This window comes from Chryseobacterium sp. GW821-FHT04C04, assembly GCF_059420365.1.
Window position 1 is genome coordinate 565616 of the sequence record NZ_JBWKTO010000004.1, and the last position, 57671, is coordinate 623286.

Below are 57671 nucleotides of genomic sequence, written 5' to 3' on the forward strand. Positions count from 1 at the left end.
TCTTTCAAAGTGGTGAATTTAAAATCACCTGGATCCAGATTCTGGCCATTGCAGTTATTGTTTTACTTACTTATATTAATACCAGAGGAGTAGAAAGCGGAAAAATCCTTCAGAATGTATTTACCGGTTCCAAAATTATTGCATTATTAGGTTTGATTGCTGCCGGTTTTATTTTGGTTGATATTTCTCATTTATCAGAAAACTTTAGCTGGGGATCAGATTCCTTTAGTAATCTTAAAAAAGATTTGAGTGGTAATTTCCTTAAAGAAGGCTGGGAACCCATTGGAGGTATGACCCTGTTGGGCGGAATTGCAGCAGCAATGGTAGGTTCTGTCTTCAGTTCTGTTGCCTGGGAAAGTGTGACATTTGTTTCCGGTGAAATTGACAATCCTAAAAAAAATGTAGTAAAATCGATGATTTACGGGACTTCTGCTGTAATGATTTTGTATATCGCGGTGAATTACATATACCTAAATGCACTGGATAGAGATGGAATTGCATTTGCAACCAATGACAGGGTAGCAGTAGCGGCTTCACAGAATATTTTTGGAAGTGCAGGAACCATTATCATCGCTTTATTAGTGATGATCTCCACTTTTGGATGTAATAACGGATTGATCCTGGCAGGAGCGAGAGTTTTCCAGACCATGGCCAAAGACGGAATGTTCTTTAAGTCAGCGGTAAAAAACAACAAAAATGAAGTTCCTGAAAACGCTTTATGGATGCAGGGAATTTGGGCTTCAATTCTGTGTCTGAGCGGGCAGTACGGCAACTTACTGGATATGATATCCTTTGTGATTGTTCTGTTCTATATGATTACTGTTTTTGGTGTTATTTATTTAAGAATGAAGCAGCCTGATCTGGAAAGACCCTACAAGACATGGTTGTATCCGGTGACTCCTATTATTTACCTGATTATAGGATCTTGTTTTTGTATCTTATTGTTAATTTATAAACAACAATATACGTGGCCAGGCTTTGTATTGGTATTATTGGGGCTTCCTGTGTACTATTTCATCAACAGGAAAAAGGCAGATCTTTAAAATAAAATGCAGGATATAAAACATACAAAATATTCAGGGCTTTCAATTCAGTTTGAAGGCCCTTCTTTTTGAACAATATTTTAAAGTATTGTAATAGTTATTGGGTGAAAATGTGTACTTTGGTATTTCGTTTTTAAATAAACAGGACCATGAAGTAAAAACAATAAGCTATGGATACACCAAATTACAGAATGCCTTTCGTACCGTCTACTTTAATGACCGAAGGCGGAAGTATCGATACCTGCGATATGGGGGAAAGTATTGCCCACAATATTATGCTGCTGATCACTACCAAAAAAGGGGAGAACAGATACGATGAAAACTATGGAAACGATGTTTGGAACCTTGAATTCGATAATGGAGTAACAAGTGCCATTTGGGAAAATGTTTTCGTCAAAAGCCTCAGAAGACAGATTCAGGAATATGAACCACGAATCGTAAACCCACAGATCGATGCCCATATACAATTTGTAGAGCACAGCTACGATACTAAAGAACACACCGAAATTAAAAAGAAAGTAAGAATTGCTATCAATGCAAAAATGGAAGAAACAGGAGAACGTTTCAGTTTTTCAACAGAACTGTTTCTAAGCCCGATGTCTATTGATTAATATTTTTAACAGCGAAAGAAAATTATGAATTTAGATCAGAATATTTATTCCAAAGAATCTGTAAAAGCAAGAATGCTGCAGAATGCCACTAAAGTATGGGGACTCAGAAGCCCGCAGTCTTTAGATCCTTTTGTGAAACTATTGATAGATGCATTCAGTACAGAAGTTTTTAAAGCGAATAATGAAATACAAACGGTGAATGCCCGTATATTGGAAAAACTGGCAAAACTTCTTACACCGTCCATTTATACACATCCTATCCCTGCCCATTCTGTGGCTTTTACACAGCCTTATGATTCTTCTGAAGTTTTATTGGAACACACAGAATTCTTTTTCCGTAAACAGATGACTTCTACGGTAAAATCAGAATCAGATAAACAGTTGAATATTCCTTTTACTCCGGTAGGAAATGTAAGAATCAATAAAGTTCACACATCCATTATGTTTGTAGGAAATACCTGCTACAGTATTGATGACCGATTTAATAAAATTCCGATTGCAAGATTTCAGGGAAGACCTGAAGATTACAGGAAAATTACAATAGGAGTAGATGTCAGCAAATATATCAGTGAAAACTTTCCAAAATACCTGAGTATATTCTGCTCCAATCCTGCTTTTGAACACCTTGATTTTGTGTATAAATTATTGCCCTATATCACGGTGACCAGCAATGGAAACCCTTTATTTGTAAGAGAAGGATTAAGTTACCTTTCAGAAAGTCATAATGATGGCTATGAACAGATGTTCAAAGAGCAGTCTATCAGAAATAAGGTGATTGAAGACATTAAAAGTATTTACCGTCATAAATTTATTGAAGTAACAGGGATTTCTCAAAGTCTGTTCTCAGAACCTGGACAGCTTCCTCAGAATCTTGACTTTTTATCAGAAAAAGAAGAAATTACAAAGTTCCTCGATAATAAAAAATATTTGTGGCTTACTTTTGAATTTCCACCACAGTTTTCAGCGGAAATCCTTGATAACTTTTCCTTTGTACTGAATGCTTTCCCGATCTACAACAGAGGCTGGAAAAAAACAGAATACAGCCTTGACATCATGGGGAATAATATTCCTTTGGTAACAGACGAAGGAGAACACTTCCTGTATGTAGATGAGGTACAGGATGGTGACGGAAGAAAATACACTGAAATACCTTTCACTCCGGCCGATGACCTTAAAAAAGGGTTGTATACCGTAAGAAAAGGAGGAATGGAACGTTTCACAAGCAGAAATGCTGTTGATATGATTGCCAATGTTCTGGAACTTACGAGAGATGAAATTGCAGCTTTTTCCCTTCTAAACAGAGATAATGTAAAAGGAGTTCTCAGTGAAATGTCCGATAAGATGAAATCCATGGTACAGAAAGTAAATAATGCCAAAAGGAATATCAGACAGGAGCTGAACTATGTGATCATGGAGCCGGTAGAAAAAACCGATCACACTTACGCCTCTTTTTGGGTAACACACTGTACTTTGGCCAATCATATGCGTCCGGGAACCGAGCTTTCCAACCAGTTGAAATCACAAACTGTTATATTGCTTACCGAAACATTGGGTGGAGCTGAAGAGCAGAAAGGAACAGACAGTATTCAGGCATATAAATATGCTTTAACGACCAGGGATAAAATTATTTCTTTGGAAGACGTTAAAAACTATTGCCGCATGATTCTGAAAGATGAGGTAAGAGAAGTAAGGGTAAGAAGAGGAACAATGATCAGTAATAAACCTAAAGAAGGTTTTGTAAGAACTGTTGAGGTAGAAATCATTCCTCAGAACTATTCTTTCTATGGAAGGGCCTATTGGGAAAACATGGCCAATATCATTAGAAATCAAATTATTTCTAAAGCCATTGACGGAATTGAATATATTGTAAGAATAAACAATGAAGACATTGATTTTCAGGATATGTAAAGTTCTTGTAAATAATAAGTAACACTTTAAAATATAAAATGCCGTACCATTACGGCATTTTTACTATGTCATGATGAGGATCAAAATCACAATGACAAAATTTTCATCCCTGAAAAAACAGTCATACAAAGAATCAATTGAATGAAAAAAATAGCACTCTTAATACTACTTCTCTTTTTCGGTTTTCCATTAAAAAGTCAGACGATTAAGGATTTAAGAAATAAAATCAATGAAATAATTTCTACAAAAAAGGCAACTGTCGGGATATCTTTAAAAGGAATAGAAGATAAAGATACCCTCAGTGTCAATGGAAATAAAGAAACGCCGATGATGAGTGTTTTTAAATTTCATATTGCACTTGCTGTCTTGCATCAGGTAGATAAAGGAAAGCTGAAGTTAAATCAAAAATTCTTTATTAAAAAAGAAGCTTTACTCCCTGAAACCTGGAGCCCGATGAGAGATGAATATCCTCAAGGAAATATCTACCTCACTTTGGATCAGTTGTTAAGGTATACCGTTTCCCACAGTGATAACAACGGCTGTGACATCTTGTTGAATATCATTGGCGGAACAGAGGTTGTTCAGAAATTTATCAATCAGCAGGGGATCAAAGATTTGACAATAAAACTGAATGAGCAGGAAATGTCGTCCTTCGATAAATATTATATTAATACAACAACTCCTTTGGCCACAACTGAACTTTTAGAAAAATTCTATAAAGGAAAAATTCTGAAGAAAGAAACTACAAAATATTTGTACCAGGTAATGGTAGAAACTTCAAGGGGACTTACTTGGATGAAGGCAGGTTTGCCGACAGGTACAGAATTGGCCCATCGCACCGGAATTTCGGGGAGAAATGAAAATAATCTACGTGCTGCTATGAATGATGTAGGAATCATAAAACTTCCCAATGGGAAACATATTATCCTATCTGTTTATTTGAAAAATATCAATGAAGAAATGGCTGATACAGAAAAGATCATTGCAGACATCAGCCGTGCAGTCTGGGAATACTATACACAGAAATGAAAAAAATAATGATGAATTTTTTGTGAAGCGTCAATAAAGACTTATTTATCAATAGGAAAGGGCTTTAGTCCGTTTGGCAAAAAGAATATACTCATATGGCTTTAGTCAAAACTTACTGATTACCTGTGTAAATATTATTCCCGTAAAATTTCAAGCGATCTAGGCTTAAATACTTTTAAAACCTTTATCCATACCCAACAAGCCCAAAGTATTTTTTATGAAACTTTTATAGCTTTTATATTCAAAAAAATTCTATAAAATTTCGTATTTTTGCACGTTGTGATTTTCAGGCAAAATTACTCCAAATTATGAGCAAATCAACAGAATATATAGAAGTTTACGGAGCACGTGAACACAACCTGAAAAATATTAATGTAAAAATTCCACGTAATGAATTGGTTGTTATCACCGGTCTTTCAGGAAGTGGAAAATCGTCATTGGCTTTTGACACCATTTTTGCCGAAGGCCAGCGTCGTTATATCGAGACATTCTCTGCCTATGCACGTCAGTTTTTAGGGGGATTGGAGCGTCCTGATGTTGATAAAATTGAAGGGCTTTCACCGGTTATTGCCATCGAGCAGAAGACGACCAATAAAAATCCTCGTTCTACGGTGGGAACGGTTACAGAGCTGTACGACTTTCTTCGTCTTTTGTATGCGAGAGTTTCAGATGCGTACTCTTTGTCTACAGGACAAAAGTTGGTAAGTTATACCGAAGATCAGATTCTTGAAACCATCAAAGAAAATTATAAAAAAGAAAAGATCATGCTTTTGGCGCCCGTAGTGCGTTCCAGAAAAGGACATTATCATGAACTCTTTGTACAGATGGCCAAAAAAGGCTACGGACAGGCAAGAATTGATGGTGCGCTGCAGGATATTGAATATGATTTAAAACTTGACCGTTACAAAACCCACGATATCGATATTGTGATCGATCGTTGGATTATCGGGGAAAATGCTTCAGAAAGCAGAATGGAAAAATCATTGCGTACAGCGATGGAAATGGGAGAGGGAATTATCGGAATTCAGAAACTGGGAGCTACGGAGATCGAATACTTTTCCAAAAACCTGATGGATGCAGAAACAGGACATTCTTTGGCCCTGCCGGAGCCCAATACGTTCTCATTCAACTCTCCGAAAGGAAGCTGTCCTAACTGTAAAGGACTGGGAATGATCAAAAAAATCAATACCGATTACTTTATTGATAATCCAAAACTATCCATCAATCAGGGGGGATTGTTACCGTTGGAAGATATCAAGTCTAACAAATGGATTCTTTCACAGATTAAAAATATTCTTGAGATCTTTGGATTAGGATTAACAACGTCATTGAAGGATATTCCTGAAGAAGCATTGGATTATATCTACAACGGATGTCATAAAGAATTCAATAAAGACCTTAAATATGCAGGTATTACCAAGAAAATAAAAATTGGTTTTGACGGATTGATTGCTTTCATGGAAGAAATTATCGATGAAAGAGAATCTTATGAAGCGATTTTGCTGGAAAGACACTTCACGACAGAAGAAACGTGTCCGGAATGTCATGGAACCCGCCTTCAGCCTTCAAGTTTAAGCTTTAAAATAGATGGAAAAAATATTGCTGAGGTCAATGCTTTAAGCTTATCTGATTTAAAAGAATGGTTAGCTGATGTTAAAGATAAATTCTCAGAAAAAAATAAAATCATTGCTCACGAGATCCTAAAAGAAATTGAAACCAGACTTCAGTTTTTACTGGATGTAGGTTTGGATTATCTGAGCTTGAGCAGAAGTTCAAAAACCCTTTCAGGAGGGGAATCCCAGAGAATACGACTGGCTACACAGATTGGTTCTCAGCTGGTGAATGTATTGTATATCCTTGATGAGCCGAGTATCGGCCTTCACCAGAGAGATAACGAAAGGCTGATTCATTCCCTGAAAAATCTTAGAGACATCGGAAACTCCGTATTGGTGGTGGAACATGATAAAGACATGATTATGGAAGCCGATGAGGTACTGGATATTGGTCCAAAAGCTGGTAAATTCGGTGGTGAGATTCTTTGGCAGGGAAAGCCAAAAGACTTATTGAATGCAGATACTATTACCGCTCAGTATATTAATGGAAAAAGAAAAATAGAAATTCCTGCAGAAAGAAGAGCAGGAAATGGTAAAAGTATTGTTTTAAAAGGTGCTACAGGAAATAACCTTAAAAATGTAACCCTGGATGTTCCTCTTGGAAAGCTGGTAGTAGTAACCGGAATTTCAGGAAGTGGAAAATCTTCCCTGATTAACGGAACATTATACCCGATCCTTAACAAACACTTCTACAGAGCGGTTCAGGAGCCTTTACCATATAAAAAAATCGAAGGGCTAGATAACATTGATAAAATCGTAGATGTAGACCAAACCCCGATTGGGAGAACACCCCGTTCGAACCCGGCTACCTATACCGGAATGTTTACCGATATCAGAAACCTTTTTGCAGAACTGCCGGAAAGTAAGATCCGTGGTTATAAGCCGGGAAGATTCTCTTTCAACGTAAAAGGTGGAAGATGTGAAACCTGCCAGGGTGGAGGATTGAAAGTCATTGAAATGAATTTCCTTCCAGATGTATATGTACATTGCGAAACCTGCAACGGAAAACGTTTCAACAGAGAAACCCTGGAAGTTCGTTACAAAGGAAAATCAATTTCTGACGTATTGGATATGACGATTGATGAAGCAGTAGATTTCTTCCAGCCGATTCCTAAGATTTTTGCCAAAGTGAAAACATTACAGGATGTAGGACTGGGATATATTACCCTGGGACAGCAGTCAACCACACTTTCAGGAGGAGAAGCCCAGCGTATCAAGTTAGCAACTGAACTTTCAAAAAGACAAACAGGAAATACCCTTTATATACTTGATGAACCCACTACAGGATTGCATTTTGAAGATGTGAAAATCCTAATGGATGCCATCAACCAATTGGTAGAACTTGGAAACTCATTCATTATCATCGAACATAATATGGATGTAATCAAATTAGCCGATCATGTTATAGATGTTGGTCCGGAAGGAGGAAAATATGGCGGAGAGATTATTGCTAAAGGAACTCCTGAAGAAATTGTGAAGTCTAAGAAGAGTCTGACCGGGAAGTTTTTGAAGAAGGAATTGGAATAGAATTATAGAAATATATTACGGAAAACCACAATGAAAATTGTGGTTTTTTTATTTAATTTTGAGGAAAACGATAATACATGAGCTTTAAATTACTTGCAATACGTCCATTAGCAAATTGTAATATAAAATTTTTAAAAAACCTTGAAGAAAATAGGATTTATAAATTTTACAATGATTATATCTTCCAAGATACTAAAGAAAATGAAATAACTGATTTTTCTCAATTAATTCAAGTATCAAATATAAAATATGAATCAACGACTCCAATAAATTTATATGGGAATAAAATTAATATTTCTGCAATAGTTGGTAAAAACGGAAGTGGAAAGAGTGCTTTAGTCGAGTTGTTTATTGCTTGTATAAATCAAATGTCGTTAAAATTAAAAAGTGGAGGTGGTTTAACTTCAGATGCTGAACTAATAAGTGCAACTAAAGGTGGTAGAAAAAAAATAAAATGTCAAATCTTTTATGAATATGATAATAAAAAATATTTTGTTGTTGAGGTAGATGATAAAGACTTTAGCTTTAAAAGTTTTAATAATGATTTGGATATATTTAATCTAAAGAACTTTTTTTATTCTGAAGTTATCAATTATTCTATATATGCATTCAATTCCAATATAATTGGAGAATGGATAGATAGATTATTTCATAAGAATGACTCTTATCAAATACCTGTGGTTATCAATCCTAAAAGAGATAAAAATATAGAACTCGGTTGGAGTGGTATAATAGATGTTAATAATGAAAAAAAACTTTTAGAACAACGTATTCTTGTTAATTTATTGAGACCTCTCGTAAAGGAAGAAAGGGAATTCAGAAAGATTGGAGATAATATGTTAGCTAAAAAAATAAGCATAACAAATAAAGAACTTAAAGATTTCTATATTTATACTAATTTCCAAAAAGAATGGGGTAAGAAATATGTCCAATTTAAAGAAAAAGAATTTTTGTATGAAAAAGTTACAACAAATTCTGATATCAATTTTTCTATCAATTTTGAATCGTACTATGAAAAAGCACCAACAGTTTCTTGTGGTAATCCTAAACAGATTTTATCTTCAATCAAGAAAAGATATAATATAGAAGATATTCAAGATATAGAAATACAAATGAGGATAGATTATTATCTAATTTATAAGGTAATAAGTATTTGTAATAAATATAAAGAATACACAAAATTTAAAACAAATCCAAAATTAATTCAAAAGCATAGCAAATATAGAAGATATAATATTAAAATAGGTGAACTAATATCTAAAATAGAAGATGATAAAGAAAAAAATAAACATTACAGCCATATTATTTACAAACTGATACAAACTATTAATTATGTAAAAAACTATAATAGGTTATGGAAAAATATAGATTTAAGTAAAAAAATAGATATAGATAAACTATCAAAGGGACTAGATCAAGTAAAAAAAGATAATGAAGATTTAATCGAATTATTACCACCACCTATTTTTAATACTCAGATATTTTTAGAAGATGATGAAAATAAGAAGCTAGTAAAATTAAGTGATTTGAGTTCGGGAGAACAACAGCTAATTCATTCTATAAGTTCTGTTACCTATCATTTAAATAATATCAACTCTGTAAGTGGTACAGAAATTATTAAATATGAATATATAAATCTTATTTTCGACGAAATTGAATTGTATTTTCATCCCGAGTTTCAAAGAAAACTTGTAAACTATTTATTGCAGCAAATAAATAATACTAATTTAAGTAGTATTAGAGGTATTAACATTCTTTTCATAACTCATTCTCCTTTTATTCTTTCAGATATACCAAAGCAAAATGTCTTATTCTTGGAAGTTGATGAAAAAACTAAAAAATCTATATCAAAAGAATATGAAGGAGATAACACTTTTGCCGAAAATATACATGAAATGCTTACAGATGGATTCTTTATTACGAGTACAAAAGGAGAATTTGCAGTTTCAAAAATTCAAGAGTTTTTACGACATTTTAAAGATTGGATAGATTTAAAAAAAGATTCTGAAAAGTATTCTAATGCAAAAGATATTTATGATACAAATAAAGAAAATTATGCAAAATTAATTTCTTTGGTTGGCGAAAAATATCTTAAAAACATTTTAGAAAATCACTTAGATGAATTAGCCTCTTTCTTTTCTGAAAAAAATTTGTTAGACATAGAAGAGGAAAGGTTAATAAGGAGATTGGAAGAGATTAATATTTTAAAAAAAAATAATGAGAAAGATTAATTATCCATATTTAAACGAAGTTACACCAAAACTTATAGAATCAAAGAGAAAAGATTTTATTAATGAGTATCTTGAACTATTTTCAAATGATTTTAAAACCGAAATAGATAATGCTGCCAAAAGAATAGACATTAATCTTAATGCAGAGTTAATTTTGTGTAGTAGTTTTTATAAAATGCAAGAATGGGCAGAAAAACAAGATCTAAGTGATAATAATTGGATAGATTTAAATAAAATTTTTTATGAAAATAAAATTTATAAGTATGATAGTTATCAATCTAAAATTTCAAACTTTCTTATCAATCAAAAATTAGAAATAAAAACCTGTTATTATTGTAATATAGATTTTATAAATAGTTTTACAACAGAGGAGTATAATTATAATTCTCTTGAAGAAATTTTTAATACTGCCCCTAAAGAAGTATTAAAAACTGTTGAAGATATTTCTGAAAATAGTGCTAAAAAAATTGTAGCTGAAAGAAAAAATAAAAAAATAGAAAATACAGATATACAAACAATGTTTCCAAAAATTGGAAATAAAATAATAAATAATTTATCTAGTAATGTAAATAAAAGAATAATTCTTTATAAAAAGCATTTTACTTTAGATCATGTATTTCCTAAGAATGCTTTTCCATTTCTATCATTATCAATATTCAATTTTGTACCCAGTTGCTATCCTTGTAATTCTTTGTTCAAAAAAGAAAAAGAGTTTGATATAAAAAATAAACATTTAGCAAAAGTAATCCCAGTTTCAGAAGAATTTATTTTAAACAAAATGTTAAAATTTAAATTGAATTTTAATCATAGACAAAAAGAATTTCTTAATAAAATCTTTAATATTAATTCTCCTGAAGATGTTATTCTTCATTTAAAAAATCTATCATCACTACAAGATGTGGATAGATTTATAGAGATGTTTAAACTTAAATATAGATATGAATTCCATAAGTATATTTCATTTGACATTATCGATAAAAGAAAACGATATTCAGATACCCAGATTCAAGAGATTGCTGACATATTAGGTGAAAAAGATGTTCTAAGAATAAAAAAGGATATTTTTGGTGCTGAAATTTTCGAGTCTACAAATGCTCCATTTGAGAAATATAAACAAGATATAGCTCAACAATTGGGTATAATTTAACTTCCAATATTAAATTTTCAATTATTTTTTAAATTTATAACACTGTAAATCAATTAACTACACTCTAATATTAACTCAATGTTAATTCAATGTGAAATTAATATGAATTATTTTTAATAACTTTGGGTAAGAGATACAAAATAAGGTTAGTATAATATTTAAAACCAGTTAGTTATGAAAAATAGAATTCAAATATTGTTCGCTTCACTTTTCGTTTGCGGAATTGCTGCCGTTTTGAACACTGCCAAAGCCCAAACAACAGATCATAATACCATCCAGGCTATTCAATTGAATAAAAGTGAAACTTTCAGTGATATAAGAAATAAATTGGAAGCTAATTTTGATCTTACGAATCCTGATTATAAGCAGGGAACGGTAAACTCAGTAGTGAAATTTGATATTGCCAAGAACGGCAAAATTGTAAATGTTCATTCTACAGGGGACTGCAAAACAGTAAGTAAAGAAATTGAAATGGTGTTGAGTGACCTTGATTATAGAGTAGATCAAAAAAAACTCACTGATAATATGGTTGCTTACACGTATGTAATGCCTGTGACAGTTGAGATCCATAGCAGATAATAGGTTTTCATGTTATTCAATTAAATGTGAATAATGAAAACTTATACGATGATGTTGTAAGAAAGAATAATCAGTTCTGTTTTAATTTTGCCTTACCATAAAATTAAAACAATATGAAAAATCTTAAGAAACTGGCTAAGTCAGATTTGAAATCCGTGTACGGAGGAGAACCAAAAAAATACTGTACGTTTTGCGAATGGGCAAATAAAGTAATTTGCAGTGATATTCCAATCGTGCAATGCCCGTAAAAAATAAAGCCGCTTTTATAAGCGGCTTTCTATTATTTCGTACTCTGAACAAACTCTGTTAATCTTGATTTAAGATCTTTAGAATTTCCTATTGTATCAAAAGTAATATTGTCTATTCTCCATCCTTTTTCTGTATTGATCAGGTGTACCGTATCGATCCATGTTACTTTCGGTGACGACATATTATACTCAAATTCTACCTGTGTATCAGCAGTTTTACCCTGTACCTTGACAGATTTAATTTTATAACTTGTAAATCCCTCATATAAACTCGAGAACATAGCCCCTTCAAAGATTAAAGGCTTCTCGTCAGGATGATCACTTTTTTTCACCTTTTCAATATCCGCTTTTGAGGCATTTATTGCATCTTCTAAAACTTTTTTTAGATCCTGAGAAAATAATGCATCCGGAATAGGCTGGTTGTAAAAAGCATCATTAGACTTACCATACTGAGTGTAAAGCGTATTTACTTTTTCATTAATGGCTGCATCTGAAGATAAAGAAGGTTTAGCCTCATTTTTTTTACAGGATACAAAGAATAGGAAAATTCCTAAATAGAGAAATAATTTTTTCATTTGTTTTTTTTGTGGTGTTTATCAGAATCCTAATGTCAAAATGTATACCAAAATCTGGTAATAAAATATTTTTTACGAAGGACAAAAATCAATACATTTGAGTAGATAAAAAAATTGTGGATCCTATTCTTAACGTCGCCGTCCGTTCCCTGTGTGTTTACCTTTTTATGGTAATTGCTATTCGTTTATTTGGTAAAAATCAGCTTTCTCAGCTCAATGCGGGAGATGTTGTATTGTTATTATTGATTTCAAATGCTGTTCAGAACGCTATGGTAGGCCCTGATACCTCTTTGCAGGGAGGGATTATTGCGGCATTGGTTTTGTTTGCTGCTAATTTTATTTTAAAAAGGATAATGTTTTCCAACCGTTCCTTTCAGACTTTTATGGAAGATGAGCCAGTAATTCTTATCAGAGACGGAGTTGCGGATCAGGCGGCCCTGAACCGTGTAAAAATTACTGAAAGCGAATTGGAAGAAGCCATAAGAGAACATGGGATTGAAAACATAAACAATGTAAAACTCTCCGTTCTGGAAGTGGATGGGAATATCAGTGTCGTTTCTCAGGATGAGAAGAGTAAGCAGACCCACTATTCAAGAATTAAAAGAAAAATGAAAAGAAAATACCATTAAATACGATGAATTACGAATTAAGAGAAATGCTTCCCAATGACGAAGCCAGAGTACTGGAGATTTTCAGACAGGGAGTAGACAGTGGAATTGCTACTTTGGAAACAGAAGTTCCCACAGCTGAAGCCTGGAGCATGGAATATTTCAACGATTGCCGCTGGGTACTTGAAAATGAAAATAATGAAGTAATAGGATGGTGCGCCCTGAAACCAATCAGCAAAAGAGAAAGTTTTAAAGGAGTTGCAGAAGTAAGCATTTATTTTGATAAAGAATACCAGGGTAAGGGATTGGGTTCCATCTTGCTCAAGAAGATAATTTTGGACAGCGAAGACCACGGATTCTGGACATTACAGACCAATCTCTTCTCCGAAAATGAAATGGCAATTAAATCTCATCAGAAAAATGGCTTTAGAACGGTGGGAGTCCGCAAAAAAATAGGAAAGCTCAACGGAGAGTGGAAAGATCTTGTATTGATGGAAAAAAGAAGCGAAGTCATTTAAAAAATTATAAATGATGAATGATGAATGATGAATGATGAATTTGTTTGATAGGTATACTAGTCTCCATAACAAATTCACTATTGACTTGCGAAGCAAAATTAACCATTGACAATAAAAGGCTATATATTTAAACTTTGAACTTTTGGCATTACCATTGTAATATTACATAAAGTTCAAAAAATAGAAATAATGAAAAATATAACTAAAATTACCGTAGCACTTATTGTGATATTGATGCTTTCATCTTGCGTAGTTCATGATAACGGAAACCGTGCTAAAACACTTCCTCCCGGACAGGCTAAAAAAATATATGGCGGAAGCGCAAAAGATTATGCTCCTGGGCAGGTGAAAAAAAGAAGTGGCTATTAATAGAACAGGAAATAAAATGAGTGGGTGGTTTTAACATACATTAGCTAAATTTCAATTCTTTTTGGCATTAATATTGAAATATTTTGCGATCGAAATTGAAAAAGTGAAAGTAATGAAAAGTATGTTGAAAATTGTGGGAGCAGGCGTGGTGCTGCTAATGCTGTCATCGTGTGTGGTGAGTGAGCCTTATGGAAGAAGAATGCCGCCGGGACACGCAAAAAGGTATTATGGGGGGAGTGCAAGATATTATGCACCTGGCCATGTTCAGAAAGTGTATATTTATGAAGAGCGCGGTCATCATCACAGAGGCCGGGGTCATGGACATCACAGATAAAAAAATAAAGCACTGATTTTTTCAGTGCTTTATTTTTTTATAATCTCGTTTTCTTCGGATTTAGGAACGTATTGAAGATCATAACTTCCTGTCCAAATTTTTTCTCAATGATTTCAGAAATGTTTAAAAGTTCACTTTTCATGAAATCTTCCCTCAGTTCATCATTATCAAATATTAATAAAAGATTGTAATTCTTACCATCTTCAATAAAATCACTGTGTACCTCAGAAAGGATATATTTGTCTACATCCATGAGGTTTTCTGTCATTAAAACCAGTGTTTCATCAATATAATTTTCCCATTCTTCTAGGTTATCTTTCGTACAGTGGAAAGTTATACTTAATACGCTCATATTTTTATGAATTTTTAAGATTTTTTGGATAAATTCTACAGCAAAAATCGGCATTTTTTTCGTAAATTAGCCCGTTAATAAAAATCGGAAATAAATAATTTTCAGACTTACAGCTAAAGGTCTGACTATCATTATAATAAAATTTGTTTATGCAAAAAGAAGGAGAAAGACTGATTCCTATCAACATTGTTGATGAAATGAAGTCGTCTTATATCGATTATTCGATGTCCGTTATCGTTTCAAGAGCGTTACCGGATGTAAGAGACGGCTTGAAACCTGTTCATAGAAGAGTACTTTATGGTATGTATGGACTAGGGGTGTTTTCTAATAGAAAATATTTAAAATCTGCGAGAATTGTTGGGGATGTTTTGGGTAAATATCACCCGCACGGAGATTCCTCTGTTTATGATGCAATGGTAAGGATGGCCCAGAACTGGAGCTTACGTTATCCTCAGGTAGACGGGCAGGGTAACTTTGGTTCAATGGATGGTGACCCGCCTGCAGCAATGCGTTATACTGAAGCAAGATTGAAAAAAATCTCTGATGAGATTCTTTCAGACCTAGACAAAGAAACAGTAGATTTCCAGAATAACTTTGACGACAGTTTACAGGAACCAACAGTAATGCCTACTAAAGTTCCGAACCTTTTGGTGAACGGTACTTCAGGTATTGCAGTAGGGATGGCAACCAATATGGCGCCGCACAACTTGTCAGAATCTATAGATGCAATCTGCGCTTATATCGATAATAAAGAAATTACGATCGATGAATTGATGCAGCATATTATTGCTCCCGATTTCCCTACAGGGGGGATCATCTATGGATATGATGGGGTAAGAGATGCATTCCATACAGGAAGAGGAAGAGTTGTTCTAAGAGCTAAAGTTAACTTTGACGAAATCGGAAACAGAAACGCTATTATCGTTACTGAAATCCCTTATCAGGTGAACAAAGCTGAAATGATTGCCAGAACAGCAGAACTTGTTAAAGATGAGAAGATCCCTGGTATCTACGAGATCAGAGATGAATCGGACAGAAATGGACTTCGCGTTGTATACGAATTGAAAAATGACGCCATTCCGAATGTTGTTCTTAACCTATTATATAAATATACAGCACTTCAGACCTCTTTCAGTGTTAACAATATTGCATTGGTACACGGAAGGCCAGAGCAGCTGAACCTTAAAGATATCATTCATCACTTTGTAGAGCACAGACATGAAGTTATCGTAAGGAGAACGAAGTATGAGCTTAAAAAAGCAAAAGAAAGAGCCCATATCCTTGAAGGGTTCATGAAGGTAATAGGAACACAGGATTCTTTAGATAGAGCAATTTCTATTATCCGTCATAGTGCAAACCCTCAGGCTGCAAAAGAAGGCTTAATTGAGGCATTTGAACTTTCTGACATCCAGGCTCAGGCGATTCTTGATCTTAGATTGGCTCGTTTGACAGGCATGGAGCTTGATAAGATCCGTGATGAATACAATGCAATCATGAATGAGATTGCCAACTTGGAAGATATCTTAGCGAATGAGCCAAGAAGATTCCAGATCATTAAAGAAGAATTGGTCGAAATCAAAGAAAAATACGGAGACGAAAGAAGAACTGAAATTGACTATTCAGGAGGAGAAATGTCTATCGAAGATATTATCCCGAACGAATCTGTAGTTCTTACCATCTCTCACGCAGGATATGTGAAGAGAACTTCACTTTCAGAATATAAAATCCAAAGTAGAGGTGGTGTAGGAAATAAAGCGGCAACAACAAGAGACTCTGACTTCCTTGAATATATTGTTTCTGCAACCAACCACCAGTATATGCTATTCTTTACAGAAAAAGGAAGATGTTACTGGTTAAGAGTATTTGAAATCCCTGAAGGCTCCAGAACAGCAAAAGGAAGAGCAGTACAAAACCTGATCAACATAGAACCGGATGATAAGATCAAAGCATATATCAGAACTAACAACCTGAAGGATTCAGAATATGTAAATCAAATGAGTGTGGTGATGGTTACCAAAAATGGTACAATCAAGAAAACTTCATTAGAAGCATATTCAAGACCGAGGGTAAATGGTGTAAATGCAATTGAAATCAGAGATAATGACCAGTTGTTAGGGGCTTACCTTACCAATGGAACATCTCAGATCATGATCGCTACTAAAAATGGTAAATGTATCCGTTTCCCTGAAGAAAAAGTAAGAGAAGTAGGTAGAGGATCTATCGGGGTAAGAGGTATTGCGATGGAAGACAATGACGAAGCTATTGGTATGATTGTTGTGAACGATGTGGAGAACGAAACAGTACTTGTAGTATCTGAAAAAGGATACGGAAAGAGAACTGCAGTAGAAGACTACAGAATTACCAACAGAGGAGGAAAAGGAGTTATTACCCTGAACATTACCGAAAAAACAGGAAATCTTATTGCGATTCAAAACGTAACAGACGAAGATGGATTGATGATTATCAACAAATCCGGTGTTGCCATCAGAATGGGAATGGACGAAATGAGAGTAATGGGTAGAAATACTCAGGGAGTAAAAATGATCAACCTTAAGAAAAATGACGAAATTGCAGCCATTGCAAAAGTAGCAATGGATAAAGATGTAGAGGAAGATTCTGAAGAAATTGAAGGAGCTGAAGAAATAGAAGAAGGAATAGGATCGCTATTTGATAACCAGGAAAACAATGAGGAACCTCAGGCTGAAAATGAAACCCAGACAGAGGGAAATGAGAATGATTCTGAAGAATAAATTGTACAATTAATATAAAATAGTTATTATGAAGAAACTAATTTTAGGAATGGCTATCGTAGCGTCAGCTTTTGCTTTCGGACAGAAAAAAGATGCCGCTGCTTTGAATGCCCAGCTTCAGGAAGCTAATAAGGTTGCTATGGATGCATACAATGCGAAAAACTATGCCGCTGCAGCACCTAAGTTTATAGAAGTTTATGACTTATTAAAGTCTAGTGGTCAGGATAATAAAATATATATGTATTATGCAGGACTGAGTCATGCGTTAGCTAATAACAGTGATCAATCCATCAAAATATATACAGACCTTGTTAATTCTGGATTTACAGGAGTAGAAACTACTTATACTGCAAAAGAAAAGAAAACAGGACAGGTTGTAAATCTTGATAAGTCCACTTGGGAACTTATGAAGAAAAATGCTGATTATTCTGACTTCAAAACAGAACAGACAAAAAGCATAGAACCGGATTTATATGAAACGTTGGCTTCATTACTTCTTAATGCAAAGAAAGGACCTGAAGCTCTTGCTGTTATCGAAAAAGGATTGGTTAAATTCCCGAACAGTGCTAAACTTAAAGAAGCACAGACTACAGCATATCTTCAGTCAGGAAACACGGATAAATTTGTTTCAGGATTGAAAGAACAGTTGGCTAAGAACCCAAATGATCCAACAAACTGGTACAACCTTGGAGTAATGCAGGCTAAAAATCCAGCTACTGTGAATGATGCTGTAGAATCTTTCAAAAAAGCAATCGAGCTTAAGCCTGATTTTTCTGATGCTTATCAAAACTTAGTATATACTACTATCGGTGATGATTCTAAAGTAGTAGGAGAGATCAATGCATTGAGAAAAGACAAGCCGGATGAAGCTTCCAAATTGATCGACGCAAGAAGAGAAAGATTTGGTAAAGCATTACCATATGCTGAAGGATGGTATAAAGCAAATCCAAAGAGCATTGATGCGGTTTCTGCATTAAAAGAAATTTATGTAGTAACTAAAAACATTGAAAAAGTTAAAGAAATGAAAGCTAAAGAAGCTGAACTGAGTGCAGCTGCAAAGTAATCATTGATAACTCAATAATAAAAAGCCGGAACATTTACTGTTTCGGCTTTTATTTTTTTAGCAGTAATATCACTCTGAAACTACCTTTTTACTCAATATCTATACCTTAAAATTAGCCATTCAAAATTTCTCTTCCTTATTGAAATGATGGGTGAATTTCACCCTTAGAATTTCTCTGTAATTCCGTATCTTTGAGAAAAATTTTAACAAGATGATCGAGTGGAAAACCGTTAAGGAATACGAAGATATTACCTATAAAAAATCTAACGGAGTAGCAAGAATTGCTTTCAACAGACCGGAAGTACGTAATGCTTTCAGACCAAAAACAACTTCAGAATTATATGACGCTTTTTACGATGCCTCTGAAGACCCTTCAATAGGTGTTGTTTTGCTTTCAGGAGAAGGACCAAGCTCTAAAGACGGAGGCTGGGCTTTCTGCAGTGGCGGAGATCAAAGAGCAAGAGGTGATCAGGGATATGTAGGAGAAGATGGAAGACACCGTTTAAATATTCTGGAAGTTCAGCGTTTGATCCGTTTCATGCCGAAAGTGGTTATTGCAGTAGTTCCGGGATGGGCTGTAGGTGGTGGACATTCACTTCATGTAGTATGTGATCTGACTTTAGCGAGTGAAGAACATGCTATTTTCAAGCAGACTGATGCTGATGTGACAAGCTTTGACGGTGGTTACGGTTCTGCTTATCTTGCTAAAATGGTAGGTCAGAAGAAAGCCCGTGAAATCTTCTTTTTAGGAAGAAATTATTCTGCTCAGGAAGCTTTTGAAATGGGAATGGTAAACAAAGTGGTTCCACATGCAGAATTAGAAGATACTGCTTACGAATGGGCTCAGGAAATCTTAGGAAAATCTCCAATGTCTATCAGAATGCTGAAGTTTGCCATGAACCTTACCGATGACGGAATGGTTGGTCAGCAGGTATTTGCAGGAGAAGCAACCCGTTTAGCGTATATGACCGAAGAAGCTAAAGAAGGAAGAAATGCATTCCTTGAAAAAAGAAAACCCAACTTCGGAGACGATCAATGGATATCTTAAAAATATAATTGATAATTGATGAATGATATTATCATTTATCAATTATCGCTTATCAATGATAAATTTATGACGGATTGGATAAAAGCCGCAAGGCTAAGAACTTTACCGCTTTCACTAAGCGGAATTATTATGGGAGCTTTCATTGCAAAATGGAGACTTTATGGAGAAGGCGGAATCTGGGATTGGAAGATTTTTGCACTCGCCCTTTTGGTGACACTTCTGTACCAGATTTTATCAAATTATGCCAATGATTACGGTGACGGAGTAAAAGGTACCGATGCCAAAAGAATCAATGAAGCTGAAGCAAGAGCGGTAGCATCAGGAAAAATTACGGCAAAACAAATGAAAAATGCAGTGATTCTTTTCTCAGCTTTATCTTTCATTGCCACCATTGCTTTATTGTATGTTGCTTTCATTCCAAACTATATGAATGAATTCTATATCTTCATAGGGTTAGGAGTGGCGAGTATTCTGGCAGCTATTGGATATACAGTAGGTAAAAAACCTTACGGATACATGGGATTGGGAGATATCTTCGTATTTATCTTCTTTGGACTTGTTTCTGTATGTGGAAGCTATTTCCTGTTTACAAAAACTTTCAGCTGGGATATGTTATTACCCGGAACAGCAGTGGGAATGATGAGTATGGCTGTTCTGAACCTTAACAATATGAGAGATATTGAAAGCGATAAATTATCAGGAAAAAATAGCTTTGCATTGAGAATTGGATTCAGAAATGCAATGATCTATGAAATGGTTCTTTTACAGCTTCCCTTATTACTGATCCTTATATTTTTAGGAATCAATGGATTTATGCAGGAGCAAAATTATTATGTTTTTATCGTAATGATTCTGTTGATCCCATTATCGAAACTAAGAAGAAAGATTTTATCGGTGAAAGAACCGAAAGAATTAGATCAGTATTTAAAGCAGGTAGGGATCATGACGTTTGTGATGGCAATCCTTACAGCAGCCGGACTGAATTTATTTAACTAAATCTAAAATATTATACCATGAGTTCTACGATCTATGTTGAAGCTCAAATGCTTATCAGAAAACCGATTGAAGATGTTTTTGAAGCATTTATCAATCCTGAAGTAACCACTAATTTCTGGTTTACAAAATCTACCGGGAAATTAGAGGAAGGCAAGACCGTTACCTGGGAATGGGAAATGTACGGAGTAAAAAATGCTGTAAAAGTACATCAGATTATTCCCAATCAGCTGATCAAAACAGAATGGGGAGAGCCTTCAACAAACGTAGATTATGAATTCAAAACCATGGAGAAGGGGACTCTTGTTGTTATTAAAAGCTACGGATTCAGCCAGACTGGCGAAGATCTGTTAAAAGTAATTAATGACAATACAGGTGGTTTTACGACCGTTTTAGATGGTTGTAAAGCCTATCTGGAACATGGGATTAATCTCAACTTGATTGAGGATAAATTCCCGTCGAAATAATAGTAAAGAAAACACGGATGACACGAATGCTTTCACAAATATCACGAATCTTATGGTGCTGTTTGTGAAATTATTTGAGTCATTTGTGTTTAATAATAATTGAAACTGAATTTACAATGAAAATACAATTCTTAGGGCAAAATTGTTTCTTGTTTACGTACAAAGACAAGACTATTTTGAGTGACCCTTTCTACAATTACAAAAAAGCGGAATCAGGGTTTGATATTTCCGCGCAAAAAATCGATTATATTCTGTTGACTCACGCACACGGTGATCATATTGCAGATGTAGGAGAAGTATTGCAGCATTATCCGGAAGCTACCATCATTGGAGTTCCTGAAGTATGCGCGTATTTCACACAGGCTAAAAATAGAGACGATGTGAACTTAGGAGGATCGGCAAAAATCGACGATCTTAAAATTTCCATGGTTCCGGCTCACCATACAAGTTCTTTCCCGGATGGAAGCTATGGAGGCGTTCCTGTAGGATATATTTTCAGATTACCTGAAGGTAAGAATATCTATTTGGCAGGAGATACTGGAGTAATGGCAGATATGGAGCTGTTTCCAAGACTATACGGAAACCTGGACCTTTCTATACTTCCCATTGGAAGCCACTACACAATGTGTCCTAGAAAAGCTTCTTTTGCAGCAGCAGAGCTGTTGAAAACACCGAAAGTAATCGGATGTCACTTTGATACTTTCCCTGCAATTGAAATCAATCACGAAAGTGCATTAAAGCATTTTGCAGATAAAAATGTAGAACTTGTTTTACCAAAACTAGGCGAGACGTTCGAATTTTAATCAATAAAGAGATCGGAAGTAATCTGAAAATTAGAAAAATGAAAATGATGCGTAAGGTATTAAAAACAAAAAAAGATAATTATCAAATTACCTCTCTTCTCACTTTAAACCAAAAAAAAATGGCAAGCTACCTAAATCACACCGCTACGACCAATTACCTTTGCTGTGTTCCCACCCTGGAGGATTCTCAGGAGCTGGTTGTTTAGGACTTGCCGTTGCAAAGGTAGGAATATTTTATAAACTTCAAAACTTTATTAGAAAAAATTAGTCGAAAAAATGCAGTGGTAAAGCTAAACCCTTGACATTTAGAGAGAAAATTTTTCAGCTTTTTTCTAAAAATTTAAACATGACGAAAAGTCCATCAACACTAGGAATTATACTTTTTATCGCTACAATGATCATTTTCTTTGTAGTGTATACATTTTTTTCAGGAATCAATTATTTTGATATCTCTTTGAAAGCCAACGCTTTTGTGCTGCCTCTTTTGTATGCAGGTGCTGCTTTCTGGTCTGTAAAATCACATTGGAACAACCATAGAGTGGTAAAATTCAAAGATGCTTTCAAAAGAGCATTTGTTCCGATGTTTGTCGGGGGAATTCTTTCCATCTTCAGTATTTATGCTTTTTTAAACTTTGTAGATCCGGCTGCTAAAAAGCTCTTGAACTACCAATACGTTCAAAGGCAAAAATCAGAATTGGATACAGAATACACTTCTGCAAGAAAAATTATGAAGCACCAGAAAGATATTGATGAGCTGGATCAGAAGTACAAAGAAAGATTACAAAGCTTCACTCCTGAGGCAGTTAAAGGAAAAGATATGCTTACCGTAAGCCATTTTTCAGGATATTTTGCAGCAATTCTTATATTTTACGTAGTTTTGTCGGTGTTTTTCGGAGCATTTTTCAGAACAAGAACGATACATCAGCCCGAAGAAACAAATCAAGAATAATTTTTATTAAAATTAAATGAATTTATCTATAGTTATTCCGTTACTGAACGAAGAAGACTCTCTGGAAGAGCTTTTTTCAAGAATTGATAAAGTATGCACAACCAGCAATTTATCTTATGAAATCTGGTTTGTAGACGATGGTAGTACGGATTTGTCGTGGAGCATTATTGAGAATATGAAAGTACAGCATCCTCAGATTCACGCTATTAAATTTTCCAGAAATTATGGAAAATCACAGGCGCTTCATGCAGCTTTTGAAAGAACAAACGGTGATGTAGTCATTACCATGGATGCCGATTTACAAGATTTCCCTGAAGAAATTCCGGAACTGTATAATATGGTGATTCATGATAATTACGATATCGTTTCCGGTTGGAAAAAGAAGCGTTTTGACAATGTAATGACGAAAAATATTCCGTCAAAACTATTCAATGCAGCAGCAAGAAAAGTTTCAGGAGTTTATCTTCATGATTTCAACTGTGGTTTGAAAGCTTACAAAAGACAGGTTGTAAAATCTGTTGATGTATACGGAGATATGCACCGTTATATTCCGGTATTGGCTGCCAATGCAGGCTTCAGAAGAATTACTGAAAAAGAAGTACAGCACCAGGCAAGACCTTATGGAACTTCAAAATTCGGAACCGAAAGATTTGTCAGAGGATTTCTGGATTTGATAACCCTTTGGTTTGTAAGTCGCTTTGGAGGAAGACCAATGCATTTCTTCGGAGCAGTAGGAACCTTAATGTTTATTGTCGGTTTTCTTTCAGCACTTTGGTTAGGTATTTCCAAATTGATTGATGTTGCCAGAGGAATATACGGACATTTAATAACCAATAATCCTTGGTTCTTTATTGCTTTAACCATGATGATTATGGGAAGCCTTCTGTTTGTAGCAGGGTTCTTGGGAGAAATGATTATCAGAACAAACCGCGAGCACAAGAATTATAATATTGACGAAGTAATATAATCTTTAAACATTAATGGCACGAATGCTTCACAAATGACACTATGGGTGTTTGTGATATTGGTGTATAAAATTAGTGTACTTTTAGTGGTTTTAAACTAAATGATAGTAGACCACAATTAATGATAATAACTTCATCTTAATAAATAAAAGCACTCTGTTAACAGGGTGCTTTTTGTAATTTTATAAAAACTTTTAACTTAAATGTTTCAACTCAAATCAATCCTTTTTTATCTTCTTTTATTTCCGGTAATTTCCTGTTCATCCAACAAACTCTCTGGCTCATGGGAGTTTATTGATATTTATGATGGGGAAATTCGTAATACAGATACACTGAAAACCCAAACAAATGATTCCAGATACGGAACAGGAATTCTGACCTTTTATCAGGATAAAACGTTCAGTTCAATGGGGAACAATGGAACTTATCAGATAGAAAACAACCTGTTGAAAATGAAATATAATGACAATGAAAATATAACCCCAATGAAAATTTCCAGTGTAAGTAAAAATTATCTTCTTTTATTTTCAATGGCTGGCAGTCCTAAAACATGGTTTTATAAAAAAGTAAAAGAAAAGACGAATAAGAAATAGTCTTTTCCGGAAAAGCCAAAAATTGAAAATTATCAGGTATTTTATTGTCAAAAGACAAAGATTTTTAGAAATTTTAATCCTATTTTTGTTCAACATAATATTGAAAGTTCTGTGAGAGACGTAAAAAAACGTTCTAAGAATTTCAATAAATATCGTTGCAATTGTAATAAAGAATATTTAAAATTACATATGAAAAAAGTTTTATACACATTGATGCTGGTGGCAGTAGTTTCCTGTGGAAAAGTTTCTCCAAAAGGAAATATTGAAAAGAAAGATGTGGATGTATCAGAATTCGTAAACCTTGATCTGGAGGGGAAATTTCGTGTTTTCTATGCCAGAGGTCCTAAGAATTTTGTTGAAATAGAGACCTATCCAAATGTGGCGGGCAATCTGGATGTTGATGTAAAAGACAAAACACTTTTTATTAAAGAAAAAAGAGGGACAAAGGGAGTTGATTTCTATAATGTGACTATTTATTCAAAATATAACCTGGAAAAAGTAGCCGTTGCAGACTCTGTAGAAGTGAATATTTCTAGCGAAATTAAAACCGATAATTTCAGGCTTACGATGAAAAATAATGCAAGTTTTATGGGGTCTGTGAATACCAGAAGAGCAGAATTGGAAATGCACAACAGAAGCCGAGCCAACTTCTTAGGGTTATCCAAAGATGCAGTTATAAAAATCTCAGATACAGCTAGTTTAATTGCTCCTTACTGGAAAATTACCAACCTGAATATCGATTCTAAAAACGGGAATTATGCAGAGGTAAATGTAAAAGATTCTTTGAAAGGACATGTTCAGAATACTGCAAAATTCATCTATTATAACGACCCAATCAGAGCGTTCAAAATTGATAAAACAACGAAAGTCGAGAATAAGAAGTTAGAATAATTTGGCTGGAAGCCAGAAGCTGGAGGATGGGAGAAATATTAGTTTTTCATACCTTTTGTTTTCAAAATTAGAAATTTGCTTCCAACAAAATTGATAAAATAAAATAATATAAAAATAAAATAAAGCATGAATTTTGAAGCTAGGCACGATATAACTTCCAGCTTCCTTCTTCCAGCTTAAAAAACTTAGACATAAATATGAATACACTAGAAAAAGCGAAACTTTGGTTAAGTGATACCTTCGATAAAGAAACGAGAGATGCTGTACAGATATTAATCGACAGTAATTCCCCTGATCTGGAAGATTCTTTCTACAGAGAGCTGGAATTCGGGACAGGAGGAATGCGTGGAATAATGGGAGTAGGAACCAACCGCTTGAATAAATATACATTAGGACAGGCTACACAAGGATTGGCGAACTATATGCTGCAGCAATTCAAAGGAGAAGAGATCAAAGTAGCTATTGCTTATGATGTTCGTCATAACTCAAAAGAATTTGGGAAATTGGTAGCGGATGTTTTGACAGCCAATGGAATCAAAGTGTTGCTTTTCAAAGATCACAGACCAACTCCGGAATTGTCTTTCACCGTTCGTGATAAAAAATGTAACGGAGGAATTGTATTAACGGCTTCTCACAACCCGCCGGAATACAATGGTTATAAAGTATATTGGAATGATGGGGCACAAATTGTTCCACCTCATGATGAAGCGATTATCAATGAAGTATATTCTGTAAAATTTGAAGAAATTAAATTCAACGGAAATGATGATCTGATCGAATGGATCGGAGAGGAGCAGGATGATGTTTATATCGATGCCTGCCTTGAAAACTCTACCTATCAGAATGTTGGAAAAGAAAATTTAAATATTGTTTTCACATCTATCCACGGAACAACTTATACTACTATTCCGAAAGCTTTAGAAAAAGCAGGATTCAAAAAAGTAGATCTTGTAAGAGAGCAGATGATCCCAAGTGGAAATTTCCCAACAGTAGACTCTCCAAACCCGGAAGAGCCTGCAGCATTGGAAATGGCAATGGATCTGGCAAGAATTACCAATGCCGATATCGTTATCGGAACAGACCCGGATGGGGACAGATTAGGTATTGCAGTAAGAAATCTTGATGGCGAAATGCAGCTCTTGAACGGTAATCAAACCAATACCATCCTTACTTATTACATTCTGAACGAATGGAGAAAGCAGGGAAGAATTACAGGAAAAGAATTTATTGGTTCTACGATCGTAACTTCGGATATCTTCTTTGATATTGCACAGAAATTCGGCGTAGAATGTAAAGCAGGTCTTACCGGATTCAAATGGATTGGAAAAATGATCCGTGAAGCAGAAGGAACACAGAAATTTGTATGTGGTGGTGAGGAAAGCTTCGGATTTATGACCGGAGATTTTGTTCGTGATAAAGACTCTTGTGGAAGTATCCTTTTAGCTTGCGAAATTGCAGCTTGGTGCAAAGCCAACGGAAGAACAATGTATCAGTATATGATCGAGATCTATGAAGACCTTGGAATGTATTATGAAGGATTGATAAACATTGTAAGAAAAGGAAAAGAAGGCGCTGAAGAAATTCAGGAAATGATGAAAAACTTCCGTGAAAATCCACCAAAAGAATTGGCAGGTTCATTAGTAGAAGAAGTGAAGGATTTCAAAGAACAGACAAGCCTTACCATTTCTACAAACGAGAAAAAAGTAATGAACGATATTCCGAAGTCTAACGTATTGATCTATTACACTCAGGATGGAACAAAAGTATGTGTAAGACCTTCCGGAACAGAGCCAAAAATTAAGTTTTATGTTTCTGTAAAGGATTATATTACTTCAGAAGCTGATTTCAGAGATAAATTAAAATCATTGGAAGCTAAAATCGGAGCTGTTAAAACAGATTTGAAACTGGACTAACTCTCTGAAAACATCAGATGATCAAAAAAATAATAGCAGTTTGCTTGCTATCTGCAGCTGTAGTTTCCTGTAAAAAGGAAGCTGCAGTTTCGGAAGTAAAACCGGTAAACGATTCGATTACTCAAACTGAATCCAAAGAAGATCTGTATAAGCCTATAGACACAGCTTGTTCATCCACCAACAAAACGGAGGATTATATTAGATCTCTTCAATGGTACCGTACCAAAATCGACAAAGAGATGGCTGGAAACAGTCCGGAACAGAATGACAAAGTATACGAAGATTATTTAAAAATAAGAGGTAAGTATACAGAATGTCTGATGAACCTGCATAGCAACGTTTTGGATAAATATGTGAATTATTATAATTATGATAAGGACCAATACAATCTTCCGGACAATGTCAAAAAAATAGCTTCAGAACTGAAAAAAGCAGGTCTTGAATTTAGGGAAGTAGGGGAAGGAATGACCGAAATATGGACCATCCCGGGATATTATTCTTCTATTTTTAAGAATAAAGTGACTCCGGATTATGAAGTATATATTTCACAGACCGACAAAGAAAGTGAAACCAATTATGCAGCGGATGCAGGATTGATAATTTCCTGGGAACAGCTGGGAGACAGGCTTATGTTCTGGGAAAATTTTATGAATAAATATCCTAAGAGCAAGCTGATAAAAACAGTAAAACAGGATTATAACTACTATTTGTCCGATTATCTTTTAGGAATGGATAACACACCCACCTACGAAAGAGAGCAGGACAAAGGAACCGGAAAACTAAACGATGAAAACAGAGCGGAATTCAACAGGATAATCAAGAAATATCCGAATTCCAATACCGCAAAAAAAGCAAAAGAAGTAATCTCCCTTTTTGATTCACAAACGCCGGTAGATCAAATAGATGAGAGAATTAATGGAGAGCGATAATAATAGTAAATTTTAAATAAGAAAAAAGTGAAAGTTTCAAAATTAGCAGCGAACCTGATCGGTTCTGAAATTGTAAAAATTGGTAACGAAGTAAATGATCTAAAAGCAAAGGGAGCAGAAATTGCCAATCTTACTATTGGTGATCTGAATTCTAATATCTATCCTATTCCGGCATTGCTGAAGGAAGAGATTCAGAAAGCATATCAGAATAATCTGACGAACTATCCTCCTGCAAACGGACTTTTATCTTTAAGAAAAGAAGTTTCCAAAGACCTTAAAAAAAGATGGAACCTGGACTATTCTCCTGAAGATATCCTGATTACTGCAGGATCAAGACCATTGATCTATGCTGTATACAAAACCATCGTAGATGAAGGAGATAAAGTGATATATCCTACACCATCATGGAATAACAATCACTATGCTTACCTTACTTCAGCCAACGCTGTAGAAGTAAAAACAAAACCAGAAACCAATTTCCTTCCAACTGCAGATGATTTGAGACCTCATTTGGATGGAGCTGTATTATTAGCATTGTGTTCACCATTGAACCCTACAGGAACAATGTTTACAAAAGAACAGCTTTCCGAGATCTGTGAACTGGTAATCGCTGAAAACAAAAAAAGAGGAGAAGATGAAAAACCGTTATATTTAATGTATGACCAGATCTATTCTAACCTTACTTTCGGCGCTGAGCATGTAGATCCCGTATCACTTTTCCCTGAATTGAAAGACTATACGATCTATATCGATGGTATTTCTAAATGCCTTGCTGCAACTGGAGTACGTGTAGGTTGGGGATTCGGTCCTTCTCATATCCTTGATAAAATGAAGGCGCTTCTTACCCACGTTGGAGCTTGGGCACCGAAACCAGAACAGGAAGCAACGGCTAAGTTCTATGAAAATCCAGAAAATGTAGATGTTTTCGTTGATGATTTTAAAGCTAAACTTGAAGAAAGCTTAAAAGTTCTTCACAACGGAGTTCAGGATCTAAAAGGAAAAGGACTTTCTGTAGATAGTATTGAGCCGATGGGAGCACTTTATCTTACCATCAAATTAGACTATATCGGAAAAACAAAACCAGATGGAGGAGTCATTGAAAACTCTTCAGATCTTGTATTCTACCTGATCAATGACGCAGGAGTGGCTTTAGTACCCTTCTCAGCCTTCGGAGAAGACAAATCTGAACCTTGGTTCCGTGCTTCTGTAGGTGGATTGGCTGTTGATGAGATCAAAGTAATGCTTCCGAAACTGGAAAGTGCTTTGAACAATTTAAAGTAATCTTTACATAAAATAAATGCTTCGACTCTGTTCGGCATGACATTGTTAAAACAAACCAATCGTATTAGCCGTGTCACGCTGAGCGGAGTTGAAGCTTTTTCATATACAATGGAAAAACCATGAAACTTCCCCGAAAATCTTTTCTTGAAACAAAATATTTATTTTTTTCTACGCTGGCGATAATAACAATAGTGATTCTAAGTGTTTGGATTTCAGGTAAAGGAGACCACCGGTCATTATTTCAGAATTCTATTGTATCAACCTCTATTTTAGCAGGTTCTTTTTTTCTGTTTATCACTTCAGGGTTGTATTACGGTTTAAAATTAAAAGACAATATAGGAAGTATTTTAACCCAAGAAAGAATAAAGCGGTATTCTGATAAAACCCCCAAAATTGATACATTTGATTTTGATCCTCCAGCTGTAGGCGATGGAATAGGAGGTGCTCTACTTTCTATTATTGTATGGATTGTATTTTCCATTGTACTGATATTCCTTTTATATTTTCTAGGACTTTTCTTTTGGTCATCCGTCTTATTTTTGGCAGCTATGTTGTATTGGATTTTTTTCCGGGCTTTGAGATTAGTATTTAAAAACTCAGGAAAATGTAAAGGAAACATAGTAAAAAGCCTTGGATTCGGATTTTTATATTCTTCATTATATGTTTTTTGGATCTATGGAATTATTTTTTGGATCAAGTATGTTAACTAAACAACACATCAGATTATAGTATTTAATCTAAAAAAATTAAATAAATATTAAAAATTAAATAAATACTTTGTAGGAAACTCAGCTAGGAGCTAACTTTGGACTTTTACACACACCTAAATATAATAAAGTCGAAAATTACACGATGAAAAAACTGAGATTTCTACTCTTACCAGTTTCAATATTGGTATGCTCACAAGAGGTTGATACACTGAAGGTAAAAGAACTGCCAAAGGAAATTGATTTACCAAAAGTACAGACCTACACCCTAAAAGACGGTACTGTCAGAACTTACCCAAAGCCCAAATTATTTGATTTTGTAACCAAATTACCCAGAAACTTTATCAATACCAATAAAGATTTTGTAGCAAAAGACCATGCTTATTACCTGGGAGGTGCTGTTGCAGCGACGGTGATTCTCCTGCCATTTGACCAGAAACTGATTGACAATTCAAGAGAGTTGGCAGAAAGATGGGGAATGGATAAGGATAACAATTATAACAAAGTAGGAGGTGTTTTTAAAATTCCTAAAGATGTAGGATCTGCACTGTACCTGATCGGAAACGGGTCTACATTAGTGTTGTTAGGTATTGGTTTCGGAACCTATGGTTTGATCAAAAATGACTACAGAGCTCAGGCAACCGCCAGTGGTTTAATGGAAAGTTTAATTCTTTCCGGAGTTTTTACCCAAACCCTTAAAAGAATTACCGGAAGAGAAAGCCCGTTTATTGCAGAAGAATATGGCCATAAAGGAGGAGCGTGGAATCCGTTTCCAAGCTTTTCAGCATTCAGTAAAAACACCTCAAATTATGATGCAATGCCATCGGGCCACTTAACGACATTTATGGCAGGTATCACGGTAATAGCAGATAACTATCCGGATGCAGTATGGATCAAACCTGTAGGATATACGCTGGCAGGAGCATTATGCTTTCAAATGATGCAGAGTAAAGTTCACTGGGCTTCAGATTACCCTTTAGCCTTGTTAATGGGATATTTTATTGGTAAAACCATATCAAAAAGCAGATATACTTCATCAGAAGGAACAATTGGAAAAACAAAATATAATCTCAATTTTGTGGCATCCCGCCAATGGGAATATAATATGGTAGGGGTAAAACTCTCTTTCTAAACTGCTGAAATCTCTGTTTTGTAGAGTAAATAAGATACTTTTCACTACATTTGATCTCAATATAAAAAGATCATTACAGCTTTTGTAAAGACTGGAATGAAACCTATTGAATTAAAGAGAATTACTTAATATTTTTATTGAATGAAAATAATCGCTGTCATTCCTGCACGTTACGAAGCAAGTCGTTTTCCGGGAAAACTAATGCAGATTTTAGGAGAAAAAACCGTTATCACCACCACTTATCAGAATGTAGTGGAAACAGGACTATTTGATGAGGTTTTTGTGGCAACAGACTCAGAAATTATTTTTGATGAAATTGTAAAAAACGGTGGGAAAGCCGTAATGACAGGACAGCATGAGACAGGAAGCGATCGTATTGCTGAAGCAGTACAGAATATAGATTGCGATATCGTGATCAATGTTCAGGGAGATGAACCTTTCCTTAAGCTGGAACCTTTACATCAACTGATCGAAGTTTTTAAACATGATGAGCAAGAGGAAATTTCCTTAGCTTCTTTAAAAATACAGCTGCATGAAAAAGAAGAGATTGAAAACCCGAATAATGTAAAAGTGATTACTGATAACAACGGTTTTGCTCTGTATTTCAGCCGTTCTGCAATTCCTTTTCATAGAGAAGTTTCCTATGATGTAAGCTATTTTAAACATATTGGAGTTTATGCTTTCAGAAAAGAAGCGCTGCTGCAGTTCTCAAAATTTGAAATGAAACCATTGGAAATTTCCGAAAAAATAGAATGCATCCGCTATCTTGAATACGGAATGAAAATCAAAATGATAGAAACCAATTTCGTAGGAGTAGGCATCGATACACCCGAAGATCTTGAAAAAGCCAGAAAGTTGATTTAAAGGAGTGCTGAAGGTCAAAAAGCCAATTCGCTGATTGGGCCCTTCACCTTTTTTGCAATTTTACATAAATCCCCCTATATTTGAATTTATAAATAAAATTAATGAAGAAGTTACTATTAGTATTTGGACTGATATTTTCGCACTTGACATTCGCGCAGACCGCAAAGGAGATTATAGACAAAAACATTGAATTATCCGGAGGGCTAACCAATTGGAAATTGTTGAATTCGGTTTTGCTTCAGGGAAAAGTGGTATTGGGAATCAAAGATGAATATCCAATAAGAATTTTTCAGCAGCGTCCAAATCTTACCAAAACATTGATTACTACCGGAGGAAAAGAAAATGCAATTGAAGGTTTTGACGGAACCAAAGGGTATGCAATGAACTATGCCGCCAATAAACTTCAGGTATATCCTGAATATGTGCCGGAAAGTTTTGATAACGACTTCATAGACTGGGAAAATAAAGGGTTTGATGCCAAATACCTTGGAAAAGAAAAAGTAGGAGAGATCTACTGCCATAAAGTAGAACTGACCAAGAATGTAAATAAGAATATGTATTATTTTGATACAAAAACTTATATGCTGATAAAAGAAGTGAAAAAAGATGAAACGCTAGTGTATTCCGATTTTAAAAAAGTAGGAAATATAGTAATGCCTTTCAGAATTGAATCTTCGAGCCTTAAAAAAGACGGGGACTACGTAATGTTACTCAACAAGGTTGATGTAAACAAAGTATTTCCTGCGAATACTTTTAAATTTTAGATAGTATTCATATGGGTTAAAAACTATCTTTAAGATTTCTTCCTATAAGAACGAAATTTTAGAATCCGATAAGGATAATGAGAACTTTTAAAAAACATCATGTTTTTAATTAACAAAACCTCAGATTTGATCTGAGGTTTTGCTAATTATAGTCTTTTTGATAAAGACATCTGATTAAATGCTTACTCTTAGCCTATTTTTTAGGTTGGGGTACATCATTCCATCCCTCTGGTTTTACATCCTTAGGTTTAGGTGGAGAAGTAATTGATGCATCTTTAGGAGTAGGACAATCACCCTTAACCTTATCAGAAGTTTCTCTGGCTTTACCCATGCCTCTTGCGGCTGGATCAACTACTGATGAAGGGTCACCCATTGATTTTTCTACATTATCACTAGATTGTTTCATGTCAGAAGTTACTGCAGAACTTATGAAATCGAATATAATAACTGCTTGTGGAGATGTTTCTCTCACAATTTTCGGATCCTGTCGAGCAGGTTTTTCGGGTTTAAACGGGTCATGAGGAGGAATATTGATTGCTTCATTTTCTTCTGTTGGTATGAATTCTGAAAGTATTTTTTCTGCTTTACTTCCCCCGGCAGCTATACTGCGGCCAAAATTGAATATATCTGGAAATGCCATATTGTTTTTTTTATAAGTTATATTGATTACAAATTGTGAGGACGCTCTGTTCCAAATTTTTGATTTTCATGTCTATTAAGTTGCTTGATATCGAAAATAGAATGATTTACATCCAGAGCTGATACTGTTTCTGCTATTCCTTTTGGTTTGTATAGCTTATTTCTCTCTGCTGAATTAAGATCTAAATAAGATATATTAACAGGAATTACTTTAGATGGAATGTTAGAATTGATATTCGCAAGTGGTGGCCCCTCCCCATTAGAAATAGGAAAAACTAATTCATCATAATTCAATGCAATGAATCCATCAAATGTAATAGGTACTTCATAAGTAAATTGTTTCACCTGACGCCTTTGTGTGGCCAAGGTCTCAACACGGGAGTTGGCGGGAATATTTCCTGAAACATTAGAAATTGAGTTCCATGATGTTGTTACTGTACCAGAAATTGTACCTGTCAAAGAAAGTGCTACTTCTGCATGTAACTCTCCAAGACCAGTAGCAGTACCTGTCGCTGTGAAACTTGTCATGCCTGAATTGCTGCTGGTATATTCAGTTTTTGTCTTAACTTCAGATTCATCTTCGGTACCTATATCGTCTTTATGATTATGATCTTTATGGTTCAGCCCTTTTTCTAAACTATTTGCCAAACTCTCTTCCAGTCTTTTCTCTATAGTTTGTGATATTTGTGCCTGCAATCCCCCTTCAATTTTTCCTCCAAAAGTGAAACTTCCCATCCCTTCCAAACTCCAAGAGATTGTATTTCCTACAGTAAATTCAATAGTATCAGAAAACTGACGTACCTCACTCGACCTATTGTCATAGGTTCTGGTAGATATTATATCCGCTACTGGGGGAATGATATTTGATCTTTCTTCAAGCAAAGGAGCTCCAATTTCAAAAAAAGCAATCCATCCTCGTTGTGCAGCGTTTGGATCAGGAAAATTGCCAAATTTTTTATCGTTTATAGATACTCCTACCGGCCATAACGGGATTTCTTGATCTTTACTATCCCGAACAGACGTTCCATTTTCATTTACTTTAATTCTTCTTAATTCATTTACTTTTTTTTTCAAAAAATTCTGAATTAATTCATCTGTTATTCCTAGCTCTTCCATGTTTTTAACTGTGATAATGCGGCGTTTTGCAGAGTCAACAGTGTAAGTTGTGATTTTTGCCATACTTTTAAATTATAATTAAATGATTTTATTATATTTATTTCTCAAATCTATAAATTAATGGATATTGAATCCCTTGTGATCGAATTATCAATCTATTCTTATTTGATTTTAATGATTTGTTTTTCAATTGGTTATTTGCTTTTGTTTGATTTATTAAACATGCAGATGCTACTTTAATTAAATTATATAATTAATTATTTATACTTTAGCAAAGATTAAAAGATCATTAAAATGCAAAACCTGATGTTATGGGTAACTTGTTGTGAATCATTTTTTTTATTGTAATCAAGAGGCCTAAAACGAAATGTTTTCCTCAAAATATTGACCAAAGCTATAGACCAGAGGTGTATTTCCTCAATTATTATAAATAATATTCTTAAATTAGTGTTTTGTCAATCCTACTAAAAATATTACTATGAAAAATATTTTTTTTATGCTGCTTTCTTTTATTGCATTTCTGCAAAGCTGTACCAACCAAAAAAGTGAAATTTCTAAAGCCAAAACCAAAGAACTTATGGGAAAAACAATATATGATTTCAAAGTAGAAAGCCTTGACGGGAAAGAAATCAACTTTGCAGACTATAAAGGAAGAAAAATCCTTATTGTGAATACAGCTTCAGAATGTGGTTTTACTCCGCAGTATGCAGATCTGGAAAAAGTATATGAGCAGTACAAAGATAAATTGGTAATCGTAGGGTTCCCTGCCAATAATTTTGGAGGGCAAGAACCCGGAACCAACACTGAAATCGGTGCTTTCTGCCAGAAAAATTATGGAGTGACTTTTCCATTGGCCGCTAAAGTTTCCGTAAAAGGAGATGATACAGCCCCGATTTTTAAATATTTAACAGAACAAGAATTAAATGGAGTAAAGAATACCACCATTCTTTGGAACTTCACCAAATTCCTGGTTGATGAAAACGGAAAGCTGATTGATTCTTTTGTAAGTACTACAAAGCCTACGGATGAAGCTATTACAAAATATCTGAAATAAAGATAAAAAAGTATATTTTTACAAGTGGGTGTTTACATCCACTTTTTTTATTGTAAAACCAATGCATGATTCTTTATGAAAAAAATAATTTTTACCCTTTGCGTCCTGGCTTCCTTTATGTTAGGATTTGCTTTTAAATCCTTTACAGGAAATAAATCGAATGAAATGAAAAGAGTAACTGGTATTGGCGGAATCTTTTTCAAATGTAAAGATCCTAAAAAAATGAGAGAATGGTATGGAAGTCATCTAGGCCTTAATACCAACGAATATGGAGCTGTTTTTGAATGGTATCAGGGAGCTGATAATTCTAAAAAAGGATTTAGCCAATGGAGCCCTTTCAGTGAAAAAACAAAATACTTCCAACCTTCTGAAAAAGATTTCATGATCAATTATCGGGTGGAAAACCTTGAAAAATTAGTTGAACAGCTAAAAAAAGAAGAGGTAACCATTGTTGATAAGATCGAGACTTATGAATACGGGAAATTCGTCCATATTATGGATATTGAAGGAAATAAAATAGAACTTTGGGAACCTAATGATCTTGAATATGAAAAGCTGGGGCAAAAAATGGGAAGTAAAACCACAAAGTAATTTTGTAATAGGTAATAGGTAATAGGTAATAGGTAATAGGTAATAGGAGTTAGGGCTTAGGTTTTAGGAGATTAATAGCAAAGTCAAACCGCATTACCCCTAATCAAGTACCTCTAATTTTTTAATTATTCATTAGTCTTTTCCGCAAAACAGAAAATATTTCCAAGCTTTATACTGGAGTAGCCATTACTTTTTATTTTTGAAGAATTGATCATAGCTTTTGCTAAAATATCTGTTGGTAGAGGTTTTTGACTTTCTAATAGCCCTAGTTTATTCGCAAATTTTATAATACGGCTTCCCATTACTTCTCCGGTTCTTTCAGAATCTTTTCGTTCAAGCATTCCCGGCTTAAAAATAGTAATCTTATTGAAATGTAGTTGTTTTACAGCTTCTTCCAGTTCGCCTTTCATTTTGGAATAGAAAATTTTTGATTGTGGGTTCGCTCCGTACGCTGATACCAGAATATAATCTTCTACCTCATTCTCTTTCGCCGCTTTTGCGAATTCATACTGATAATCAAAGTCTACTTTCTTCTGGGCTTCTTTGCTTCCGGCGTCCTTTAAAGTTGTTCCCAGACAAGAAAAGGCCACATCTCCCTTCACCATTTCTTTCCATTCATCAGGTTTTTCAAAATTCACAACATGAACCTTAAGTTTATCATTCTGAATATCGACAGCTTTTCTGACAAAAATATCCACTTCATCAAACTCTTTGTCATTCAATAACTGATTGACAAGATCTTTTCCCGTAGCACCTGTAGCACCTATTACCAAAGCTTTCATAATAATTGTGATTTTGTGAGATTATTTCTTTCTTAAATTTACTAAATTTGAATTAAAGATTGAAAAATTATATCAAATATCATTTACAATCATTCTTAATTATTGATCACTCATTACTTATCATTTATATGGATGCCAACGAAATTTTAGATTACTGTCTTGCCAAAAAAGGAGTTACAGAAAGTTTTCCTTTTGATAATGAAACACTTGTAATGAAATTGGATACAAAAATATTTCTATTAATGGGGCTTGAAAGACAGCCTTTAGCGGTTAATGTAAAAACAGATCCCGAGTGGAGCGCTGAGCTTCGTGAGCAATATCCTCAGATCACGGGTGCCTATCATATGAACAAAACCCATTGGAATTCTGTAACAGTGGACGGATTGAAAAGAGATTTGATCTTTAAACTTATTGATCAGTCCTATGATCTGGTTTTCAAATCCCTTACAAAAAAGGCTCAGAACGAAGTGAATTCTTTATAAAGTATAAAAAAAGATTGAGGTACGGAATTTGTTATCTATTATCAGTGAAATATAGAATCAACATTAATAAAATAAAGAACAAATGAGAAACCACCTTTTATTATTCATGGCAGCCGGTACATTGATGCTGTCCAGCTGCACCAAAACAGAGAAGAAAAATACAGATGAAAATCCAGCTCCTGTTGCTTCAACTTCTGAAACAGCTTCAGAAAATATAAAACTAGAATTTTCAGGAACGGATAATTTTACGATTAAAAATCCAAAAATGAAAGTAAGTTTGTACGGAATGGATGAAAAATTAGCAGATGCTCCTGCCACCTTGATTACAGAAAAAGAGTATGAGCAGAAATCTGTACCATTTACGATAGACCTGCCGGTACCTAAAGATGCTGAAAGCAAGATCAATCCAAAACCTGCAGGACCTGCAAAATACTACGTGACAATAAGCTGGGACTCTGATGGAAATGGAAAAGCGGATGAAAAAGGAGATATATTTATTGACTACGACAAGCAGTTTCCTAATGTGAAACTGAGCAGTGAACCTCAGAAACTCTACTTAAAAGTATTGAAATAAATAAAAAGGCTATTCATCACTGAATAGCCTTTTTAGCAAATAAATCTTTATATCCCAATGCTTTCTTTTCAATCAGATGCCAGGAAAGGTATCCCAAGAGAATTGACAGTGGTAAGGAAAATATCAGTAATGGAACGGTGTCCAGTTTATAAAAATACATCAGCGTCTGCTGTATAGGGAAAGAATAAATATAAATTCCATAGGAAGTATCCCCAATCACGTCTCCTACTTTATTGAGATATCGGGTAGAACGCTTACCGAGAAGAATGACCAGCAAAGGCAGGGTAATATAACAGGTATATCTGGAAATATTCAAATATATACTCACAATAAGAATAATGAAGGAGAGTATAATGAGAATATTCTCTGTTCTTTTATTGGTATTCAGATAGGTTAATACCATTCCGCCTGCGAAAAAGCACATCAGATTATAAAAATGATTACTTCCCAATGCCATTTTCAGGAACAGCCCGTAAAGAAAATAAGGTTGGAAAATACTAAAGATATAACTTGATATAAATAACAGAATAACAACCGTTTTCACAAAGGTTTTCTTCCTGATAAAAAATAGCAATGAAACCATCACATACATGCTGAATTCATAACATATGGTCCATAAACTCCCGTTGATACTATGTTTATAAGGATTGCTTTCAAAAACTCCATCAATTCCTTTTTGGCGGAAAAATAAAGTGATATTTTGAGGAATATAAGTGTATACGGATTTGTTTTGTAAATAAGGAACGGAACTTTCATACACAGCAGGTGCTAGTAAGACAGTAAGGAAAAGTATTACCAACAAAGCTGGAAAAAGTCTTAAAAGTCTTTTCCAGTAAAAATCGGGAAGACCTTTGCAGCGCAGCAGACTTTTGAAGATCAAATATCCGGAGATAATGAAAAAACCATGAACCCCCAGATATGAAAATTCCATCTGGCCGTTGGTGAGTTGTGATAAAGGATCGCCTTGAGTAGCTCCGGATAGAGCATAGGAGTGGGTAATGACCACAAGACTTGCAAAAACAAGCCTTAGAAAGTCAAAATTATTACTCCTTGAAATCATATTCCTGGGTTATTCTTTTATCCTCGTCCAGCCTTTCAATCAGCTTTTCAAGACCTTCAAATTTGATTTCATCATGAAGAAAATCCCTGAAACTTACGGTAATCTTTTCATCATAAATATCATCATCAAAATCAAGGATATAAACTTCTACAGTGAGTTTTTCTCCGTTTACCGTAGGATTGGTTCCGATACTCAGCATTCCTTTATATTGATTGCCTTTCACAAATACTTCTACAATATAAGCACCTTTTTTAGGGAGAAGCTTTATAGATTCCGTATCAATATTGGCTGTTGGATATCCAATTGTTCTTCCAATCTTTTTGCCATGAACCACCGTTCCGGAAACAGAGTAGGAGTACCCCAGCATTTCGTTGGCATCTATAATATTTCCTGTTAAAAGGGCATTACGCACTTTCGTAGAACTGATATTATTTTCGTGGATATTGATCGCTTCCATCTGCTCAACCTCAAAATCAAGTTCTTTGGATAATTTCTGAAGAAGCTCAAAATTTCCGCTTTTGTTTTTTCCGAAAGAATGGTCGTATCCTATAATAAGGTATTTTACATTGAGCTTATCAATTAAAATCTTACGCACAAACTCTTCTCCGGTTAAGTTTCTGAATTCCTCATCAAACTCCTTCAGGAACAAATTATCAATGCCATATTTCTCAACCAGCTGTTTCTTTTCTTCCAATGTATTCAGAAGTTTTAAATCTTCATTGGGATTAAAGACAAACCTTGGATGCGGCCAAAAAGTAAGGATAGCAGTTTCCAGATTGTTTTCTGTACCTATTTTAATCAGTTCATCGATAATACTCTTGTGCCCGAGATGTACCCCGTCAAACATGCCCAAAGATAATGCTAAAGGCTTGTGTGAAGAATAATCTGTAAAATTCTTGAAAACTTTCAAAACGGAAAAATTTGATTGCAAATATAGAAATAATGTGCCAATCTATCAATATAACAAGAGATGAATCCCTATAAGCGTAGAATTGCTATACCGATATGCTGTTATATAGGTATATTCTTAAATTTATCTATTATCAAAAGCATGATAAAAATCTTTTTTTTACCAATTGCAGGTTTATGAAGAATCATTATATTTGCACCAAGAAAAAATTTAGCAATGGCAAACCAAATTAAAGGTAAAATTTCTCAAATTATTGGTCCGGTAATCGACGTTGTCTTCAGAGATGTGGAAGCTGTTCCAACAATCTATGACGCGTTAGAAATTACAAAAGAAAACGGTGAAAAAGTAATCTTAGAAGTAGAACAACATATTGGCGAAGATACAGTAAGATGTATCGCAATGGACGCTACTGACGGTCTTAAAAGAGGGCAGGACGTAATTGGATACGGAAATCCTATTATGATGCCAATCGGTGATGCCGTAAACGGAAGACTATTCAACGTTGTTGGTGATGCTATCGACGGACTTCAAAATATTTCTAAGGAAGGTGGTCTTCCAATTCACAGACCAGCTCCAAAATTTGATCAACTTTCAACTTCTGCAGAAGTTTTATTTACAGGTATTAAAGTAATCGACTTAGTTGAGCCTTACGCAAAAGGAGGTAAAATTGGTTTGTTCGGTGGTGCTGGTGTAGGTAAAACAGTATTGATCCAGGAGTTGATTAACAATATTGCAAAAGGACACGGAGGACTTTCTGTATTCGCCGGAGTAGGTGAAAGAACGAGAGAAGGAAATGACCTTTTGAGAGAGATGTTGGAATCAGGTATTATCAAGTATGGTGATGATTTCATGCACTCTATGGAAAACGGAGGTTGGGACCTTTCTAAAGTAGACTTAGAAGTTATGAAAGAATCTAAGGCTGCATTCGTTTTCGGACAGATGAACGAGCCGCCAGGTGCAAGAGCTAGAGTAGCACTTTCTGGTCTTACATTAGCTGAGTACTATAGAGATGGTGGAGAAAGCGGACAAGGTAGAGATGTACTTTTCTTCGTAGACAACATCTTCCGTTTTACACAGGCTGGTTCTGAGGTATCTGCACTTCTTGGTCGTATGCCATCAGCGGTAGGTTATCAACCAACTCTTGCTTCTGAAATGGGTGCGATGCAGGAAAGAATTACTTCAACTAAAAATGGTTCAATTACTTCAGTACAAGCGGTATACGTACCTGCGGATGACTTAACTGACCCGGCTCCTGCAACTACATTTGCTCACTTGGATGCAACTACGGTACTTGACAGAAAGATTGCTTCATTAGGTATCTATCCAGCGGTAGATCCATTAGCTTCTACTTCAAGAATCTTGTCTCCAGAAGTTATCGGTCACGAACACTACAACTGTGCTCAAAGAGTAAAAGAAATTCTTCAAAGATATAAAGCGCTTCAGGATATCATCGCAATCCTTGGTATGGAAGAACTTTCTGAAGAAGATAAATCAGTTGTTTACCGTGCAAGAAAAGTTCAGAGATTCTTATCTCAGCCTTTCCACGTAGCAGAGCAGTTTACAGGTATCCCAGGATCATTAGTTGATATCAAAGATACAATCAAAGGATTCAACATGATTATGGATGGTGAATTAGATCACTTACCAGAAGCAGCTTTCAACTTGAAAGGAACCATCGAAGAAGCTATCGAAGCAGGACAAAAAATGTTAGCTGAAAACGCTTAATAATTAGACATAAAGATAACAGATACAAGACATGAGACTTTAAGGTTGTCTGAAATCTGAAATCTGAAATCTTCAAATCTAAATTAAAATGAATATAAAAATTTTAACACCAGAATACGTAGTTTTTGAAGGAGAAGTAGACTCAGTATTATTGCCTGGAAAAAATGGTGAATTTCACATCATGAAAAACCACGCAGGAATCGTTTCTTCTTTGATCGGAGGTGATGTAAAGCTTTTTGCTAATTCTATTGATGAAGCTTTTGCTAAAAACTTTACCAAAGAAACTGGAAAAGACTCTGTTTTTGCTTATGCTATCAAAAGCGGTGTTGTAGAATTTAATCATAATAAAGGAATTATCCTTTGTGAATAATTAAATGAAAAGCTAAATATATTTTCAAGAAAGTGTAACTTTGTGTTACACTTTTTTTATTGTTGTAAAAGTCTGATTGGATGAAGAAAAGCATAATCATATTCTTTACAGTTCTGGGTGTTTTCCTTCATGCTCAGAATTTCAAAACCAAGAGAGGGATAATCAATTTAGACGGTATTCCGGTTGCCAAACTGTCCAATAAGTCCAACGAATATACGTTTATGGATCTTAAGGAAACCCCGCTGTATACGATAAAATTCATTGATAAAAGTATCGTTGATTCAGTACGTGACAGCTATATCACGATCAACAGGATATATAACAGGGACAAAACCATTGAACTTGATTATTCATCACCCTCTGCATTTTCCGGAGAAGAAAAATCGGCCGTATTTACTTCTATTAAAGATCTTAAAATAATTGATAACAAAGGGATCAATGTCAAAAACCTTGATGAGCTTTTTTCAAATGTACCCAAAAGAAAACTGGATACTAAAACTAAAGAAGCGTATGTTATAAGAAAGAAAATAGATAAACTGAATATTGAGGTCAACAAAGTAGGAGAGATCCTTAGCAATGGTGTTCCGGTAGGTTATTTTACCAATTTACCGGTAAGTTTCGGCTCAGAAGACACGATAATGGATAAAACACCTATAGATATTGAAATTTACGATGCTAAAAGCAAACTTATCGGAAGATATATCACTACCACAAAACAACTGAAAACAGCTGGTGGAAAGTCTTTTGTCATTTATAAGGAAATGTCTGGGAGAGCCTCTATTTTAAAGTATCCTACTTATAAAGCACTGGCTGAACGTATGGCTATTATGGATCCGAATTTTATTAAAATACAGGAAAAAGTATCCGTAGGACCTGTATCAAAAGAAACTCAAAATTAATTATTTATCGGAAAGAAATACACTTTTATATCAATAGGAACGAGCTTTAGCCCGTTCTTTTATTAAAGATCAAATTTTAGCTGACTTTAGCCAAAACCTATTGAAATCTTGTTAGTCATTTTCGGAGATTTATTTTTATATAAATTTCTTTGGAATGAAAAAATAGAACCCTTTATTCTTTCAAATTAAAATCTGCGAGAGATTATCATTCAATCGAAAGAGGTTTTATTCATACAGAAAACTAACAATTCACAGAAAATCGTCTCTTTTTAAAAATCCCTGAGAAAAAAACGAAAATTTTTATAAGCTCAAAATCACGCCATTTTCCTTCAATTGCTGCATCGGTTTTGAGAACCAGAATAGCTCAAAATCTTCAAAACTCTCTTCAAAATGAATCTTAAGTTGCTGAATAGTAGGTTTTTTTAAATTTTCAATAGAATTCTCTTCTAATACCGTTACCAGCCATTCTGCTTTTTCCTGTTCCAGTTCTACCTTAACAATATTGGTTTTTAAATGGAATGTAAGAAGCGTATACGTACCAGAATATTTCTTTTTATTTTTTACGTGATTCTCAGCGATTACATTTTTGGTTAGAAAGACTACTTTTGAGTTTGCTTTCAGAGTAAATTGCGCATCTTCCAAAAGACAGTCATGAATGTAATCCGGATGAATGGTCGTCCTCGGAATTTTAAAGTCGAACCACTCCTGAAGCGAAAGTTCAAAATTCACTCCATGCATATAATTGAATAAAGATTTTTTTAATCCGAAGCTGAACTTGTTGTGATCGATTCCGGTTTTATCTTTAAAATCGATGTCGTTATGGGCAAATAGTATTTCCTGCTTTACCGGAACAATTCCAAAATCCTCAGGACTCATTCCTACAGGCGAGTGAGCTGTCATTGCAAACTGATGCCAAAAACCACTTTGAAGAATTCCCATCTCGAACATCTGGCGAACCATTTCCAGGGAATCAACTGTTTCCTGAACAGTTTGAGTAGGGTAGCCATACATGAGATAAGCATGAACCATAATTCCGGCTTCTGTAAAATTTCTTGTTACATTGGCAACCTGCTCTACAGAAACTCCTTTATCAATTAATTTCAACAATCGGTCACTGGCCACTTCAAGCCCTCCGGAAACAGCAACACATCCTGAAAGTTTCAGGAGATAGCATAAGTCACGGGTGAAGCTTTTTTCAAAACGAATATTCGTCCACCAGGTTACCACCAGATTTCTTCGGAGAATTTCAAGGGCTACCTCTCTCATCAAAGCTGGCGGTGCAGCTTCATCCACAAAATGGAATCCTGTTTCACCCGTTGTTCTGATCAGCTCTTCAATTCGGTCTACCAGAATTTTAGCAGAAATAGGTTCATAGATTTTTATATAGTCTAAAGAAATATCACAGAAGGTACATTTCCCCCAATAGCATCCATGGGCCATTGTCAGTTTGTTCCATCTTCCGTCACTCCATAAGCTGTGCATCGGATTGGCGATTTCGATAACGGAAATATATTGATCCAGTTTTAAATCGGTATAATCCGGAGTACCAATTTCAGACTGTTTGTAATCATGTCGCTTAGAATTGTTCTTATAAATGACTTCTTGATTTTCAACAAGAAAAGTTCTTTTAAACTCACCTTCCTCACTTGAAATTTCCAAATTTTGGTAAAGGAGTTCCAAAGGAACTTCTCCATCATCTAAAGTAATAAAATCAAAAAATTCAAATACTCTAGGGTCTTTAACTTCTCTTAATTCTGTATTGGGAAAACCACCTCCCATAGCAATTTTTATGTGAGGGTAATTCTTTTTGATCCATTGAGCACATTTGAAACTGGAATAAAGATTACCAGGAAAAGGAACTGAGAAGCAAACTAGTTTGGGCTGAATATTCTCTATTTTTTCACGAAGAATTTTTAAAGTAAAGGTATCGATGAATGTAGGATCACCAGATAGTTTTGAATACAATTCATCAAAAGAATTGGCGCTTTTTCCAAGACGCTCTGCATACCTGCTGAAACCAAAATCAGAATCAATATTTTCTACAATATAATCTGAAATGTCTTCTAAATATAAGGTTGCCAGATGCTTGGCTTTATCCTGAAGACCCATATTTCCAAAAGCAAATTCCATATCATCCAATTGGTTGAAACGGGAAGCTTCGGGAAGGAAATTCATGCTGCAGATCTGTCTTGCCAATGTAGGGGTTTTACCCTGCAAAAAAGGAATAACCTGATCTATGGTTTTTAAATATTCTTCTCTCAGCGCATAGATTCTCTGAGAATTCTCTGAAATATTCTGAAGATCAATTTCTTTGCTGAAAACCTTCTGAATTCCATCCTTTGAAAATAATTCCAAAATAACATCAATCCCCAAATCTACCTGATAGCTGGAAATATTTTTGATATTTAAAAATCCTTTAATATAAGCTGTTGCAGGATAAGGGGTGTTAAGTTGGGTAAAAGGCGGAGTAATAAGAAGCAGGTCTTTCAACAGAAATTTTTTGCAAAGTTATTCTAAAGTTTTTTTAGAAAAAAATTTTTTCTCCTGATTATAAACAGTGAAGAAAAGTCTTCTGAATTCTGTTATATGAAAACGGGTTTCTTATCCAATAGAATACCTCCACTTTGTCATTCCATAGCAATACAATCTCAAAATAAATCTGTCGGTTTAATAAACAAAGCATCAGGAGTATTACTGTCAATAAAGTTTAAAAAAGAATCTTCATCAAAATATCCGTCTTTATCAAGGATTGCAGGATTCAGTAACCCGCTTTCGCTTGGCTTTTCGAAGCTGATATTCTCAATGAATTTTCCGGTTTTTCCCATGATTTCATTATGAAAACTGATCAGATACCGAGAATATATATTACCTTCTGCCACAGTGTAATGTCCGTTTTCTGCAATAAGAGAGCTCATAATACTTCCTCCAATATAGGTTTCGTTATCGTTGCCCGATGCTCCAAATAATACTTTGCAGGTAACAGTCCCTGCACAGTAAAGCGAACCATTGATGATAATATTCTCTGCTTGTATGTTACCTGTAACGATAAGAACAATATAGTCTTCAACAAAGAGTTTTTCGGATAAGTGAATATCTTCTTCTATAAGAATAATTTTATATCCTTCCCCTTCCTGAGTTATCAGTTCAAGAGAACGATCGCTTTCGTTTTCTATGAGGACAATTTCAAGGGTATCATTTTCATTATTGATGTGCAGAGAAGCATCTTTTATTTTTTCTGCGGTTTCATCATCCAGCATTTCAAGAAACTCGGCAAGACTTTCTTCGTCTAAAGAACTTTCATTAAAGAAATTATTTTCCAGCGTTTCATGAGTGATGGCATAGAGGTTCTCTGATTTCTCTCTGATTTTATTATATAATTGTTTTTTGGTAAGTTTTTGTAGTTCCTTCATCTGTTTTATGATAAATACAATGGTCTGCTATAGGGGGAACTCCTATAAACAAACGGATGCAATATAATCAGATAAATTTTCTTATACCAGAAAGCTGAATTTATTTTTTGAAAATTTTTCCAACAAACGGGATGTATTTTTTCTGTTCATTCACTGCATTGATGAATCCGAATATCCATAAAATAAACAAAATCAATCCGATATAATTAAGAAAAAGGAGTGATGGGACGGTCGATATTATGATAGAAAGACTTGTATTAATAACTAGTAATAATAGAAAAGACCAATTATTTGCTCAAAATGCTAGGCTGCAAGACCGTTTTTCAAGGTAAGATCTTTACTTTTAACGTACGCAATGATCCAGTTAATGATTGTAGCATGGGTTCCTATGGAGTTTGTTCAGAAAATTCTTTGGAAAATTGACAGATATAGATAGGTTCTTTTAAATGTTATACATTGATCTTATTGGTATCATTAAATATTCTAATAAAATAAGTTCCGGTATTTTTTAATATATTGTCTCAATATTTTTTTAACTCAATATAAAAATCACACCCATTCACAATGTCAGATGTAACAGCTCCGCTTATCGAATATTTTAAAAGCTATATTCCGCTTTCAAAGAAAGAAATTGAAGTACTGGATGAAAGGTTCATTGAAAGAAGGATCAAACGGAAGCAGTTTATCCTGCAGGAAAATGAAGTGTGCCAGTATTATACATTCGTTGTTTCCGGCTGTTTAAAAATGTACAATATCGATGGCAGTGGAGAAGAACATAATCTCCAGTTTGCAGCAGAAAATGACTGGATTGTAGATATAGACAGCTTTCATAATAAAAATCCCAGCAAATTGTATATTGTTGCCCTGGAAACTTCTGTAGTACTGCAGATTGAAAAAAATGACCTTTGGTATCTTTATACTTATTATCCCAAATTTGACAGGAACTTCAGAGTGATTATTGAGCAAAAATTCATTGAACTCCAAAATAGGGTGCTTCAAAATATAAGCGCCACCGGAGAGGAAAAATATGAATTTTTTATAAGGCAGTATCCACAGCTAGCGAATCGTCTTCCCAATACGCAAATTGCTTCTTATCTCGGAATTACCCCACAATTCCTGAGTAAAATCCGACAGAAAAGAATTAAAAGCTGATTATATTCCCTTTTAATATTAAACTAGTTTCATCATTGATCTTACCAAAGGTCAAGGCTATTTCTTAAACTTGTTTGTCTTTTTTTGAATGCCTTTCCTCCTAATTTTGACATAGATAAATAATAAAAATCAAAAGAAATGGAAACATTAAAAAAAGTGGCCGTTATCGGTCTTGGAAACATTGGGAAAGCAATAGCTGGAGATTTGATCAAGAATAACCACCAGGTTATTGTAGCATCAAGAAATAATGAGGAATCCGATAATTTTGCCCAGCAATCCGGAGGTTTAGCACAGAGTATGAATATTGATGCAGCCATCAATACTGCTGATATTATTATACCGGCAATATGGTTTGGTGCCTTTAAAGACTTCTTTAATGATTATGGAAATATTCTGAAAGACAAAATTATTGTGGATGTCTCAAATCCTATTGCTCCGGATGGAAATGGAGGATTCAAAAAAATCATTGGAGAAAGAGAATCTGCGGGAGAGCTCAATAAAGCGATTCTTCCTCAGGGAGCTCAATTGGTAAAAGCATTTGGAACACTGGGAGCGGGAAGTCTTGCCGGAGCCTCCAACGGAAATCCTGAAAAAGCAGTATTATTTTATGCTTCGGATGATACATCCATTGATAAGGATATTGAGAAAGTGATTGAAAAAGCAGGATTCGATCCTTTAAAAGTAGGAGGGATTGATCAGTCAATTCGTATTGAAGTTTTTGGAGATCTGCATGAATTTGGAGCGCTTGGAAAAACGGTGAACCTTTCTGAAGCTAAGTCAAAGCTTTAAAAAATAGATGAAAAACATTCTTATCATCATTCAGGTATTGTTAATACTAACTTCTTGTTCAAAAAAACAAAATTCAACTCTTAAAACATCTGATTACAAGAATATGGAAGCAACAGTAAAAAAAGATATAGAGGAATTACTTAATAGCTATCAGAACGCACTGAATGCCTCATCTACTGAGCAAGCCATTTCTTTATATAGTGAAACAGGTATTTTCATGCCGTTAGGTGGTCCAACATCTCAAGGCAAAGAACAGCTTAAAGAATCTTATGACTTTGTATTTAAAACTCTTAAGCTGAATATAAAGTTTGAAATTGAGGAAATCACAATCATCAATGAAAATTATGCCATAGCACGTACTATGTCAAGAGGAACGCAATTGCTCTATGCAGATAACAAAACCACACCGGAAGAAAATCGTGAATTGTTTGTATTGGAGAAAAGCAATGCAAAATGGAAAATTGCGCGATATATGTTCAATAAGGTAAAGTAACCTTTATAAAGTGATACAAAAAGCCGGAATCAGTAAGAATTCCGGCTTTTGTATTATTGATATCAGCCTATGAGTACAAATTCTAGGCATGACGTATTTTCTTTTGATCTCCAATGACATTAAGAATAACTCCAAAAAGGATCAAAGTAATTCCTATAAGCAGGTTCGTAGTAAATTTTTCATGAAATAGCAATACACTTACCATTACCGCAACTACCGGTTCTAATGCTCCTAAAATGGCTACTGGTGTAGAACCAATATGTTTAATGGCATATACCAGGCATAGACTTGAGATCACTGTAGTAAGAAATGCAAAAACAAGAAAGTTCAGAAAGATGGATATGGAAGGAATCGCAAATGATTCATGACCCATCATTGCCTTTGTCATAAAAAACAACGAAGTAAAAAACATGGAAAAAAAAGTAAGCTTAAATCCCGATACCTTCAGGTTTGCCTTGTTCACAATGACCATATAAAGTGCATAAAAAAGAGAGCTCAGCATCACGATTCCTAAACCTGTGAAATTAATTTCCAACCCGTTTCCTTTTAAACATAAAACAATGACCCCTGCAAAAGCAAACAATAATGAAACCACAGATAATCTGGAAAGTTTTTCCTTATAAAAGAAAAACATGATCAAAGCGACAATAACCGGATAGATAAACAACACGGTGGAAGCAATTCCCGGAGTAAGAAAATCATACCCTAAAAATAGAAATTCTGAAGAAAGGGCATAGCAGATTCCCAGAATCGCTAATATTAAAACTTCTTTCTTGTTGAGCCTGAAATTTTGTCTGGAATATATCAGATAACCGCCAATCATTAAAGCAGAAAAGAAAAACCTGTAAAACAGGGTTATGTCCATAGAAAAGTGTGCCTGTTTGATAGGCAGAATAAAAATCGGAATCAGGCCATATGAAACAGCCGACAGAATTCCCAGTATGTAACCTCTAAGTTTCATTTATTTTTAGGGTTATTTAAACAAAAAAGCCACTGAATCAATCAGTGGCTTTTTCTATTTTTTTATGATTAAATTGGTTTAAAACTTAATCCTTGTTCCTGCAGTAATTTTTGCTCCTGATCTTTATAGTAGCCACCTACTAGTTTATCATGAATAGCTTCAAACGCGGCCAGAGTTTCATTGATCTCTGCATCCGTATGAGAAGCGGTAGGAATTAATCTTAAAAGAATCATTCCCTTTGGAATGACCGGATATACCACAACTGATGTGAAAATACCGTAATTCTCTCTTAAGTCTTTCACCAATAGAGTAGCTTCTACCGGGGTTCCCTGCATCATTACCGGAGTTACACAAGTATTAGTGTCTCCAATATTAAAGCCTCTTTCTGTAAGTCCGTTTTGTAGTTTGTAAACATTCTCCCAAAGCTTAGCTTTGATCTCAGGTTTTGATCTCAATAGCTCCAATCTTTTCAATCCTCCGATTACCATTGGCATTGTAAGAGATTTTGCGAAGATTTGTGACCTTAGGTTGAATTTCAGATATCTGATGATTTCTTTGTCACCCGCAAGGAATGCTCCGAAACCAGCCATTGATTTAGCAAAAGTAGAGAAATACACATCAATCTGATCATTACAGTTTTGCTCTTCACCCACACCGGCACCTGTTGTACCAAGAGTTCCGAAACCATGCGCATCATCTACCAATAGTCTGAACTGGTATTTTGATTTAAGATCGCAGATCTCTTTGATTTTCCCCTGCTGGCCTCTCATTCCGAAAACCCCTTCTGTAATCACAAGAATACCTCCTCCTGTTTCTTCAGCTACCTTAGTCGCTCTCTGAAGGTTTTTCTCAAGACTTGCCATATCATTGTGCCTGTAGGTAAATCTTTTACCAGAATGAAGTCTTACTCCATCCACGATGCAGGCATGAGAATCCATATCATAAACAATAACGTCATTTCTGCTTACCAAAGCATCTATGGTAGAAACCATTCCCTGGTAACCGAAATTCAATAAATATGCTGATTCTTTTTTTACGAAGTCTGCCAGTTCTCTTTCCAATTGAAGGTGCTGATCTGTTTCCCCAGACATTGCTCTTGCTCCCATTGGATAGAACATTCCGTATTCTGCAGCCGCTTTTGCATCTGCTTCTATTACTTCAGGATGATTACACAATCCTAAATAGTCATTAGCACTCCAGAAAATTACTTCTCTACCCTGAAATTGCATTCTAGGGCCAATAGGTCCCTCTAATCTTGGGAAAATAAAATAGCCTTCACCATAATCTGCAAATTGTCCAAGTGGTCCTGGATTTTCTTTTATTCTTTCAAAAATATCCAACATTATATCGTAATTTTTAAGTAAAAAGCCTTTTTTGTAGAACACGCAAAAGGCTTTATTTGTATTGTGATTTTATTTGTTCTTATTTGATAAACTCAGTTTTGAAAACTTCGTCATAATTGTGAACACAGTTGTTCACAAATCCCTGTTCGGCCATCCATTGATCGCTGTATACTTTAGTGATATATCTGGAACCGTGGTCAGGATAGATTAAAACAATCAGGTCATTTTCTGTGAGCTCATGAGATTTTGCATACTGCATGAGTCCTTGTGTTACAGCTCCGGTAGTATAGCCACCCATGATCGCTTCTTTCAAAGCAATTTCGCGGGTTCGGTATGCTGACATTTCATCATTTACCCTTACAAATTCATCTACCTTGTCAAAAAGCAGGGCAGCAGGGATGAGGTTCTTACCCATTCCTTCAATCTGATAAGGATGTACATCTTCTTTGTGAATTTCTCCAGTTTCATGATAGCTTTTTAGGATAGACCCATCTGCATCTACTCCGATGATCTTGATATCTGGATTTTTCTCTTTCAAAAACTTGGCTGAACCCGACAGCGTACCTCCGGTTCCGGTGCAGGCAAAAAGGTGAGTAATCTTACCTTCTGTCTGTTCCCAGATCTCCGGACCTGTAGTCTGATAGTGGGCATCAATATTAAGCTCGTTAAAATATTGATTGATGTAAATAGAATTAGGAGTTTCCTGAGCGATTCTTTTAGCTACTTCATAATATGATCTTGGATCATCCGCCGGAACATTGGCCGGGCATATATACACCACAGCACCCAATGCTTTCAGATAAGCAATTTTTTCTGGTTTTGTTTTATCACTTACTGCAAGAATACATTTATATCCCTTAATAATACATACCATCGCAATAGAAAACCCAGTATTCCCGGAAGTAGTTTCTACAACTACAGAATCTTCTTTTAAAAGGCCTTTTTTCTCTGCGTTCTCTATAATATGAAGTGCGATTCGGTCTTTAGTGGAATGTCCAGGATTATATGATTCTAACTTGGCATAAACGGTTGCTGGAATATCTTTTGTAACAGTATTTAGCTTCACCATAGGAGTATGTCCTATTAGGCCAAGAATATTATCGTAAACATTACTCATTATTTGTTATTTTCAATAAAAATCTGACTGCAAAAATACAAAAAAATAAATAATTACTAAACTTTTGTTTGATTTCTAGGGCATAGTTTTGTAAAACTTATTTTCGTATTTACAGTTTTGACAGGTGTATATTCGCAAATACTACGCCAAAATTTTTAAATTTTGTTAAAACCCGCATAAAATAAGATAAAAGCCTTATTTTCGCATAATTGATTTAATACTATGAAAAATTGGACTTTTAGGCAATGGAACACCGTTTCAGGATGGGTGATTTTCGTCATTGCGTTTTTCACGTACTTGTCCACCATAGAACCCAATTTCAGTTTTTGGGATTGTGGCGAGTACATTTCTTCTGCAGTAAAACTTGAAGTAACGCACGCTCCCGGAGCTGCTTTATTCCAGATAGTGGGTGCCGTGGCAGCCATTTTTGCATTAGGGAAAGGCGAAAATTATTCTATCGTGATCAACGCGATGTCTGCATTGTTCAGTGCGCTGACTATTTTATTTTTGTTTTGGACGATCACTCACTTTGTGAGAAGACTTCTGAACAAAGATTTTGATGAAATTACAAAACATCAGGAAATCTCTATTTTATTTGCCGGAGCGATAGGAGCACTTTGCTTTACGTTCTCAGATACATTCTGGTTCTCGGCAGTAGAGGGAGAGGTTTACTCCATGGCTTCCATGTTTATCGCGCTTTTGGTCTGGTTAATCACCAAATGGGAGAATGAATATCAGGCGGGAGACAGTGAAAGATGGATTATTCTTATTTTCTTTGTTTTAGGACTTTCTGTGGGAGTGCATATGATGTGTATGCTGGCTATCCCTGCAGTATGTCTGGTATATTATGCAAGAAATTATAAGTTTACCTGGAAAAATTTTATCTGGGCAAACCTTATTACACTGGGGATTTTGATTATTGTTTTCAAAATTATTTTCCCTTTAATTATGACCATGTTCGGAAGACTTGAAATTTTCTTCGTGAATGGTCTTGGACTTCCTTTCCATTCTGGGACAATTGTAGCCTTTATTTTGATGGTAGCAATCTGCTATTTCTTAATCAAGTACGCAAGAAAGGCAAAGAAAAAAATCTATCAGACGGCTGCATTATCTGTAGTTTTCATGATGATCGGATTCTCTTGCTGGATGGTTATTCCAATCAGAGCCAATGCTAACCCGCCGATGAACCTTAATGACCCGGATACAGCTATTGGTATGTTGGATTATTATAACAGAGAACAATACGGTGACTGGCCAACAATCTACGGACAGAATTACACGGCATTCCTTGATGCGAACGGAATTGAGAAGAATGAGGACGGAAGTTTTAAAACTCAAAAAACCGGTGAGATCTACGAAAAAGATGAAAAAACCGGAACATATAGAAAAACCGGAGACCGTTTCAATTATATATTCAACAAGTCTCAGGTAAGCTTAATGCCAAGAATGTTTAATGAGGATAAGGATGTAATGGCTAACTATATTTCAATGTATGGTGCTCCTGATTTTACATTCAATTATGCTAACGAAGACGTGGCAGACAATCCACAGGCTAAGCAGATCTTTGACGAATTGAGAGGGAAATATGAAGATAAGTCGATTACAGCTTCAGATTATCTGAAAGTAAAACCTTATAACCTGATCAACGTTCAGAAGCCTTCATTGCTTCAGAATATGGATTATTTTATTTCTTTCCAGAACGGATATTACTTTGTAAGATATCTGATGTGGAACTATGTTGGAAGACAGAATGATCTTGAAGGAAACATGGAAAGTACAAAAGGAAACTGGATTTCCGGTATTCCTTTTATCGATAATGCAAACGTAGGAAATCAGGATAAAATGCCTGCTAAATTCAAAAATGAAAGTACAGTAAAATTCTTCTTCCTTCCATTAATTTTAGGTTTGATTGGATTCTTTTTCCAATTGAACAGAGACTTCGGAAGATTCTATGCACTGTTATCATTATTTATTTTAACAAGTGTTGGTATCGTTTTCTATACAGGAGTAAAACCTTTCGAACCTAGAGAAAGAGATTATGCAATGGTAGGTTCATTCTATGCATTTGCGATCTGGATTGGTATGGGAGCCGGAGCAATTTTATGGTTCCTGCAGTCTAAAATAAAATCAAACGGAGCTAATATTGCTTTAGGAGTCGTTTTATTAGGAGTACCTTTCATGATGGGCTTCCAGAACTATAATGTTCATGACAGAAGCAGCAGATATACAGCTTACGATTATGCGTATTCAGTTTTAAAATCATTACCGAAAAACGATATCCTTTTCGTTTACGGAGATAACGATACTTACCCGGTTTGGGCAATCCAGGAAACAGAACAATTCAGAGATGATGTGAAGGTCGTTAACTTTACTCTTGCTTCAACTCCTTGGAATCTTGATCAGGTAAAAAGAAGAACTTATAATGCTATGGGAATCCCTAGCCAGTTGACACACGAAGATTACAGAGATGGTGTAAACGATCAGATCTATATGATGAAGAAAGAAGATTGGGAAGGTGTTTTCTCTATGTTGAAAGAACAGGGAGCTCCGGAAACACAATTCCAGTCGTTCAGAAAATATCTTACTCAGGATTCTTTAACGTTAAAACAAGCTATTGAATTTATTAAATTCAAATCCCCTGAGAAAGACGAATTGTTGAAAATGTACTTCGGAGAAGAGAAATTTGAAAAATACAATATCCTTCCGGTAAACAAATTCATTCTTCCTGTAAATAAAGAAAATGCTTTAAAAGCAGGAATCATCAACAAAGAAGATCTTCCGAATGTTGCGAATCAGATTATGATTACTTACAAAGGGAATACATTATATAAGAATAACCTGATTCTGATGGATCTTTTGGCCAATTTCGACTGGAAGCGTCCAATCAACTTCTCATCAGGAGGTATCTATGACAGTGAAAACATTTTCTATCTGAACGATTATCTTCAGTTTGACGGATTCAGTTACAGATTAATTCCTATTCAAACGCCTCCAACAGCTGATGGAGATATGGGTAGAGTAGATGCCAATTCTCTTTATAATGTAGTAAAAAACTTCAGATGGGGGAACTTCAAAAACTTAAATGCTCACTTTGATGAAACGGCTACTTCCAATATCATCAGCTACAGAATGTCAGCGAGCAGAGCTGCAGCAGCACTTGCTTTGAGCGGACAGAAAGCTAAAGCATTGGAAATTCTGGATCTTGCCGCCAAGGAAATACCTGCTGAGAAATACAACGACCCTCGTTCATTAAGCTCAATTGTATCAGGATACATTATCGCAGGTCAGGAGCAGAAAGGTCTTCAGCTTGCTGAGGTTCTTAAAAAAGGAATCTTTGAAGAGTATGATTATTATTTAAGCCTTTCCAAAGCAGACCAAAGCTACCTGAGAAGACAAATGAGAACAAAGCCGATGGAATATTCTCTTGTTGTAGCTGCAGTAACGGATGCTTACACGAAGATCGGACAGAAAGAAAAAGGATATGCTTATCTGGTAAAATCCATAGAGCCGATTGATAAAAAGTTCAATGTATTTATCAAAGATCTTCAGGAAATGGGTAAAGATAAAGCGATGAAAGAATCGGAAAATGTTCAGCAGATCACACCATTCTATCAGTATTTATTTGATGTCATGGAACCTTATGATTCTACTTATTCAAAAGAAAAAGAAAATCAGATAACCACTGCGATTATCAAAGCAACAAAATAAAATATTGTAAAACGGGACTTCGGTCCCGTTTTTTTATTATTGGGAATCCTGAATATTAAGGTTATATTTGTGAAGTTAAAAATACATAATGGCTGAAACAAAAAATAGCAGGTTCCCAATCTATGCTGTAATTGCAACAGTTGCTTTTAAGCTTCTTTTTTTACTGACACATTATATTCAGGAAGATGCATTTATTACCTGGAGAGTGGCTCAGAATCTATTGGATTATGGAGTAATTGGTTTCAATGGAGACACCAAAATTTCTGCGTCTACTACTCATCTGTATGTTTTTGTGTCTTACTTTTTCAATCTTGTTTTTGGAAAAGAAAATTTTATTGAACCTCTTTTGATTTTCAATTCCATTCTGTTTACAATAGGAACTTTACTGCTTTCTCATTTGGTTCTTAAAAACCCATGGCATAAAGCTATTTTTATATTTCTGGTGGGTATTTTACCGCCAGCCATTAAAATCTCAATTCTCGGAATGGAGTACGGAATCCTGTTTTTCCTGGAAATGGCGTTCCTGTATTACGGGTTCCATAAAGGGAAGAAATGGGTAGTAACGTTTCTTCCGGTTTTAATCATGTTTACAAGGATTGATACTGTGATATTCCTGGGAATTGTATTTCTTGTAGATCTATGCTGGAACAGAAAAATAAGATGGAATTATATTTTTGGCGGAATTCTGGGCGTTTTGTTAACGGTTGCTTTCAACTGGTTTTACTTTGGTGAGCTGGTGAATAATACCATTACGGCAAAAAAACTGCTTTACAGTGAAAATTTCACCATCCAGCAACATATCGGTTACTTTTTTAAGAGTTTCGGGAACTTCTGGGGAATGCTTAAAGTTCCTGGAGATTTTAATCCTATGACTGTTGTTATCTTAATTTTTGAACTGCTTTGCTTTATTTATCTGATCAGACAAAGAGAAAAGAGAAACTATTTTTTATGGATGATCTTTATTTTTGGATGGGCAAAACAGATTATTTTTCTTTCTCAGAAAAGCCTTTTCGACTGGTATTACTGGGTACCACAGCTGCTACTTTTCGTTCCTGTTCTTATTTTTGTATTGGAGCAGAAAGAGAGGAGAAACCTATGGCTGTCATTACTGGCTATATTCTATATTTTCCCTATGCTTGTTTTCCAGACTGTTCACTGTATTGCAACGGGGAACGGAGAATGGAACTACCGTAGAACGATTGGAACATTTTTAAATCAATATGAAAAAGACAAAAATCAGTGGATTTTACTGGAGCCGGCTGGTTATGTTCCTTATTTTTCAGGTTTAAAAACAATTGATGAGGTTGGATTGGTAGACAAGCAGATCCAGGATGAAATTAAAAAGGACAAAGTGAATTACTGGATCAATACGGTAAAAACAAGAAAACCGAAATATCTGCTTTCCTACCAAAATATCTATGAAGGAAATAATGCCAATTCTTTGTATTACCAAACCCATTATAAACTTTTAAAGGAATTCAGAGTGAAGGACCACCTGAAAAGTGACAATAAGATTTTAGAAAAAATTTACCACTTGAAACCTTCCGGAACAGACTATAATTTGTACATTAGAGTTGATTAAAGGATTGAAAAATTTAAAGATTTAAAGATGACAATAGATTCGTTAGAGCCTTAATAACTCTTTCACTCAAATACTCTTAAACCCAAATACAATCACCTGCTACCTATTAT

At 34.9% G+C, this 57671-nt stretch carries 54 protein-coding genes and 1 other RNA gene (1 of these 55 cut by a window edge); 42 read left to right on the plus strand and 13 right to left on the minus strand.

Features of this window, described 5'->3' with window-relative positions; genetic code table 11:
• The 9 genes from AC07UM_RS16010 to AC07UM_RS16050 all read left to right on the plus strand — a co-directional run.
• Positions 1-1043, plus strand: the 3' portion of a protein-coding gene (locus AC07UM_RS16010; RefSeq protein ID WP_494684088.1) for an APC family permease. Its footprint begins 370 nt before the window's first position; 1043 of the gene's 1413 nt are visible here — the last part of the coding sequence; the start codon falls outside the window, past its left edge; it ends in the stop codon at positions 1041-1043.
• Between the two features lie 170 nt (positions 1044-1213).
• Positions 1214-1654: a GPW/gp25 family protein gene (locus AC07UM_RS16015; protein WP_103235398.1), complete on the plus strand. Its 441-nt coding sequence runs from the start codon at positions 1214-1216 to the stop codon at positions 1652-1654.
• A gap of 24 nt (positions 1655-1678) precedes the next feature.
• Complete coding sequence (locus AC07UM_RS16020) at positions 1679-3562, plus strand: type VI secretion system baseplate subunit TssF (RefSeq protein WP_109738615.1); 1884 nt, start codon at positions 1679-1681, stop codon at positions 3560-3562.
• 141 nt (positions 3563-3703) lie between these two features.
• On the plus strand, positions 3704-4591 hold the full coding sequence (gene bla, locus AC07UM_RS16025; protein WP_494684089.1) for a class A beta-lactamase, subclass A2: 888 nt from the start codon (positions 3704-3706) through the stop codon (positions 4589-4591).
• A 308-nt stretch (positions 4592-4899) separates the two neighbouring features.
• A complete protein-coding gene (gene uvrA, locus AC07UM_RS16030) occupies positions 4900-7731 on the plus strand; it encodes an excinuclease ABC subunit UvrA (RefSeq protein WP_494684090.1) in 2832 nt (943 codons plus the stop codon).
• Positions 7732-7808: 77 nt separating this feature from the next.
• Positions 7809-9962: an AAA family ATPase gene (locus tag AC07UM_RS16035; protein ID WP_494684091.1), complete on the plus strand. Its 2154-nt coding sequence runs from the start codon at positions 7809-7811 to the stop codon at positions 9960-9962.
• Entirely contained in the window at positions 9949-11109 is a 1161-nt protein-coding gene (locus AC07UM_RS16040; protein ID WP_494684092.1) for a hypothetical protein, read from the plus strand. Before AC07UM_RS16035 ends, AC07UM_RS16040 begins: the two co-directional genes overlap by 14 nt.
• Before the next feature lie 174 nt (positions 11110-11283).
• Positions 11284-11688, plus strand: coding sequence for a hypothetical protein (locus tag AC07UM_RS16045; RefSeq protein ID WP_494684093.1), 405 nt, complete (start codon positions 11284-11286; stop codon positions 11686-11688).
• 113 nt (positions 11689-11801) lie between these two features.
• Complete coding sequence (locus AC07UM_RS16050) at positions 11802-11936, plus strand: bacteriocin-like protein (RefSeq protein ID WP_494684094.1); 135 nt, start codon at positions 11802-11804, stop codon at positions 11934-11936.
• A gap of 32 nt (positions 11937-11968) precedes the next feature.
• On the opposite strand, the gene AC07UM_RS16055 is transcribed toward AC07UM_RS16050, so the two are convergent.
• Positions 11969-12511 carry a hypothetical protein gene (locus AC07UM_RS16055; RefSeq protein WP_494684095.1) on the minus strand — a complete coding sequence of 181 codons (543 nt, stop codon included), beginning with the start codon at positions 12509-12511 and terminating at the stop codon, positions 11969-11971.
• A 116-nt stretch (positions 12512-12627) separates the two neighbouring features.
• Here AC07UM_RS16055 and AC07UM_RS16060 point away from each other — a divergent pair, with 116 nt between their 5' ends.
• The 4 genes from AC07UM_RS16060 to AC07UM_RS16075 all read left to right on the plus strand — a co-directional run bounded on the left by AC07UM_RS16060 (position 12628) and on the right by AC07UM_RS16075 (position 14340).
• On the plus strand, positions 12628-13140 hold the full coding sequence (locus AC07UM_RS16060; RefSeq protein WP_407297978.1) for a DUF421 domain-containing protein: 513 nt from the start codon (positions 12628-12630) through the stop codon (positions 13138-13140).
• A 5-nt stretch (positions 13141-13145) separates the two neighbouring features.
• Positions 13146-13637, plus strand: coding sequence for a GNAT family N-acetyltransferase (locus AC07UM_RS16065; RefSeq protein ID WP_494684096.1), 492 nt, complete (start codon positions 13146-13148; stop codon positions 13635-13637).
• Between the two features lie 189 nt (positions 13638-13826).
• Positions 13827-14006, plus strand: a complete 180-nt coding sequence (locus AC07UM_RS16070; protein ID WP_494684097.1) for a quinol oxidase subunit 4 — start codon at positions 13827-13829, stop codon at positions 14004-14006.
• A 61-nt stretch (positions 14007-14067) separates the two neighbouring features.
• The gene (locus AC07UM_RS16075; protein ID WP_494684098.1) at positions 14068-14340 is read left to right on the plus strand and encodes a hypothetical protein; all 273 of its coding nucleotides are present in this window, start codon (positions 14068-14070) and stop codon (positions 14338-14340) included.
• Between the two features lie 37 nt (positions 14341-14377).
• Here the strand turns inward: AC07UM_RS16075 and AC07UM_RS16080 are convergent, their stop codons facing one another.
• Entirely contained in the window at positions 14378-14692 is a 315-nt protein-coding gene (locus AC07UM_RS16080; RefSeq protein WP_494684099.1) for a DUF4286 family protein, read from the minus strand.
• 149 nt (positions 14693-14841) lie between these two features.
• Between AC07UM_RS16080 and gyrA the strand changes: the two genes are divergently transcribed.
• The 6 genes from gyrA (at position 14842) to AC07UM_RS16110 (ending at position 21816) form a co-directional block, all read left to right on the plus strand.
• On the plus strand, positions 14842-17442 hold the full coding sequence (gene gyrA / locus AC07UM_RS16085; RefSeq protein ID WP_494684100.1) for a DNA gyrase subunit A: 2601 nt from the start codon (positions 14842-14844) through the stop codon (positions 17440-17442).
• A 28-nt stretch (positions 17443-17470) separates the two neighbouring features.
• Positions 17471-18505, plus strand: coding sequence for a tetratricopeptide repeat protein (locus tag AC07UM_RS16090; protein WP_494684101.1), 1035 nt, complete (start codon positions 17471-17473; stop codon positions 18503-18505).
• A gap of 211 nt (positions 18506-18716) precedes the next feature.
• Positions 18717-19553, plus strand: a complete 837-nt coding sequence (locus AC07UM_RS16095) for a 1,4-dihydroxy-2-naphthoyl-CoA synthase (protein ID WP_494684102.1) — start codon at positions 18717-18719, stop codon at positions 19551-19553.
• A 66-nt stretch (positions 19554-19619) separates the two neighbouring features.
• Positions 19620-20549 carry a 1,4-dihydroxy-2-naphthoate octaprenyltransferase gene (gene menA, locus AC07UM_RS16100; protein ID WP_494684264.1) on the plus strand — a complete coding sequence of 310 codons (930 nt, stop codon included), beginning with the start codon at positions 19620-19622 and terminating at the stop codon, positions 20547-20549.
• A gap of 17 nt (positions 20550-20566) precedes the next feature.
• Entirely contained in the window at positions 20567-21013 is a 447-nt protein-coding gene (locus AC07UM_RS16105) for an SRPBCC family protein (RefSeq protein ID WP_494684103.1), read from the plus strand.
• A gap of 116 nt (positions 21014-21129) precedes the next feature.
• A complete protein-coding gene (locus AC07UM_RS16110; protein WP_103234280.1) occupies positions 21130-21816 on the plus strand; it encodes a metal-dependent hydrolase in 687 nt (228 codons plus the stop codon).
• Between the two features lie 117 nt (positions 21817-21933).
• Here the strand turns inward: AC07UM_RS16110 and ffs are convergent.
• Positions 21934-22031, minus strand: an RNA gene (gene ffs / locus AC07UM_RS16115) — signal recognition particle sRNA small type.
• A gap of 131 nt (positions 22032-22162) precedes the next feature.
• On the opposite strand from ffs, the gene AC07UM_RS16120 reads away from it, so the two are divergent.
• The 11 genes from AC07UM_RS16120 (at position 22163) to AC07UM_RS16170 (ending at position 32804) form a co-directional block, all read left to right on the plus strand.
• Positions 22163-22765: a DUF4199 domain-containing protein gene (locus AC07UM_RS16120; protein ID WP_494684104.1), complete on the plus strand. Its 603-nt coding sequence runs from the start codon at positions 22163-22165 to the stop codon at positions 22763-22765.
• A gap of 16 nt (positions 22766-22781) precedes the next feature.
• Positions 22782-23732, plus strand: a complete 951-nt coding sequence (locus AC07UM_RS16125; protein ID WP_494684105.1) for a glycosyltransferase family 2 protein — start codon at positions 22782-22784, stop codon at positions 23730-23732.
• A 201-nt stretch (positions 23733-23933) separates the two neighbouring features.
• The gene (locus tag AC07UM_RS16130) at positions 23934-24323 is read left to right on the plus strand and encodes a hypothetical protein (protein ID WP_494684106.1); all 390 of its coding nucleotides are present in this window, start codon (positions 23934-23936) and stop codon (positions 24321-24323) included.
• Between the two features lie 189 nt (positions 24324-24512).
• Positions 24513-25214 (plus strand): GIN domain-containing protein, encoded by a 702-nt coding sequence (locus AC07UM_RS16135; RefSeq protein WP_494684107.1) that lies wholly within the window; start codon positions 24513-24515, stop codon positions 25212-25214.
• A 197-nt stretch (positions 25215-25411) separates the two neighbouring features.
• Positions 25412-27127 carry a phospho-sugar mutase gene (locus AC07UM_RS16140; RefSeq protein WP_494684108.1) on the plus strand — a complete coding sequence of 572 codons (1716 nt, stop codon included), beginning with the start codon at positions 25412-25414 and terminating at the stop codon, positions 27125-27127.
• Between the two features lie 17 nt (positions 27128-27144).
• Positions 27145-28056, plus strand: coding sequence for a tol-pal system YbgF family protein (locus AC07UM_RS16145; RefSeq protein ID WP_494684109.1), 912 nt, complete (start codon positions 27145-27147; stop codon positions 28054-28056).
• A gap of 27 nt (positions 28057-28083) precedes the next feature.
• On the plus strand, positions 28084-29337 hold the full coding sequence (locus tag AC07UM_RS16150) for a pyridoxal phosphate-dependent aminotransferase (RefSeq protein WP_494684110.1): 1254 nt from the start codon (positions 28084-28086) through the stop codon (positions 29335-29337).
• Between the two features lie 119 nt (positions 29338-29456).
• Positions 29457-30047, plus strand: coding sequence for a hypothetical protein (locus tag AC07UM_RS16155; protein ID WP_494684111.1), 591 nt, complete (start codon positions 29457-29459; stop codon positions 30045-30047).
• A gap of 142 nt (positions 30048-30189) precedes the next feature.
• On the plus strand, positions 30190-31176 hold the full coding sequence (locus AC07UM_RS16160) for a phosphatase PAP2 family protein (RefSeq protein WP_494684112.1): 987 nt from the start codon (positions 30190-30192) through the stop codon (positions 31174-31176).
• Between the two features lie 141 nt (positions 31177-31317).
• Positions 31318-32040 carry a 3-deoxy-manno-octulosonate cytidylyltransferase gene (gene kdsB / locus AC07UM_RS16165; protein ID WP_494684113.1) on the plus strand — a complete coding sequence of 241 codons (723 nt, stop codon included), beginning with the start codon at positions 31318-31320 and terminating at the stop codon, positions 32038-32040.
• 101 nt (positions 32041-32141) lie between these two features.
• Complete coding sequence (locus AC07UM_RS16170; RefSeq protein WP_494684114.1) at positions 32142-32804, plus strand: histidine kinase; 663 nt, start codon at positions 32142-32144, stop codon at positions 32802-32804.
• Positions 32805-32997: 193 nt separating this feature from the next.
• On the opposite strand, the gene AC07UM_RS16175 is transcribed toward AC07UM_RS16170, so the two are convergent.
• Complete coding sequence (locus tag AC07UM_RS16175) at positions 32998-33444, minus strand: hypothetical protein (RefSeq protein ID WP_494684115.1); 447 nt, start codon at positions 33442-33444, stop codon at positions 32998-33000.
• Between the two features lie 26 nt (positions 33445-33470).
• A complete protein-coding gene (locus tag AC07UM_RS16180; protein ID WP_494684116.1) occupies positions 33471-34622 on the minus strand; it encodes a hypothetical protein in 1152 nt (383 codons plus the stop codon).
• Between the two features lie 415 nt (positions 34623-35037).
• Here AC07UM_RS16180 and AC07UM_RS16185 point away from each other — a divergent pair, with 415 nt between their 5' ends.
• Together AC07UM_RS16185 and AC07UM_RS16190 are read left to right on the plus strand one after the other, a co-directional pair.
• Positions 35038-35613: a glutathione peroxidase gene (locus AC07UM_RS16185; RefSeq protein ID WP_494684117.1), complete on the plus strand. Its 576-nt coding sequence runs from the start codon at positions 35038-35040 to the stop codon at positions 35611-35613.
• A gap of 75 nt (positions 35614-35688) precedes the next feature.
• A complete protein-coding gene (locus AC07UM_RS16190; protein ID WP_494684118.1) occupies positions 35689-36204 on the plus strand; it encodes a VOC family protein in 516 nt (171 codons plus the stop codon).
• Positions 36205-36329: 125 nt separating this feature from the next.
• Here the strand turns inward: AC07UM_RS16190 and AC07UM_RS16195 are convergent, their stop codons facing one another.
• Positions 36330-36986, minus strand: coding sequence for an NAD(P)H-binding protein (locus tag AC07UM_RS16195; protein WP_494684119.1), 657 nt, complete (start codon positions 36984-36986; stop codon positions 36330-36332).
• 128 nt (positions 36987-37114) lie between these two features.
• Between AC07UM_RS16195 and AC07UM_RS16200 the strand changes: the two genes are divergently transcribed.
• The gene (locus AC07UM_RS16200) at positions 37115-37468 is read left to right on the plus strand and encodes an MmcQ/YjbR family DNA-binding protein (protein WP_494684265.1); all 354 of its coding nucleotides are present in this window, start codon (positions 37115-37117) and stop codon (positions 37466-37468) included.
• An 82-nt stretch (positions 37469-37550) separates the two neighbouring features.
• Positions 37551-38042: a hypothetical protein gene (locus AC07UM_RS16205; protein ID WP_494684120.1), complete on the plus strand. Its 492-nt coding sequence runs from the start codon at positions 37551-37553 to the stop codon at positions 38040-38042.
• A 16-nt stretch (positions 38043-38058) separates the two neighbouring features.
• Here AC07UM_RS16205 and AC07UM_RS16210 read toward each other — a convergent pair whose 3' ends face one another.
• Both AC07UM_RS16210 and AC07UM_RS16215 read right to left on the minus strand, forming a co-directional pair.
• Positions 38059-39102, minus strand: coding sequence for an acyltransferase family protein (locus AC07UM_RS16210; RefSeq protein ID WP_494684121.1), 1044 nt, complete (start codon positions 39100-39102; stop codon positions 38059-38061).
• On the minus strand, positions 39086-40012 hold the full coding sequence (locus AC07UM_RS16215) for a bifunctional riboflavin kinase/FAD synthetase (RefSeq protein WP_494684122.1): 927 nt from the start codon (positions 40010-40012) through the stop codon (positions 39086-39088). Before AC07UM_RS16215 ends, AC07UM_RS16210 begins: the two co-directional genes overlap by 17 nt.
• A gap of 216 nt (positions 40013-40228) precedes the next feature.
• Between AC07UM_RS16215 and atpD the strand changes: the two genes are divergently transcribed.
• From atpD to AC07UM_RS16230, 3 genes are all read left to right on the plus strand, one after another.
• Positions 40229-41737 carry a F0F1 ATP synthase subunit beta gene (gene atpD / locus AC07UM_RS16220; RefSeq protein WP_124531715.1) on the plus strand — a complete coding sequence of 503 codons (1509 nt, stop codon included), beginning with the start codon at positions 40229-40231 and terminating at the stop codon, positions 41735-41737.
• Positions 41738-41825: 88 nt separating this feature from the next.
• On the plus strand, positions 41826-42107 hold the full coding sequence (locus AC07UM_RS16225) for a FoF1 ATP synthase subunit delta/epsilon (protein WP_103232280.1): 282 nt from the start codon (positions 41826-41828) through the stop codon (positions 42105-42107).
• 80 nt (positions 42108-42187) lie between these two features.
• Entirely contained in the window at positions 42188-43006 is an 819-nt protein-coding gene (locus tag AC07UM_RS16230; RefSeq protein ID WP_494684123.1) for a hypothetical protein, read from the plus strand.
• Between the two features lie 300 nt (positions 43007-43306).
• Here AC07UM_RS16230 and AC07UM_RS16235 read toward each other — a convergent pair whose 3' ends face one another.
• Positions 43307-45496 carry a B12-binding domain-containing radical SAM protein gene (locus tag AC07UM_RS16235; protein ID WP_494684124.1) on the minus strand — a complete coding sequence of 730 codons (2190 nt, stop codon included), beginning with the start codon at positions 45494-45496 and terminating at the stop codon, positions 43307-43309.
• Positions 45497-45654: 158 nt separating this feature from the next.
• Positions 45655-46416, minus strand: a complete 762-nt coding sequence (locus AC07UM_RS16240) for a hypothetical protein (protein ID WP_494684125.1) — start codon at positions 46414-46416, stop codon at positions 45655-45657.
• 564 nt (positions 46417-46980) lie between these two features.
• Between AC07UM_RS16240 and AC07UM_RS16245 the strand changes: the two genes are divergently transcribed.
• The 3 genes from AC07UM_RS16245 (at position 46981) to AC07UM_RS16255 (ending at position 48850) form a co-directional block, all read left to right on the plus strand.
• Positions 46981-47568 (plus strand): Crp/Fnr family transcriptional regulator, encoded by a 588-nt coding sequence (locus tag AC07UM_RS16245; protein WP_494684126.1) that lies wholly within the window; start codon positions 46981-46983, stop codon positions 47566-47568.
• 138 nt (positions 47569-47706) lie between these two features.
• A complete protein-coding gene (locus AC07UM_RS16250) occupies positions 47707-48357 on the plus strand; it encodes an NADPH-dependent F420 reductase (protein ID WP_494684127.1) in 651 nt (216 codons plus the stop codon).
• 7 nt (positions 48358-48364) lie between these two features.
• Positions 48365-48850 carry a YybH family protein gene (locus AC07UM_RS16255; protein ID WP_494684128.1) on the plus strand — a complete coding sequence of 162 codons (486 nt, stop codon included), beginning with the start codon at positions 48365-48367 and terminating at the stop codon, positions 48848-48850.
• A gap of 82 nt (positions 48851-48932) precedes the next feature.
• Here the strand turns inward: AC07UM_RS16255 and AC07UM_RS16260 are convergent, their stop codons facing one another.
• The 3 genes from AC07UM_RS16260 to AC07UM_RS16270 form a co-directional block, all read right to left on the minus strand.
• Positions 48933-49811, minus strand: a complete 879-nt coding sequence (locus AC07UM_RS16260; protein WP_494684129.1) for a DMT family transporter — start codon at positions 49809-49811, stop codon at positions 48933-48935.
• Between the two features lie 68 nt (positions 49812-49879).
• Positions 49880-51151 (minus strand): aminotransferase class I/II-fold pyridoxal phosphate-dependent enzyme, encoded by a 1272-nt coding sequence (locus AC07UM_RS16265; protein ID WP_185147150.1) that lies wholly within the window; start codon positions 51149-51151, stop codon positions 49880-49882.
• Between the two features lie 82 nt (positions 51152-51233).
• Positions 51234-52271 carry a PLP-dependent cysteine synthase family protein gene (locus AC07UM_RS16270; protein WP_494684130.1) on the minus strand — a complete coding sequence of 346 codons (1038 nt, stop codon included), beginning with the start codon at positions 52269-52271 and terminating at the stop codon, positions 51234-51236.
• 222 nt (positions 52272-52493) lie between these two features.
• Between AC07UM_RS16270 and AC07UM_RS16275 the strand changes: the two genes are divergently transcribed.
• The gene (locus tag AC07UM_RS16275) at positions 52494-55979 is read left to right on the plus strand and encodes a glycosyltransferase family 117 protein (RefSeq protein ID WP_494684131.1); all 3486 of its coding nucleotides are present in this window, start codon (positions 52494-52496) and stop codon (positions 55977-55979) included.
• A gap of 88 nt (positions 55980-56067) precedes the next feature.
• On the plus strand, positions 56068-57561 hold the full coding sequence (locus tag AC07UM_RS16280) for a DUF8728 domain-containing protein (RefSeq protein WP_494684132.1): 1494 nt from the start codon (positions 56068-56070) through the stop codon (positions 57559-57561).
• The last annotated feature ends 110 nt before the right edge of the window (positions 57562-57671 follow it).

Bases quoted from the DNA above. Each gene is read 5' to 3' on its own strand.
- AC07UM_RS16095 (WP_494684102.1), top strand. From the start codon at position 18,717: ATGATCGAGTGGAAAACCGTTAAGGAATACGAAGATATTACCTATAAA.
- AC07UM_RS16045 (WP_494684093.1), top strand. From the start codon at position 11,284: ATGAAAAATAGAATTCAAATATTGTTCGCTTCACTTTTCGTTTGCGGA.
- AC07UM_RS16130 (WP_494684106.1), top strand. From the start codon at position 23,934: ATGTTTCAACTCAAATCAATCCTTTTTTATCTTCTTTTATTTCCGGTA.
- AC07UM_RS16195 (WP_494684119.1), bottom strand. From the start codon at position 36,986: ATGAAAGCTTTGGTAATAGGTGCTACAGGTGCTACGGGAAAAGATCTT.
- AC07UM_RS16205 (WP_494684120.1), top strand. From the start codon at position 37,551: ATGAGAAACCACCTTTTATTATTCATGGCAGCCGGTACATTGATGCTG.
- AC07UM_RS16275 (WP_494684131.1), top strand. From the start codon at position 52,494: ATGAAAAATTGGACTTTTAGGCAATGGAACACCGTTTCAGGATGGGTG.
- AC07UM_RS16040 (WP_494684092.1), top strand. From the start codon at position 9,949: ATGAGAAAGATTAATTATCCATATTTAAACGAAGTTACACCAAAACTT.
- bla (WP_494684089.1), top strand. From the start codon at position 3,704: ATGAAAAAAATAGCACTCTTAATACTACTTCTCTTTTTCGGTTTTCCA.
- AC07UM_RS16240 (WP_494684125.1), bottom strand. From the start codon at position 46,416: ATGAAGGAACTACAAAAACTTACCAAAAAACAATTATATAATAAAATC.
- AC07UM_RS16090 (WP_494684101.1), top strand. From the start codon at position 17,471: ATGAAGAAACTAATTTTAGGAATGGCTATCGTAGCGTCAGCTTTTGCT.
- menA (WP_494684264.1), top strand. From the start codon at position 19,620: ATGACGGATTGGATAAAAGCCGCAAGGCTAAGAACTTTACCGCTTTCA.
- AC07UM_RS16105 (WP_494684103.1), top strand. From the start codon at position 20,567: ATGAGTTCTACGATCTATGTTGAAGCTCAAATGCTTATCAGAAAACCG.
- AC07UM_RS16065 (WP_494684096.1), top strand. From the start codon at position 13,146: ATGAATTACGAATTAAGAGAAATGCTTCCCAATGACGAAGCCAGAGTA.
- AC07UM_RS16170 (WP_494684114.1), top strand. From the start codon at position 32,142: ATGAAGAAGTTACTATTAGTATTTGGACTGATATTTTCGCACTTGACA.
- atpD (WP_124531715.1), top strand. From the start codon at position 40,229: ATGGCAAACCAAATTAAAGGTAAAATTTCTCAAATTATTGGTCCGGTA.
- AC07UM_RS16015 (WP_103235398.1), top strand. From the start codon at position 1,214: ATGGATACACCAAATTACAGAATGCCTTTCGTACCGTCTACTTTAATG.
- uvrA (WP_494684090.1), top strand. From the start codon at position 4,900: ATGAGCAAATCAACAGAATATATAGAAGTTTACGGAGCACGTGAACAC.
- AC07UM_RS16020 (WP_109738615.1), top strand. From the start codon at position 1,679: ATGAATTTAGATCAGAATATTTATTCCAAAGAATCTGTAAAAGCAAGA.
- AC07UM_RS16225 (WP_103232280.1), top strand. From the start codon at position 41,826: ATGAATATAAAAATTTTAACACCAGAATACGTAGTTTTTGAAGGAGAA.
- AC07UM_RS16145 (WP_494684109.1), top strand. From the start codon at position 27,145: ATGATCAAAAAAATAATAGCAGTTTGCTTGCTATCTGCAGCTGTAGTT.
- AC07UM_RS16255 (WP_494684128.1), top strand. From the start codon at position 48,365: ATGAAAAACATTCTTATCATCATTCAGGTATTGTTAATACTAACTTCT.
- AC07UM_RS16210 (WP_494684121.1), bottom strand. From the start codon at position 39,102: ATGATTTCAAGGAGTAATAATTTTGACTTTCTAAGGCTTGTTTTTGCA.
- AC07UM_RS16140 (WP_494684108.1), top strand. From the start codon at position 25,412: ATGAATACACTAGAAAAAGCGAAACTTTGGTTAAGTGATACCTTCGAT.
- AC07UM_RS16280 (WP_494684132.1), top strand. From the start codon at position 56,068: ATGGCTGAAACAAAAAATAGCAGGTTCCCAATCTATGCTGTAATTGCA.
- AC07UM_RS16185 (WP_494684117.1), top strand. From the start codon at position 35,038: ATGAAAAATATTTTTTTTATGCTGCTTTCTTTTATTGCATTTCTGCAA.
- gyrA (WP_494684100.1), top strand. From the start codon at position 14,842: ATGCAAAAAGAAGGAGAAAGACTGATTCCTATCAACATTGTTGATGAA.
- AC07UM_RS16190 (WP_494684118.1), top strand. From the start codon at position 35,689: ATGAAAAAAATAATTTTTACCCTTTGCGTCCTGGCTTCCTTTATGTTA.
- AC07UM_RS16055 (WP_494684095.1), bottom strand. From the start codon at position 12,511: ATGAAAAAATTATTTCTCTATTTAGGAATTTTCCTATTCTTTGTATCC.
- AC07UM_RS16245 (WP_494684126.1), top strand. From the start codon at position 46,981: ATGTCAGATGTAACAGCTCCGCTTATCGAATATTTTAAAAGCTATATT.
- AC07UM_RS16270 (WP_494684130.1), bottom strand. From the start codon at position 52,271: ATGAGTAATGTTTACGATAATATTCTTGGCCTAATAGGACATACTCCT.
- AC07UM_RS16180 (WP_494684116.1), bottom strand. From the start codon at position 34,622: ATGGCAAAAATCACAACTTACACTGTTGACTCTGCAAAACGCCGCATT.
- AC07UM_RS16050 (WP_494684094.1), top strand. From the start codon at position 11,802: ATGAAAAATCTTAAGAAACTGGCTAAGTCAGATTTGAAATCCGTGTAC.
- AC07UM_RS16200 (WP_494684265.1), top strand. From the start codon at position 37,115: ATGGATGCCAACGAAATTTTAGATTACTGTCTTGCCAAAAAAGGAGTT.
- AC07UM_RS16120 (WP_494684104.1), top strand. From the start codon at position 22,163: ATGACGAAAAGTCCATCAACACTAGGAATTATACTTTTTATCGCTACA.
- AC07UM_RS16160 (WP_494684112.1), top strand. From the start codon at position 30,190: ATGAAAAAACTGAGATTTCTACTCTTACCAGTTTCAATATTGGTATGC.
- AC07UM_RS16250 (WP_494684127.1), top strand. From the start codon at position 47,707: ATGGAAACATTAAAAAAAGTGGCCGTTATCGGTCTTGGAAACATTGGG.
- AC07UM_RS16175 (WP_494684115.1), bottom strand. From the start codon at position 33,444: ATGGCATTTCCAGATATATTCAATTTTGGCCGCAGTATAGCTGCCGGG.
- AC07UM_RS16155 (WP_494684111.1), top strand. From the start codon at position 29,457: ATGAAACTTCCCCGAAAATCTTTTCTTGAAACAAAATATTTATTTTTT.
- AC07UM_RS16080 (WP_494684099.1), bottom strand. From the start codon at position 14,692: ATGAGCGTATTAAGTATAACTTTCCACTGTACGAAAGATAACCTAGAA.
- AC07UM_RS16110 (WP_103234280.1), top strand. From the start codon at position 21,130: ATGAAAATACAATTCTTAGGGCAAAATTGTTTCTTGTTTACGTACAAA.
- AC07UM_RS16260 (WP_494684129.1), bottom strand. From the start codon at position 49,811: ATGAAACTTAGAGGTTACATACTGGGAATTCTGTCGGCTGTTTCATAT.
- AC07UM_RS16070 (WP_494684097.1), top strand. From the start codon at position 13,827: ATGAAAAATATAACTAAAATTACCGTAGCACTTATTGTGATATTGATG.
- AC07UM_RS16035 (WP_494684091.1), top strand. From the start codon at position 7,809: ATGAGCTTTAAATTACTTGCAATACGTCCATTAGCAAATTGTAATATA.
- AC07UM_RS16230 (WP_494684123.1), top strand. From the start codon at position 42,188: ATGAAGAAAAGCATAATCATATTCTTTACAGTTCTGGGTGTTTTCCTT.
- AC07UM_RS16135 (WP_494684107.1), top strand. From the start codon at position 24,513: ATGAAAAAAGTTTTATACACATTGATGCTGGTGGCAGTAGTTTCCTGT.
- AC07UM_RS16125 (WP_494684105.1), top strand. From the start codon at position 22,782: ATGAATTTATCTATAGTTATTCCGTTACTGAACGAAGAAGACTCTCTG.
- kdsB (WP_494684113.1), top strand. From the start codon at position 31,318: ATGAAAATAATCGCTGTCATTCCTGCACGTTACGAAGCAAGTCGTTTT.